47 protein-coding genes and 1 pseudogene (1 of these 48 running past the window's edge) are annotated in these 57,671 nt (G+C 75.5%); 29 read left to right on the forward strand and 19 right to left on the reverse strand.

Features of this window, described 5'->3' with window-relative positions:
- Positions 1–51 precede the first annotated feature (51 nt).
- From OSB71_RS18660 to OSB71_RS18685, 6 genes are all read left to right on the forward strand, one after another.
- Positions 52–708 carry a hypothetical protein gene (locus OSB71_RS18660; RefSeq protein ID WP_323055310.1) on the forward strand — a complete coding sequence of 219 codons (657 nt, stop codon included), beginning with the start codon at positions 52–54 and terminating at the stop codon, positions 706–708.
- A gap of 18 nt (positions 709–726) precedes the next feature.
- Positions 727–2,007 carry a CbiQ family ECF transporter T component gene (locus OSB71_RS18665; protein WP_265949479.1) on the forward strand — a complete coding sequence of 427 codons (1,281 nt, stop codon included), beginning with the start codon at positions 727–729 and terminating at the stop codon, positions 2,005–2,007.
- Positions 2,004–3,701, forward strand: a complete 1,698-nt coding sequence (locus OSB71_RS18670; protein WP_265949481.1) for an ABC transporter ATP-binding protein — start codon at positions 2,004–2,006, stop codon at positions 3,699–3,701. Before OSB71_RS18665 ends, OSB71_RS18670 begins: the two co-directional genes overlap by 4 nt.
- 50 nt (positions 3,702–3,751) lie before the next feature.
- Positions 3,752–4,546: an ECF transporter S component gene (locus tag OSB71_RS18675; protein WP_265949583.1), complete on the forward strand. Its 795-nt coding sequence runs from the start codon at positions 3,752–3,754 to the stop codon at positions 4,544–4,546.
- A gap of 144 nt (positions 4,547–4,690) precedes the next feature.
- Positions 4,691–5,383, forward strand: a complete 693-nt coding sequence (locus OSB71_RS18680; RefSeq protein ID WP_265949483.1) for a phosphoribosyltransferase — start codon at positions 4,691–4,693, stop codon at positions 5,381–5,383.
- Positions 5,384–5,484: 101 nt separating this feature from the next.
- On the forward strand, positions 5,485–6,174 hold the full coding sequence (locus OSB71_RS18685) for an HAD family hydrolase (RefSeq protein WP_265949484.1): 690 nt from the start codon (positions 5,485–5,487) through the stop codon (positions 6,172–6,174).
- Between the two features lie 160 nt (positions 6,175–6,334).
- Here the strand turns inward: OSB71_RS18685 and OSB71_RS18690 are convergent, their stop codons facing one another.
- A complete protein-coding gene (locus OSB71_RS18690; RefSeq protein ID WP_265949486.1) occupies positions 6,335–6,808 on the reverse strand; it encodes a hypothetical protein in 474 nt (157 codons plus the stop codon).
- A 271-nt stretch (positions 6,809–7,079) separates the two neighbouring features.
- Positions 7,080–7,445 (reverse strand): DUF1330 domain-containing protein, encoded by a 366-nt coding sequence (locus tag OSB71_RS18695; RefSeq protein ID WP_265949488.1) that lies wholly within the window; start codon positions 7,443–7,445, stop codon positions 7,080–7,082.
- A 296-nt stretch (positions 7,446–7,741) separates the two neighbouring features.
- Here OSB71_RS18695 and OSB71_RS18700 point away from each other — a divergent pair, with 296 nt between their 5' ends.
- On the forward strand, positions 7,742–8,968 hold the full coding sequence (locus OSB71_RS18700) for an FUSC family protein (RefSeq protein ID WP_265949489.1): 1,227 nt from the start codon (positions 7,742–7,744) through the stop codon (positions 8,966–8,968).
- Here the strand turns inward: OSB71_RS18700 and OSB71_RS18705 are convergent.
- Together OSB71_RS18705 and OSB71_RS18710 are read right to left on the reverse strand one after the other, a co-directional pair.
- The gene (locus OSB71_RS18705) at positions 8,871–10,319 is read right to left on the reverse strand and encodes a nitric oxide synthase oxygenase (RefSeq protein WP_265949491.1); all 1,449 of its coding nucleotides are present in this window, start codon (positions 10,317–10,319) and stop codon (positions 8,871–8,873) included. The genes OSB71_RS18700 and OSB71_RS18705 overlap by 98 nt on opposite strands.
- A gap of 190 nt (positions 10,320–10,509) precedes the next feature.
- Positions 10,510–11,931, reverse strand: a complete 1,422-nt coding sequence (locus OSB71_RS18710; RefSeq protein WP_323055312.1) for an MFS transporter — start codon at positions 11,929–11,931, stop codon at positions 10,510–10,512.
- 208 nt (positions 11,932–12,139) lie between these two features.
- Between OSB71_RS18710 and OSB71_RS18715 the strand changes: the two genes are divergently transcribed.
- On the forward strand, positions 12,140–12,532 hold the full coding sequence (locus OSB71_RS18715) for a hypothetical protein (protein WP_265949494.1): 393 nt from the start codon (positions 12,140–12,142) through the stop codon (positions 12,530–12,532).
- 372 nt (positions 12,533–12,904) lie between these two features.
- On the opposite strand, the gene OSB71_RS18720 is transcribed toward OSB71_RS18715, so the two are convergent.
- Complete coding sequence (locus tag OSB71_RS18720; RefSeq protein WP_265949496.1) at positions 12,905–13,468, reverse strand: GNAT family N-acetyltransferase; 564 nt, start codon at positions 13,466–13,468, stop codon at positions 12,905–12,907.
- A gap of 711 nt (positions 13,469–14,179) precedes the next feature.
- Entirely contained in the window at positions 14,180–14,605 is a 426-nt protein-coding gene (locus tag OSB71_RS18730; protein ID WP_265949498.1) for a DUF5997 family protein, read from the reverse strand.
- Positions 14,606–14,663: 58 nt separating this feature from the next.
- On the opposite strand from OSB71_RS18730, the gene OSB71_RS18735 reads away from it, so the two are divergent.
- Complete coding sequence (locus OSB71_RS18735) at positions 14,664–15,374, forward strand: LysR family transcriptional regulator substrate-binding protein (RefSeq protein WP_265949499.1); 711 nt, start codon at positions 14,664–14,666, stop codon at positions 15,372–15,374.
- Between the two features lie 183 nt (positions 15,375–15,557).
- Here the strand turns inward: OSB71_RS18735 and OSB71_RS18740 are convergent, their stop codons facing one another.
- The 7 genes from OSB71_RS18740 to OSB71_RS18770 form a co-directional block, all read right to left on the reverse strand.
- Positions 15,558–16,394: a class II fructose-bisphosphate aldolase gene (locus OSB71_RS18740; protein ID WP_265949501.1), complete on the reverse strand. Its 837-nt coding sequence runs from the start codon at positions 16,392–16,394 to the stop codon at positions 15,558–15,560.
- Positions 16,372–17,310: a 1-phosphofructokinase family hexose kinase gene (locus tag OSB71_RS18745; RefSeq protein ID WP_265949503.1), complete on the reverse strand. Its 939-nt coding sequence runs from the start codon at positions 17,308–17,310 to the stop codon at positions 16,372–16,374. Before OSB71_RS18745 ends, OSB71_RS18740 begins: the two co-directional genes overlap by 23 nt.
- Positions 17,307–18,425 carry an ROK family protein gene (locus tag OSB71_RS18750; protein WP_265949504.1) on the reverse strand — a complete coding sequence of 373 codons (1,119 nt, stop codon included), beginning with the start codon at positions 18,423–18,425 and terminating at the stop codon, positions 17,307–17,309. Before OSB71_RS18750 ends, OSB71_RS18745 begins: the two co-directional genes overlap by 4 nt.
- On the reverse strand, positions 18,418–19,368 hold the full coding sequence (locus tag OSB71_RS18755; RefSeq protein WP_265949506.1) for an SIS domain-containing protein: 951 nt from the start codon (positions 19,366–19,368) through the stop codon (positions 18,418–18,420). The genes OSB71_RS18750 and OSB71_RS18755 overlap by 8 nt, the downstream gene beginning before the upstream one ends.
- A gap of 71 nt (positions 19,369–19,439) precedes the next feature.
- A complete protein-coding gene (locus tag OSB71_RS18760; protein WP_265949585.1) occupies positions 19,440–20,360 on the reverse strand; it encodes a carbohydrate ABC transporter permease in 921 nt (306 codons plus the stop codon).
- Complete coding sequence (locus tag OSB71_RS18765; RefSeq protein ID WP_265949508.1) at positions 20,360–21,325, reverse strand: carbohydrate ABC transporter permease; 966 nt, start codon at positions 21,323–21,325, stop codon at positions 20,360–20,362. Before OSB71_RS18765 ends, OSB71_RS18760 begins: the two co-directional genes overlap by 1 nt.
- Before the next feature lie 38 nt (positions 21,326–21,363).
- Positions 21,364–22,620, reverse strand: a complete 1,257-nt coding sequence (locus OSB71_RS18770; RefSeq protein WP_265949510.1) for an extracellular solute-binding protein — start codon at positions 22,618–22,620, stop codon at positions 21,364–21,366.
- Positions 22,621–22,800: 180 nt separating this feature from the next.
- Between OSB71_RS18770 and OSB71_RS18775 the strand changes: the two genes are divergently transcribed.
- Positions 22,801–23,601, forward strand: a complete 801-nt coding sequence (locus OSB71_RS18775; protein ID WP_265949512.1) for a DeoR/GlpR family DNA-binding transcription regulator — start codon at positions 22,801–22,803, stop codon at positions 23,599–23,601.
- Positions 23,602–23,667: 66 nt separating this feature from the next.
- Here the strand turns inward: OSB71_RS18775 and OSB71_RS18780 are convergent, their stop codons facing one another.
- Positions 23,668–24,675 carry a beta-sandwich domain-containing protein gene (locus tag OSB71_RS18780; protein ID WP_323055311.1) on the reverse strand — a complete coding sequence of 336 codons (1,008 nt, stop codon included), beginning with the start codon at positions 24,673–24,675 and terminating at the stop codon, positions 23,668–23,670.
- A gap of 38 nt (positions 24,676–24,713) precedes the next feature.
- Positions 24,714–26,165, reverse strand: a complete 1,452-nt coding sequence (locus tag OSB71_RS18785) for a Gfo/Idh/MocA family protein (protein WP_265949514.1) — start codon at positions 26,163–26,165, stop codon at positions 24,714–24,716.
- Positions 26,166–26,387: 222 nt separating this feature from the next.
- Between OSB71_RS18785 and OSB71_RS18790 the strand changes: the two genes are divergently transcribed.
- Complete coding sequence (locus tag OSB71_RS18790; protein ID WP_265949516.1) at positions 26,388–27,821, forward strand: DUF2252 domain-containing protein; 1,434 nt, start codon at positions 26,388–26,390, stop codon at positions 27,819–27,821.
- A gap of 300 nt (positions 27,822–28,121) precedes the next feature.
- On the opposite strand, the gene aztD is transcribed toward OSB71_RS18790, so the two are convergent.
- The 4 genes from aztD to aztB all read right to left on the reverse strand — a co-directional run bounded on the left by aztD (position 28,122) and on the right by aztB (position 32,552).
- Positions 28,122–29,321, reverse strand: coding sequence for a zinc metallochaperone AztD (gene aztD / locus OSB71_RS18795; protein WP_265949518.1), 1,200 nt, complete (start codon positions 29,319–29,321; stop codon positions 28,122–28,124).
- Positions 29,322–29,431: 110 nt separating this feature from the next.
- Positions 29,432–30,388: a zinc ABC transporter substrate-binding protein AztC gene (gene aztC, locus OSB71_RS18800; protein WP_265949520.1), complete on the reverse strand. Its 957-nt coding sequence runs from the start codon at positions 30,386–30,388 to the stop codon at positions 29,432–29,434.
- Complete coding sequence (locus OSB71_RS18805) at positions 30,385–31,626, reverse strand: hypothetical protein (protein ID WP_265949522.1); 1,242 nt, start codon at positions 31,624–31,626, stop codon at positions 30,385–30,387. The genes aztC and OSB71_RS18805 overlap by 4 nt, the downstream gene beginning before the upstream one ends.
- On the reverse strand, positions 31,623–32,552 hold the full coding sequence (aztB, locus tag OSB71_RS18810) for a zinc ABC transporter permease AztB (protein WP_265949523.1): 930 nt from the start codon (positions 32,550–32,552) through the stop codon (positions 31,623–31,625). Before aztB ends, OSB71_RS18805 begins: the two co-directional genes overlap by 4 nt.
- 24 nt (positions 32,553–32,576) lie before the next feature.
- On the opposite strand from aztB, the gene aztA reads away from it, so the two are divergent.
- The 18 genes and pseudogenes from aztA to OSB71_RS18900 form a co-directional block, all read left to right on the forward strand.
- A complete protein-coding gene (gene aztA, locus OSB71_RS18815) occupies positions 32,577–33,293 on the forward strand; it encodes a zinc ABC transporter ATP-binding protein AztA (protein WP_265949525.1) in 717 nt (238 codons plus the stop codon).
- Between the two features lie 353 nt (positions 33,294–33,646).
- A pseudogene (locus OSB71_RS18820) lies at positions 33,647–33,940 on the forward strand (urease subunit gamma); the annotation flags it as partial.
- A 192-nt stretch (positions 33,941–34,132) separates the two neighbouring features.
- Positions 34,133–34,423, forward strand: a complete 291-nt coding sequence (locus OSB71_RS18825) for an urease subunit beta (RefSeq protein WP_265949589.1) — start codon at positions 34,133–34,135, stop codon at positions 34,421–34,423.
- Entirely contained in the window at positions 34,423–36,390 is a 1,968-nt protein-coding gene (locus OSB71_RS18830; RefSeq protein WP_265949527.1) for an urease subunit alpha, read from the forward strand. Before OSB71_RS18825 ends, OSB71_RS18830 begins: the two co-directional genes overlap by 1 nt.
- A gap of 87 nt (positions 36,391–36,477) precedes the next feature.
- Positions 36,478–37,152, forward strand: coding sequence for an urease accessory protein UreF (locus OSB71_RS18835; protein ID WP_265949529.1), 675 nt, complete (start codon positions 36,478–36,480; stop codon positions 37,150–37,152).
- A 37-nt stretch (positions 37,153–37,189) separates the two neighbouring features.
- Positions 37,190–37,879: an urease accessory protein UreG gene (ureG, locus tag OSB71_RS18840; RefSeq protein ID WP_265949531.1), complete on the forward strand. Its 690-nt coding sequence runs from the start codon at positions 37,190–37,192 to the stop codon at positions 37,877–37,879.
- On the forward strand, positions 37,876–38,742 hold the full coding sequence (locus OSB71_RS18845; protein WP_416237294.1) for an urease accessory protein UreD: 867 nt from the start codon (positions 37,876–37,878) through the stop codon (positions 38,740–38,742). Before ureG ends, OSB71_RS18845 begins: the two co-directional genes overlap by 4 nt.
- Positions 38,743–39,061: 319 nt before the next feature.
- On the forward strand, positions 39,062–40,954 hold the full coding sequence (locus OSB71_RS18850; RefSeq protein ID WP_265949533.1) for a DUF2075 domain-containing protein: 1,893 nt from the start codon (positions 39,062–39,064) through the stop codon (positions 40,952–40,954).
- A gap of 988 nt (positions 40,955–41,942) precedes the next feature.
- Positions 41,943–43,421, forward strand: a complete 1,479-nt coding sequence (locus OSB71_RS18855; protein ID WP_265949534.1) for a sugar transferase — start codon at positions 41,943–41,945, stop codon at positions 43,419–43,421.
- Positions 43,422–43,491: 70 nt separating this feature from the next.
- The gene (locus tag OSB71_RS18860; RefSeq protein ID WP_265949536.1) at positions 43,492–44,808 is read left to right on the forward strand and encodes a nucleotide sugar dehydrogenase; all 1,317 of its coding nucleotides are present in this window, start codon (positions 43,492–43,494) and stop codon (positions 44,806–44,808) included.
- Positions 44,798–46,063, forward strand: coding sequence for a glycosyltransferase family 4 protein (locus OSB71_RS18865; RefSeq protein ID WP_265949537.1), 1,266 nt, complete (start codon positions 44,798–44,800; stop codon positions 46,061–46,063). The genes OSB71_RS18860 and OSB71_RS18865 overlap by 11 nt, the downstream gene beginning before the upstream one ends.
- A complete protein-coding gene (locus OSB71_RS18870) occupies positions 46,060–47,445 on the forward strand; it encodes a GumC domain-containing protein (protein ID WP_265949539.1) in 1,386 nt (461 codons plus the stop codon). Before OSB71_RS18865 ends, OSB71_RS18870 begins: the two co-directional genes overlap by 4 nt.
- Positions 47,442–48,962 carry a Wzz/FepE/Etk N-terminal domain-containing protein gene (locus OSB71_RS18875; protein WP_265949541.1) on the forward strand — a complete coding sequence of 507 codons (1,521 nt, stop codon included), beginning with the start codon at positions 47,442–47,444 and terminating at the stop codon, positions 48,960–48,962. The genes OSB71_RS18870 and OSB71_RS18875 overlap by 4 nt, the downstream gene beginning before the upstream one ends.
- Positions 48,963–48,965: 3 nt before the next feature.
- On the forward strand, positions 48,966–50,891 hold the full coding sequence (asnB, locus tag OSB71_RS18880) for an asparagine synthase (glutamine-hydrolyzing) (protein WP_265949543.1): 1,926 nt from the start codon (positions 48,966–48,968) through the stop codon (positions 50,889–50,891).
- Between the two features lie 34 nt (positions 50,892–50,925).
- A complete protein-coding gene (locus OSB71_RS18885) occupies positions 50,926–53,142 on the forward strand; it encodes a bi-domain-containing oxidoreductase (RefSeq protein ID WP_265949544.1) in 2,217 nt (738 codons plus the stop codon).
- On the forward strand, positions 53,139–55,091 hold the full coding sequence (locus OSB71_RS18890; protein ID WP_265949546.1) for a heparinase II/III family protein: 1,953 nt from the start codon (positions 53,139–53,141) through the stop codon (positions 55,089–55,091). The genes OSB71_RS18885 and OSB71_RS18890 overlap by 4 nt, the downstream gene beginning before the upstream one ends.
- A 203-nt stretch (positions 55,092–55,294) precedes the next feature.
- The gene (locus OSB71_RS18895; protein WP_265949592.1) at positions 55,295–56,788 is read left to right on the forward strand and encodes a right-handed parallel beta-helix repeat-containing protein; all 1,494 of its coding nucleotides are present in this window, start codon (positions 55,295–55,297) and stop codon (positions 56,786–56,788) included.
- 1 nt (position 56,789) lies between these two features.
- Positions 56,790–57,671, forward strand: the 5' portion of a protein-coding gene (locus OSB71_RS18900) for an O-antigen ligase domain-containing protein (RefSeq protein WP_265949547.1). The gene runs 351 nt beyond the window's last position; the window shows 882 of its 1,233 coding nt (coding positions 1–882); its start codon is at positions 56,790–56,792; the stop codon falls past the right edge of the window.

Raw genomic sequence — 57,671 nt, forward strand, 5'->3', positions numbered from 1 at the left:
CTTCGAAGAACAGCTACGCTCGCTGCAACAGTCCGGTGTTGCAACGACCGATTGAACTCGCCCTGCGTCCTCACCCCGCCCGCCTCCGCCTACTGGTCCTACTGGCACGCCGGCCCGGGGGCGGACGACTGGGAGTACAGCCAGCTCGGCGCCATGCTCTACGAGCCCCGCCCCGGGAGCGTCGACCTGTGGGTCTTCGGCGGTACGGACATCGGCGGCACCAAGGGCCGCCCCACCGTCACCCCCGACCAACTGCGCGCCCACAACACCCGCCCCACCGGCGGGGAGCGGCCCCCGGACCCGGCGGCGACCCGCGAGGCGGACCCGCCGCCGCCCGGAACCGACACCGGCCCCGCCCCCGGCCGAGCCCCCGCCACGACCCCCGCCGCGCCGCCGACCGCCGCCCGGCCGCCCGCACCCACCCCGCCGTACACCGCGCCCCCCGACGCCCCGGCGCCCGCCTCACCCACCGACGGCACGAGCACGTCGGCACCCGCCCCGGCGGGCACCGGTACGACGGCGCCCGCGACACCCCCGGCGTCCGCCACCCCGCCCCCGGACGACTCCCGCATCGTGGACGCCTCCCCCCGCGCGGACGGACGGCACGACACCGGCTCGGTGCTCCCGGTGGTGGCCACGGCCGGGCTGGTGCTGGCCATAGCCGGTGCCGGCTGGGCCGCCGCGCGACGCCGCCGCCGTGCGGACTGAAAGGTGCACGAACCGAAGGTGACGGGCACACTCCCGACCCGGCACCGACCCGGCGCGCGGCGCGTCCCGGACGGCCGGCGGCTGGCCCGCGCCCTCCACCCGCTGGCCTGGTGGGTGTGGGCGCTGGCACTCGCCACGGCGGTCAGCCGCACCAACAACCCGCTGCTGCTCCTGCTCGTCCTCGCCGTCCTGGGCTACGTCGTCACCCTGCGCCGCACGGAGGCGCCGTGGGCCCGCGGGTTCGTGTACTACCTCTACCTGGCGCTGACGGTGGTGGCGATCCGGGTGGTCTTCCGCGCCGTGTTCGCCACCGGCACCACACCACGGGACCACTTCCTCTTCGCCCTCCCCCGCCTGCCCACCCCCGACTGGTACGCGGGCATCCAGATCGGCGGGCCCGTCTCCCTTGAGGCCCTGCTCTCGGCCGCCACCGACGGGCTGCGCCTGGCCTGCATGCTGTGCTGCATCGGCGCGGCGAACACCCTGGCCAACCCCAAGCGGGCGCTGCGCGTCCTGCCGGGCGCCCTGTACGAACTCGGGGTCGCGGTGACCGTGTCCATCAGCGTCGCGCCCCAGCTCGTGCAGAGCGTGCAGCGGGTGCGCCGGGCGCGCCGGCTGCGCGCCGGGCACGGCACGGGCGCGCGCGCACTGCGCGGCATCGTCGTGCCCGTGCTGGAGGACGCGCTGGAGCGGTCGCTGCGGCTGGCCGCCGCCATGGACTCGCGCGGCTACGGCCGGGCCGGCTCGGCCACCCGGCGTTCGCGCCGCCTGACCGGAGCGCTGCTGCTGCTCGGGATGTGCGGGCTGTGCGCCGGCGCGTACGGACTGCTGGACGCCACCGCGCCGCGCCTGCTCGGCCTCCCGGCGATGGCCGCGGGCGCGCTGCTGTGCGTGGCCGGTCTGCGCCTGGGCGGACGCCGCGTCACCCGTACGACGTACCGCCCCGACCCGTGGCGGTTCCCCGAATGGGCGGTCGCCGGGTGCGGGGTGCTGTCGGCGGTGCTGCTGTTCGTCAGTGCCGGGTTCGACGCCGCCGCGCTCAACCCGTCCTACTATCCGCTGAGCTGGCCGACGCTGCCCCCGGTGCCGACCGTGGCGATCCTGCTGGCGGGGGCCGCCGCCCTGCTCGCGCCGCCCCCCGTGGCGCCCGAGCGGCCCGCGCGGCCCGTGCCGCCCGCGCCGCCGGGTGCCTCCGCCCGGTCGGGCGCCCGCCCGTCCGTCCGACCGTCCGCCCGTACGTCCGCCCGACCGTCCGACGCGGTGCCGGCACGCGGCGCCGGGGAAGCCGAGACCCCGTGATCGCCTTCGACCAGGTCACCGTCCACTACGACGACATGGCCGAGCCGGTGCTGCGGGAGGTGGACCTCACCGTGGAGGAGGGTGAGTTGTGCCTGGTCGTCGGGCACACCGGCGTGGGCAAGTCCACTCTGCTCGGACTGGTCAACGGCCTGGTACCGCACTTCACGGGCGGCACCCTGCACGGGCGCGTCACCGTCGACGGGCGGGACACCGCCGACCACCCGCCCCGAGAGCTCGCCGACGTCGTCGGCGTGGTCGGGCAGGACCCGCTGGACGGCTTCGTGACCGACACCGTCGAAGAGGAACTCGCCTACTCCATGGAGCAGTTGGCGATTCCCCCGGCCACGATGCGCAAGCGGGTGGAGGAGACGTTGGACCTGCTGGGCCTGGCCGACCTGCGGCACCGGGCGCTGTACGAGCTCTCCGGCGGGCAGCAGCAGCGCGTCGCCATCGGCTCGGTCCTCACCGCGCACCCCCGGGTCCTGGTCCTCGACGAGCCGACGTCCGCGCTGGACCCGGCCGCCGCCGAGGAGGTGCTCGCCGCCGTGACCCGGCTCGTGCACGACCTGGGCGTGACGGTGCTCGTCGCCGAGCACCGCCTGGAGCGCGTCGTCCAGTACGCGGATCGCGTCCTGCACCTCCCCGGCGGTGGCCGGGTGGAGCCGGGGGCCCCGGCGGAGGTCTTCCGCACCTCCGCGATCGCCCCTCCCGTCGTCGAGCTGGGCCGCCTGGCGGACTGGTCGCCGCTGCCGCTGTCCATCCGCGACGCCCGGCGGGCCGCCGCCGGGCTGCGCTCCCGCCTCGCCCCGGCGCCGCCACCCGTACGCTCCAGGCCCGCGCCCCGGTCCGCCGACACGGCCGGCGCCGAGGGCGCCGTCGAGGACGCGGCCAAGGCCCCCGCGTCGCCCGTGCTGCTGACCGCGCGGGGCGTCACCGTCAGCTACCGCGGGGTCGCGGCCGTCCGGGAGGTGGGCCTCACGCTGCGGGCCGGGGAGGTCACGGCCCTCATGGGACGCAACGGCTCGGGGAAGTCCTCGCTGCTGTGGGCTCTCCAGGGCTCGGGGCCGCGCCGGTCAGGGTCGGTGCGCGCCCGGCGCGTCGGCGGCTCCGGCGGCGGGGACCCCCGGGAGCTGTCCGCGGCCGCGGCCCGTCGCCTGGTCGGCCTGGTGCCGCAGACGCCGACGGACCTGCTGTACCTGGAGAGCGTGCGGCAGGAACTCGCCCAGGCCGACGCGGAGTCCGCCGCCGCGGGGCCCACGGCCCGGGAACTCCTGGACCGCCTCGCCCCCGGCATCGACGGAGCCACCCACCCCCGTGACCTCTCCGAAGGGCAGAAGCTCGCCCTCGTCCTCGCCGTACAACTCGCCGCCGCGCCCGGGGTGGTACTGTTGGACGAGCCCACCCGCGGCCTGGACTACCAGGCGAAGTCGCGGCTCGTGCGCATCGTCGACGAGCTGGCCGGGGAGGGCCGGGCGGTGCTGATCTCCACCCACGATGTCGAGTTCGTCGCCCGCGCCGCCGACCGGGTCGCGGTCATGGCCGAGGGCGAGATCGTCGCCGAGGGCCCGACGGCCGACGTCATCGTCGCCTCCCCGGTGTTCGCCCCGCAGGTGGCCAAGGTCCTCGCCCCGCTGCCCTACCTCACCGTCGGCCAGGTGGCGGCCGTCCTCACCGGCGACGGGGGCCGGGTGTGACCGCGTCCCGTCCCGCCGCCATCCGCATCCGGCCCCGCGCGGCGCTCGTCATGACCATGGCCGCCTTCCTGGGACTCCTGGCCTTCTTCTGGCCGTTCCTGGTGGCACCGGGAGCGTTCGCCTCCCACTACGCCCCACCCCTGATCTTCGGCGTCCTCCTGCTCCTGGTGCTGAGCGTGGTGATCTCCGAGATCGCCGAGGGCGGCATCAACTCCAAGGCGCTGGCGATGCTCGGAGTGCTCTCGGCCGTCAACGCCGCCCTGCGGCCCCTCGGGGCGGGGACGGCCGGGATCGAGACCGTCTTCTTTCTGCTGGTGCTGGCGGGGCGGGTGTACGGGGCGGGGTTCGGGTTCGTGCTCGGCTGCACCTCGCTGTTCGCCTCCGCGCTGATCACCGGCGGCGTGGGACCCTGGATGCCGTACCAGATGTTCGGCTGCGCCTTCGTGGGCATGCTGGCCGGGCTCCTCCCCCGGGCCACCGGGCGGCGCGAGGTCCTGCTCCTGGCCGGCTACGGCTCGCTGTCCGGTTACCTCTTCGGGTTCCTGCTCAACCTCTCCTTCTGGCCGTTCTCCCTGGACCCGGGCAGCTCCATCGCCTACCTGCCGGGGCTGCCGTTCACCGAGCAGTGGCAGCGCTACCTCGCCTTCGACGTGGCCACCTCACTCGGCTGGGACACCGGGCGGGCCGTCACCACCTTCGTGTGCGTCCTGGTGGCCGGTCCCGCCGTGCTCACCGTGCTGCGCCGCGCCGCGCGCAAAGCCCGCTTCGAGGCCCCCGTCCGCTTCCGCCCCCCGTCCCCGCCGCCCCCGCTTTCGCCGTCCGAACCGCCGGAGGGCGCCCGGTAGGGGCCGGCCGGTGCCTGCTGGTGTCGACCGGTGCTCCGGCGCGGGGTCCGGTTAACCGGACGGCCATCGGGCTACCCGGCGTTCGAGGCCCGTCCGCGCCCGGCGGCGCCGCACGCCCGGGCGCCGTCAGGAAAGGAACGGCACATGCGCTTCGCGGACCGGCGGGACGCGGGACGGCGGCTCGCCGCCCGGCTCCAGGAGCACCTGCGCGAGCGGGCCGGGGACGGCGGGCCGGTGGGGGGCGGGCCGGTGGGGGGCGGCTCCGCCACCGGTGTGGTCGTCCTGGCGCTGCCCCGGGGCGGCGTGCCCGTCGCCGCCGAGGTCGCCGGGCGGCTCGGCGCGGGGCTCGACGTGTTCGTGGCCCGCAAGATCGGCGTCCCGGGGCAGCCCGAGCTGGCCGTCGGCGCGCTGGCCGGGGACGAGCCGCCGCTGTTCGCCCCGCGCGCCCTGGAGCACCTGGGCCTCTCGGCGGAGCGGATGGCGCCCGACGTGGCCCGGGAGCGGGCGGAGCTGCGCCGCCGCGAGGAGCGCTACCGCGGCGGCCGTCCCGCCCCCGCGCTGACCGGCCGGACCGTGCTCCTCGTCGACGACGGGCTGGCCACCGGCCTGACCGCCACCGCCGCGGTGCGCGCCCTGCGCCGCCACCGCCCCGCCGCCGTGCTCCTGGCCGTCCCCGTCGCCTCCGCCCAGGCGGCCGACGCCCTGCGACACGAGGCCGACGAGGTGGTCGCCCTGGCCACCCCGTGGGACTTCGGCTCCGTCGGCCAGTGGTACGACGACTTCGCCCAGCTCACCGACGAGGACGTGCTGCGCCTGCTGCACGCCGCGCCCCGCTGACCGCGGCCCGCCCGTCCGGGCGCGGCGGCGGTTAGCCCCGGCCCGGACGGGGAACAGGTGGGGGTCGATCACGTCCGGGACGAGAAGGCGAGGAGCTGGCGATGACGGATCCCGACGCCGAGGCGCGGGCGGCGCTGTTCGACGTGGACGGCACCCTGGTGGACACCAACTACCTGCACACCGTGGCGTGGTGGGAGGCGTTCCGGCAGGCCGGTCACCCGGTGCCGATGGCGGACGTGCACCGCACCGTCGGCATGGGCGCCGACCGCCTGCCGGCCCACCTGCTCGGGGACGCGCTCGACGCCCGGGTGGGCGACCGGGTCCGGCAGGCCCACACCGCCCTGTACGCACGGTACTTTCCCAAGCTCACCGCCCTCCCCGGCGCCGCCGACCTGCTGCGCGCGGTCGCCCGCCGGGGCTGGCGGGTGGTGCTGGCCAGCTCGGCGAGCGGCGAGGAGCTGGCCGCCATGCGCGCCGCGCTCGACGTGGACGACGTCCTGCACGCCACGGCCAGCGGGGACGACGTGGACGCCACCAAGCCGGCCGCCGACCTCGTCCAGCAGGCCGTGCGCCTGGCCGGGGTCCCGGCGCGGCGGGCGGTGTTCGTCGGCGACACGGTGTGGGACATGGCGGCCTGCGCGGAGGCCGGCGTCCGCGCCCTCGGCGTGCTGACCGGGGGCCTGCCCCGCGCGGACCTCGAAGCGGCCGGAGCGGCCCGAATCTACGAGGGCCCGGCCGACCTCCTCGCCCACCTGGCCGACAGCCCCCTGGCGCCACCATCCCGGCTGTGACCCCGGGAGACGCCGGCTCCGGGCTCCCGGGCCGCGGAGGTCCGCGCGCCCACGGGCCGTCGTCCCGCGCGGTGCGCCGGGGCGGCGACGGGGCCCTCCACTCACCCCGTGACCGGCACGGCGGTGCGCGCCACGCCCCGGGCGCCGTGGCGGGCCCGGCCTACGGGTTCGGGTCGTCGGTGCCCTCGGCGGAGGCGGGGCGGGCGCGGTGGGACGGGTGGCCGTGGGTGCGGCGGCGCTCCTTCATCTCCGCCTCGAACACGTGTCGGCGGCCGCCGACCAGCGCGGTGCGCACCCGCTCCTCCATGCTGCGGAAGGTGGCGTAGTAGTCGTCGTCGTACTCCTCGACGAGCTGGAAGGACCAGCGGTCGGAGACGACGTTGCGGCCGATCAGCTCGGTGCGCACCTCCTCGGCCAGCTCGGGGTGGCCGGCCGCCTCCAGCAGCCCGGCGGCGTCGTCCAGGGACAGGTCCGCGCGCCCGGTGAGCTGGTGGAAGGCGAAGAGGTGGCCGCGGGCCTGCTCGGTGGTCTCCAGGGCCTCGGAGATCTTGCCCGCGGCCGCCACCGCGTCGTCGCTCGTGCCGGGCGGCCTGCGGTGCCGGGGCGCCGGCTGGTCGGGGGGTACAGCGGTCATGCTCCACCGGTACCCCACCGCGGGCCGGAGGAACGGGCGGACACGCCGCCCGGCACCGCGCGGCGAGGCGTTCCGCCGACGGCGCCGGGGACGCACCGGCCGGGCCCGGGGCCGCCTTCCCTCGTGCCGCTGCCGCCCCAGTGGCCGACGCCTCCCCCGCGATCGGCGCCCGTCCCGGCGGGCCGCGCCCGGTCCGGCTCCGCCCGGCCGTGGCCGAGCCGGACCGGGGGCCGGTCCGGGGGAGCCGTGCGGGCGCGGGGCGGTGCCCGCGTCAGGACCAGGGCGTGGTGGCCTGGAGGACCGCTTCGGTGAGGGCCTCGGTGCGCAGGCGGGTGACCGACTGGTACTCCGGGTCGGCGACCATGCGGCTGAACGCGGCGCGGTCGGGGTAGCGCACGACGATCACCGCGTCCCAGCTCTGGCCGTCCTCGGCGACCAGCGCCGTGGAGCCGCTGCCCGCGTAGAGCACCTCGCCTCCGTAGCGCGGGAGGAACGTCTCGCTCAGGTGCCGGGCGTACTCCCGGTAGGACGCGAAGCCGCCCTCGGTGAACCGCAGCAGGTTCAGCATCACCACCGGGCCGCCGGGGTCCTCGTCCAACAAGCGCTTCAGGTCGGTGCCGCGCGGATCGATCGCCATGCGCGCAAGGATCGCGCACGCGGGCCGCGCGCGCACCGGTGATCTCACCGGTGCGGGGCCGCCGACCGGCGGCGCGGACGGCCGCCGCCCCGGTCGGCGGCCACGCCACCCCGCCGGGACGGTGCCGGGGGCGGCCCGGGTGCCACCGGTCACGACGCGGGGGCGTCCGGCCCGCCGAGCGGCGTACCGCGGCCACCGGTGTGGGAGAAGCCACGCGACCGCGGGGGTAGCCCCCCGCGCGCGGGGGAACGTGGTGGTGCTGTACGGCTCGTCGGAACCATCGTGCGGGAGGACCCTTGACAGCGGACACCACGCCGGGCGAAGGGCGGCGCCCGGCCGACACCGCGCGCACGGCCCGCATCGGGCAGTGGCTGCGGCGGGCCGCCGGGTCGGCCGCGCACGAGCGGCACACCGTGCTCGTCGTCGGCAAGAGCACCCTGGCGGCCGTCGTCGCCTGGGCGATCGCCAGCCAGCTCCTGCACGCCCAGTCACCCGCGTTCGCCCCGTTCTCGGCCGTGCTGATGATGCAGGTCACCGTGTACCAGTCGGTGGTGCAGGCGCTGCGGTACGTCGGCGCCGTCGTGGCCGGCGTCGCGCTCCAGGGGGTGCTGGGCTTCCTGGCCGGGCCCGATCTGATGACCTTCGCCCTCGTCGCCCTGGCCGCCCTCACCATCGGACGGTGGCGCCACCTGGGTGCCCAGGGCAGCCAGGTGGCGACGGCCGCGTTCTTCGCCTTCTCCAGCTACATCGCCGCCACCAGCACGCCGGACCGCCTGAACGCCCTCGGTCAGATCATCGTGCTCGTGCTGGTCGGCTGCGGGGTGGGCGTGGCGGTGAACCTGCTGGTGCTACCGCCGATGCGCTATCGCAGCGCCGAGTACGGCGTGCGCAACCTCGCCCACTCGGTGTGCGACCTGATCAGCGACATCCACCCGGCCCTGCGCGAAGAGCGGGAGCTGGACGAGGAGCGCACCGGGCACTGGCGGCGGCGGGCCGCGGCCCTGTCCGGCACGGTGACGCAGGCGTACTCCGCCATGGAGACGGCGCGCGAGAGCCTGTGGTACAACCCCCGCCGGCTCCTGCACCGCCACCGCGCGGGGGAGACGTTCTCCGGCTACCAGGCGGTCGTCGAGGCGCTGGAGCGCGTCTGCTCGCAGTTGGTCTCCCTCACCCGCAGCCTCGACCAGTGGCACGACCGCGAGGAGTCCACCGGGTACGGGGACTTCCTGCACGGCTACGGCGACCTCCTGGCCTGCCTGGCGGCGATCAGCCGGCAGCTCGGAGAGGTGGACGAGGACCGGCTGGCCGCGCAGTCGACCGCCTTGGGCGAGGCCGCCGAGGAAGCCCAGGAGATGTGGCGCCGCCTCGCGGAGACCACCGAGCGCAGCCCCCTGCCCGTGGACGACCTGAGCCGGCCCTACGGCGTCATGCTGGTGGAGGCGGCGCGGCTGACGGAGGAGTTCCAGTACGCCTGCGACCTCGTCCGGCACAGCGTCGACCGCCCCGCCCCGCGCCGGCCCTGAGCGGCCCGCGACCCGGTGGCGCGGGCGGCGCCGGGCGGGGACGCGGGCGCGGCCCCGTCCCCCTCCCCGCCCGCGCCCGGGTCAGTGCCCGACCGGGCACCGGCCGCGGCCGAGGTCGCGCGCGCTGGTCGAGGGAGAAGTTGGGGCGCAGCTCCGCCTCGTCGTAGTAGCGGTGGAAGACGGGGGTGATGCCGCCGGAGACCGGGGGGACGATCCAGCTCCAGTCCGTCGGCACGCTCCGGCCGTTGCGCTCCTCCCTGGCGAGGTGGGTGAGGAAGTGCCGGGACTCGGTGTGGTGGTCGGTGATCTTGACGCCGGCCGCCCGGAAGGAGTGCAGCACGGCCACGTTCAGCTCCACGAGCGCCCGGTCGCGCCACAGCGTGGCGTCGTCCCCGGTGTCCAGGCCCAGGCAGGCGGCGATGACGGGCAGCAGGTTGTAGCGGTCCTCGTCGACGAGGTTGCGGGCGCCGATCTCGGTGCCCATGTACCAGCCGTTGAACGGCGCGCAGGGGTAGTCGACGCCGCCGACGCGTAACCGCATGTTGGCGATCGCCGGGACGGCGTGCCAGCGCAGCCCGAGCGCGTCGATGGCCGCGTTGCCGGGGTGGGTCAGGGGCACTTCGAGGACCAGCTCGGGCGGGACGTCGAAGAGCTGCGGCTTGTCCCCTGCGGTCTCGATCACCAGGGGCAGCACGTCGAAGGGGCCTTCGGGCGCCTGCCAGCCGAGGCGGCGCACGAGGTCGGTGAACTCCACGTAGGCCGGGTCGCCGAGCACGGTGCCGTCGGCGCGGCGGTATCCGGCGTAGCGCACGAGCTGGTCGTTCCACACCCGCGGAGCGGGCCGGGCGGGCGTGTCGGGGGCGAAGACGGAGATGACGGGCCGGACGCGGCCGCCGTTGGTGGCCTGGCGCAAGTGCTCGCACAGGTGACCGTGGATCTGGTCGGGCGTCGTCGCGTCCCTGCGGTCCAGGACGCGCAGACTGTTCCAGTACAGGCGTCCGATGCAGCGGCTGGCGTTGCGCCAGGCGACGCGGGCGCCGAAGGCCAGCTCCTCGGTGGTGTGCCGGTAGGTGCCGGTGCGGTCGATGGCGGCGCGGACCTGGTGCAGCCGCTGGGCGAGCGGCACCGGCTGCTCGGGCTGCTCGGTGTGGAACTGCCGCAGGAAGTCCTCGGCCTCCGCCCGGTCGGCGACGGCGTCGGGGCGCGCGGAGGCCGGTGCGTCCGCGGCGGCCGGGGCGGGCGCGGCGGCCGGGGCGGGCGCGGCCGCCCGTGGGGCGGGAGCCTGTGGCGCGGCCGCCTGTGGGGCGTGGGCAGGGCCGGGTATGCGCGTCAGGGGTGATTCGGTGTCCATGGATACCTCGCGGGTGGGCGTGTGGTCGGTGCACCCCTGTCGCCGGGGCGTGCGCACGTCCTGACTCCGGCTCCGCCGGGCCCGGCTGCCGCGGCGACTGACGCGGTGTCGGGGCACGGGGAAGCCGAAACTCCCGGCGGAGGGGTCGTCGACCGGATCAACCCGTCCGCCGGGAGCTTGGGGTGCCTGTCTACTCATCCCGCACCGATCTGTCCAGCTCTCCCCGGCGCGACCGGCCGTCCGTCGGCGTCTGCGCGTCCTGCCGCCGGGTGCGCAGGTCGGCCAGGGCGACCAGCAGGGCGACCAGCACGAAGGCCACCGAGACGCCCAGGCTGAAGCGGAACGCGCTGGCCCAGTCGTCGCCGGTGGCCGCCAGGCGGGAGAAGAACACGCTGCCGGTCGCCGCGATGCCCGCGGCCGAGCCGATGCGCTGGCCGGTCTGGAGCACCCCGGCGGCGCTGCCGCCCTGCGCGGGTGGCACGGCGGCCAGGGTGAGCGTCTGGTTGGGCGCGATGACCGAGCCCCCGCCGAGCCCGGCCATCAGCAGCGGCCCGGCCACCGCCCACCCCACCCCACGGCCCGGGACGAACGCCACCGCGACCACCACCAGGCTCAGCCCGAGGGCGACGACGACCAGCGCGCCGACGACCAGCCCACGGCCGTAGCGGGCGACCAGCCGGCCGCTGACCACCGACGCGAGCGCGGAACCCAGCGCGAACGGGGTCACCGCCAGTCCCGCCATGAGCGCGCTGTAGCCCAGCCCGGACTGGAGGTAGAGGGTGAAGACGAAGAAGATCGAGGTGAAGCCCGCGAAGTAGGCGAGCATGAGCAGCGAGCCGAGGGTGTACGAGCGCAGCCGGAACAGCCGCAGGTCGATGAGCGGTTGCGCCCGCCGCGCGTGGCGGCGCTCCCAGTGGACGAAGAGCACGAGCACCGCGGCGGCCAGCGGGACCAGCAGCCACTTGGCCGCGCCCGGCCACTGGCGCTCCTGCACCAGCGGGAGCAGCAGCAGGCCGACCCCCGCGCCCAGCAGGACGACGCCGAGCGGGTCGAGGTCCCGCGCGCACGGGCGCGCCGCGTCCTCGGGCCCGGGCAGGAGACGGCGGGCCAGGACCAACGCCACCAGGCACACCGGCAGGTTGACGAAGAAGATCCAGCGCCAGCCGTGTTCGGCGCCGAACAGGGTGATGATGCCGCCGCCCAGCACCGGCCCGACGGCGGTGGACACGCCGATCACCGCGCTGAACATGCCGAACGCCCTGCCCCGTTCGGCGCCGCGGAAGAGCTGCTGGATGAGCGCGGAGACCTGCGGGGTGACGATCCCGCCCGCCAGCCCCTGCCCGAACCGCGCCGCCACCAGCCACGCCGGGGACTGCGCGAGCCCGCACAGCGCGCTGGCCACGGCGAACAGGGCGAGTCCGGTCATGAACAGCAGCCGCCGCCCCCGGGCGTCGCCCACCCGCCCGGCGGGCACGAGCAACAGGCCGAAGGAGAGCGCGTACCCGGCCACCACCCACTGGATGGCTCCGGCGCTCGCGCCGAGGCCGTCCCGGATGGCGGGCAGGGCCACGTTGACGATGGAGACGTCCAGCAGCGTGATGAAGCCGGCCATCAGGCAGACGGCCAGCGCCTGCCAGCGCCGGGGGTCGGGCGTCTCGTCGGCCGGCGGCTCGGGCCGGGCGTCGCGGGGGTAGCTCACTTCCACGCAACGTACCCGCGCCCGCGCGCTTCATCCGGGTCCGCCCCACGCGCATTCGGGCGAGCGGGCCGGTGCGGCCGAACCGCCCGCACGGCCGCGGCGGCTCGGCTACCGTGTGGGAATGAGCGCGCGCGAGCCCCGGCCCGAGGACGCATGGCCGTTGCCACCGGCCTGGATGTGGGCGTGCCAGGAGTGCGCCGACCGGTACCGGTGGATGAAGGACGCGCAGCGGGCCACCGAGGAGCACTGGCGCGCGCACGGGCCCGGTGTGGACCCCGACCCGATGGACTCGGTCTTCTCCACCCAGGTCGGCCTGGCCCAGCACCTGGCCGACGCGCACGAGGACCAGTTGCCCGACTGGGACGCCGCCTGCCCGACGTGCGCGACGCACCGCGCGCTGATCGCGAAGGAGACCCGCGCGGACCCCGACCGGGCCGACGCGGTAATCCGCATCGGCGGCGAACACCGCGCCCGGCACGTCTTCGCCGCGCCGAGCATCGTCGAACTCTACTGAGGCCCCCCGCCCGCACCGCGGCCGCGGTGCGGGCGGACGGGCGCAGGCGCCCCGGCGCGGTGCGGCGTCGCGCACGGTCCGCCCGGTCGCGACACCGGCGGCGCGCCGGGGCCGCGACCGACCCGCCCGCGGTGCCCCTCCCCTCCCCTTTCGCTCCGGGGCCACGCGGGAGCGCGCGCACCTGCCGCGCGCCGTCCTCCGCGTGTGCGGGGTGCCCGGCGGGTGGGCCGGTGTCCGGTGGGGCGCGCGGACGGACCGTCCCGTGCGCCGGGCCGGCACGCGCCGGCGCGCCCGGCCACCCCGGTCCTGAGCGCCGGCCGCTCCCGGCGGGCGCCCGGGGTCCCTGGGCCCCGGGGCCCAGGGCCGGGGCCGTCAGGCCGCCCCGGTCAGGGGCAGGCGCAGGACGGTGGAGCCGCGGCGCGGGTCGAGGGCGACGCGCCAGGCGGCGGGTGCGCCGTCGCCGTCGCACGCGGTGAACCCGTGCCGCAGGAAGAGCGCCCCGTCGCCGGTGGTGGCGGTGAAGACCGTCGTCACCGAGCGCGCCCTCGCCGTGGCGAGTACCGCCGCGAGCAGGGCCGAGCCGACTCCCCGGCCCTGGCTGGCCGACGCCACGCAGAAGTTGTAGACCACCGCGGGGCGCTCGGAACCCGAGCCGTTTAGTGGCGGGTGGCAGCGCAGGGCCACGCAGCCGTGGACGCCACCTCCCGCCCCGTGGACGCCGCCTCCCGCCCCGTGGGCGCAACCTCCCGCCCCGTGGGCGACGAGGAACTCGCCCGCGTCGCGCGCGTACCGCTCGGGGGGCCGTGCGCGCAGCGCCCCGGCGCGGACGAAGGGGCGGGACAGGCGGTACAGGGCCGGGGCGTCCCGCGCCGTGGCGGGCCGCACGGCCGTGGCGGGCGCGGGGCACAGGCCGCCGGGGGGCGTCGCCGTGGTCATCGGCTGCTCGCTCTCGGGGAGTCGGGAGTCGTCGGCCCCGGACGGTGAAGCGCAGGGCCGGTCTGCCTCGGGACCACCATAAGTTAGGTAAGCCTTACTTACTCGACGCGGGGTCCGGGGACACCGTGGCGCGGGCCGGCCAGGGCTCCCGGACCCCCACGCTGGCGCGCCCGGTGCACGTCGTCCCCGAGGACCTGCGCGCGGGGATGGCCCGCCACGCGCACCAGCTCCTGCGCACCGGCGTCACCACGGCGCGCGACCTCGGCGACCGGGGCGGCCTGGCCGTCCGGCTCCGGGAGGGCATCGCACGCGGGCGGCTGCCCGGCCCGCGCCTCCTGACGGCCGGCACCCCGCTGACCGTGCCGGGCGGGCACTGCTGGTTCCTGGGCGGCGAGGTGGCGGACGCGGACGCGGCCCGGGAGCTGGTCCGGCGCAACGTGGCGCGCGGCGTCGACGTCGTGAAGGTGATGGCGACCGGCGGCGGCATCACCCGGGGCGGCCCGCCGCCCGGCGGGCAGGGGTGGCGGTGCCACCGGCTCAGCGCGCGGGAACGCACGGGTGGCACGGGGCACCCGGGCGGTCAGCCGGTCCGGGCCGCCCGGGCCGGGACGAGCGGCCGGTGCGGGCTGCGTCGGCGCCGCGCCGGGCCGACCGCCCCGCCGACGCGCGGGCGGCACGCCGAGATCCGGCTGCCGGGGCCCGGGGCACCGGTCAGCGGCCCGCGCCTCCGCGCGCACCGGCGGCGTCGGCCCGGGCCTGTCGCTCCTCGGCCTGCTTCCGCTTCACGCGCGCGGCCTCCTTGCGGACCTCGGCCTGCGTGGCGCGCTCCTGGCGCAGCCACTCCGGCTCCGCCCGCTTCAGCTCCTCGATCTGCTCGCTGGTGAGCGGCTCGGTGACGCCGCCCCGGGCCAGTCCGGAGATGGACACGCCGAGTTTCGCCGCCACCACCGGGCGCGGGTGCGGGCCGTCGCGCCGCAGGTCCCGCAGCCACTCGGGCGGGTCGGCCTGGAGCGCGTTCAGCTCGTCGCGGGAGACGACGCCCTCCTGGAACTCCGCGGGGGTGGCCTGGAGGTACACACCCAGCTTCTTGGCGGCGGTCGCGGGTTTCATGGTCTGGGTGGAGCGGTGCGACGTCATGGGGTCCAGGGTATCGAGCGCCGGCCCGGTCCCCGACCACGCCCGGTAACCTGGCCGGGTGACCGGCTCCGCAGCACCCCCGCCCCCGTTCCGCCTCGCGTACGTCCCCGGCGTGACGCCCGGCAAGTGGGTGCGGACGTGGCAGGAGCGGATGCCCCGGTCGCCGCTGCACCTCCTCGACGTCCCCGCCGCCGACGCCTGCGACGTCCTGCTGCGCGGCGAGGCCGACGCCGGTCTGCTGCGGCTGCCCGTGGACCGCACGGTGTTCAGCGCCATCCCCCTCTACACCGAGACGACGGTGGTCGTCGTGCCGAAGGACCACCTCGTGACGGCGGCGGACGAGGTGCGCGCGGAGGAGCTGGCCGACGAGGTGGTCTTCCACCCCCTGGACGACACGCTGGACTGGGAGATCCGCCCCGGCCGCCCCGCGCTGGACCGCCCGGCCACCACGGGGGACGCGGTGGAGCTGGTGGCGGCGGGCGTCGGCCTGCTCGTCGTGCCGCAGTCCCTGGCCCGCCTGCACCACCGCCGGGACCTCACCTACCGGCCGGTGACCGACGCCCCGTGCTCCAGCGTCGCGCTGGCGTGGCCGCAGGACCGCACCACCGACCCGGTCGAGGACTTCATCGGCATCGTCCGGGGCCGGACGGTCAACAGCACCCGCGGCCGCCGCCCCGCCGCCCCGGAGCCCCAGGAAAAGCGCTCCCGCGCGAGGAAGGCTCCCGGCGGCCGCTCCGGCAACCGCCGCGCCGCCCCCCGCCGCCGCTGAACCCGCTCCCGCGCCCGCTGGTCCAGCGGCGCGCGCGGTAGGGCCGGGTGGCACCGGTCCACCGCGCCGGCGTGCGGGGCGCGACGGCCGGGCGTCCGCCCGCAGCCGGACGCCGACCCGCGGCGGGCGCCGGTGGGCCGGTGGCGCTCCCGCGCCTGGGTGGTCACGGGGACGTGCGCGGGATCACGCGGGGTGGAGGAGGCGCAGGAGGTGGGCCACCTCGCTCGCCACGGCGGCGCGGGCGGGGGCGAGGTACCGGCGGGGGTCGGTCAGCGCCGGGTGCTCGGCCAGGGTCTCGCGGACGGCCCGCGTGAACGTCTGGTTGAGGCGGGTGGAGATGTTCACCTTGCGCATGCCCGCCTCCACCGCGCGGCCGAGGTCCGCGTCGGGGACGCCCGAGGAGCCGTGCAGCACCAGCGGGGCGTCCACCGCGTCCCGCAGCCGCGCGATGAGGGCGAGGTCGAGCCGGGCGATCGGGGTGTGCATGGCGTGCGAGCTGCCGACCGCCACGGCGAGGGCGTCGACGCCGGTGCCGGCCGCGAAGGCGCGCGCCTCGTCGGGGTCGGTGCGCACGCCGGGGGCGTGGGCGCCGTCCTTGCCGCCCACCTCGCCGAGTTCGGCCTCCACCCACACGCCGCGCGCGTGGCAGTAGGCGGTGACGTCCCGGGTGGCGGCGAGGTTGTCGGCGTAGGGCAGGGCCGCCGCGTCGAACATGACGGAGTTCAGGCCCAGTGCGACCGCCTCCCGGACGAGGTCGGCGGACTCGGCGTGGTCGAGGTGGACCACGACCGGTGTCCGCGCGGCGCGCGCGACGGCGAGCGTGGCCAGGCCGACCGGCGCGAGGGCGCCGTGGTAGCGCACGGTGTTCTCGCTGATCTGCAGGATCACCGGGCGTCCGGCGGACTCGGCACCGGCGACGATGGCCTCGGCGTGCTCGATCTGCAGGACGTTGAAGGCTCCCACCGCCCCGCCCTCCTCGGCGGCGGTGCGGAAGAGCTCATCGCTCGGTACGAGGGGCATGGCGTATCTCCTCCACGGGAGTCGAGGTGCGCAGGCGGTGGAAGGTGTCGGCGTCGAACTCCCCGGCGACGGGGCACGGCACGGCCGCCGCCGACAGGGCCGCCGCGTCGCGCAGGGTTTCGGGCCAGGGCGTACGGGCAGCGAGGCCGGCGGCGAGGGCCGCGACGCAGGCGTCGCCCGCACCCGTGGGGTTTCCGGCCAGCTCCTCGGCGGGGACCGCGCGCCAGCTCCCCCGCGCGGTGACGGCGTACAGACCCGCGGGGCCGCGCGAGGCGACGACGGCCGCCGCCCCGTGCCGCCGCAGCGCGGCGGCGGCGGTGGGCACGTCGGCCGTGCCCGTGGCGGCGGCGAGTTCGGCGGCGTTGGGCTTGACCACGTCGGGGCGGGCGGCGACCCCGGCCAGGAGGGGCGGGCCGCTGGTGTCCAGGACGGTGGCGGCGCCCGCCCCGGCCGCGTCGCGGACGAGCCGGGCGTAGGCGTCGGCCGGCGCGCCCGGCGGCAGGCTGCCGCTGAGGACGACGACGGCGGCGCGGGCGGCGAGCGCCTGGAAGCGGGCGGTGAACGCCCGCCACTCGGCCTCCTGGACGGGCGGGCCCGCCGGGTTGAACACGGTGGCGTCACCGTCCTCCCGGGAGACGACGGTGACCGTGCGCCGGGAGTCCGCGGCGATGGGCACGAAGGCGTCCGGCAGCCCGGCGGCCGCCAGGTCGCGCCGCACGGCGTCGCCCGTGGGGCCGCCGCACAGCCCGGTCGCGACGGTCTCGTGGCCCAGGGCGCGCAGCACCCGGGACACGTTCACGCCCTTTCCACCGGCCCGCTCGTGCGTCGCCTCGACGCGGTGCGAGGAGCGCGGGGCCAGGCGCTCGACGCCGTAGGTGACGTCGAGGGCGGCGTTGAGCGTGACGGTGAGGATCACCGGCGGCCCCCGTTCGCGCCCACCGCGTCGCCCACCGCGTCGCCCGCGTGCCCGGCCACGGCGCGCCAGGCCAGCAGCCCGGCGCCGACGCAGCCGGCCCGCCCGCCCAGCGCGGCGGCGACGACGGACGGCCGGGGCTGGAACGTCAGGCGCTCGGCCAGCCCGGCGCGCACCGGCTCCAGGAGCAGCTCCCCGGCGGCCGCGAGCCCGCCGCCGAGCACCACGCGCTCCGAACCGAGCAGGGTGACGCTCGCGGCCAGGGCGGTGCCCAGGGCGTCCACGGCCCGTCGCCAGACCGCCCGGGCGGCGCCGTCGCCGCGCCGCACCAGCTCCGCGACGTCGGCCGCCCCCGTGACGGACGCGCCGGTGCGGGCGGTGTACGCGGCGGCGACGGCGGAGGCCGAGGCGACGGTCTCCAGGCAGCCGCGCGCGCCGCAGCGGCAGGGCGCGCCCTCCGGGTCCACGACGAGGTGGCCGAGCTCCCCGGCGTGTCCCCGGGCGCGCACGGGCTCGCCGTCGCACACGAGGGCGGCGGCCACGCCGGTGCCGAGGGCGACGAACAGCGCGTTCCGCGCGCCCCGCGCCGCGCCCAGTGCGGCCTCGGCCCGGCCGCCCGCGCGGACGTCGTGGCCGAGGGTGACGGGCAGCGCGGTGCGGGCGGCGAGCGTCGCGGCCAGCGGGAGGTCCCGCCAGCCGAGGGTGACCGAGCGGACGGCGAGCTGTGCCCGCTCGTGCACCACGCCGGGGACGACGACCCCGGCGTGGTGCACCTCCAGCCCCTGCGCCGCGGCCTGCCCGGCGAGCCGGCGGACCGCCCCGGCGGCGGCCTCGACGACGGCGCCGGGGCCCGCGGATCGGGGCGTCGGCTCGTGCAGCGTGGCCAGCGGGCGCAGCGCGGCGTCGAACAGGGCCCCCTTCATACCGGTGCCGCCGACGTCGAGCGCGACGACGGTGCCGCGGGCGTCGGCGTCGCGGGCGTCGGCGTGAGCGGATTCCGCGGTGTCGGCGGCGTAGGGGGCTTCCGCGGTGTCGGCGCCGTACGCGGCACCGGCCCCGGCGACGCCCCGGTCGGCGGGCCCGGCGGTGGGCGGGGGCGCGGGGGCGCGGTCAGGCATGCGCGTCGCTCAGGACGACCGAGCGGGACAGGTGGGCCGGGCGGTCCGGGTCGCAGCCGCGGGCCTCGGCGGCGGCGACGGCCAGCCGCTGGGCCCGGACGAGGTCGGCGAGCGGGTCCAGGCCACCCGGGCCCGTGCCGGAGTCGGCGACCAGGGTGCCCCCGACCCCGCGCACGTCGTCGGCGAGCCCGGGCGGCGGGGCGCCGAACACCCAGGCCACCCGGTCCGGCCCGGTGATGCTGATGGGGCCGTGCCGGTACTCCATCGCCGGGTACGCCTCGGTCCAGGCCCCGGCGGCCTCGCGCATCTTCAGCGCGGCCTCCAGGGCCAGCCCGCACGTCCAGCCGGTGCCGAGGAAGGTGACCTGCTCGGCGGCGCGCGCGGCCGCCGGCAGCGGCGCGGTGAGGGCGCGCTCCGCGTCCCGCGCGGCCTGCTCCAGCGGCACCACGCCCGGGGGCAGGGCGTCGTGCGCTTCGAGGTGGGCGCGCAGCAGGGCCAGCGTCGTCGTCGCGAACCGGGTCTGGACGACGGACTCCTCGTCGGCGAAGTCCAGGACGGCCACGTGGTCGGCGGCGCCCATGACGGGCGTGCCGGGGTCGGCGGTGACGGCGCCGGTGGGCACGGTGCCGCGCAGGCCGCGCAGCAGGTCGAGGACCTCGGTGGTGGTGCCGGAGCGGGTGATGGCCAGGACCCGGTCGTAGCGGCGGCCCGCGGGGAACTCCGAGGCGGCGAAGGCGTCGGTCTCGCCGTGCCCCCCGGACTCCCGCAGCACCGCGTAGGACTGGGCCATGAACCACGACGTCCCGCAGCCGACGACGGCGACGCGTTCGCCCGCGCGGGGCAACGGCGCGGCCTGGGCGGGCAGGGCCTGGACCGCCTGCCGCCAGGTGGCGGGCTGTGAGGCGATCTCGACCGCCGTGCGGGACGGGCTGGTGCCGGACATGCAAGCTCCTCGGAGGACAGGGGGATGGACGGGTGCGGGTCCCGGCGCGGGTGACGGCGTCCCGGGCGGGACTACTTCACCGAGCCGGCGGTCAGACCGGACACCACGTGGCGTTCGATGAAGGCGAACAGGACCACGACGGGCACGATCGCGATCACGGAGGCGGCGAACAGGTAGTTCCACTGGACGCTGTAGTTGCCGATGAAGCTGTTGATACCCACCGTCAGCGGCTGGCTCTCCGGAACGGTGGAGAGGGTCAGGCCCATCACGAACTCGTTCCACGCGGCGATGAAGGTGAAGATCACCGCCGTGACGACGCCGGGCATCGCCAGCGGGAGCGTCACGCGGAACATCGCCCCGAAGCGGCCGAGTCCGTCGATCATCGCGGCCTCCTCCAACTGCACGGGCACGGAGGAGATGTAGGCGGTCAGGATCCACACCGCGAACGCCAGGTTGAAGGCGGCGTTGCACAGGATCAGCGTCCAGACCGAGTTGAGCATGTCGAGCTGGTAGAACTGCCGGTACAGACCGACGAGCAGGGAGGTCGGCTGGAACATCTGGGTGACGAGCACCAGCAGCAGGAACAGGGTCCGGCCGCGGAAGCGCATGCGCGCGGTGTAGTAGGCGGCGGGCAGCGCCACGAGCAGCACCAGGAGCGTCGAGCCGCCGGCGACCAGCAGGCTGACGCGCAGGTTGTGGCCCAGGTTCGAGTCGCGCCACACCTCCACGAAGTTCGACCACACGAACTGGCCGGGCAGGTAGGTGGCGTCGCGCAGCTCACCGGCCGGACGCAGCGCGGTGATGACCATCTCGACGTACGGCAGCAGGAACACGATGGCCAGCAGCCAGGCCAGCACCGCGAACACCACGGTGCGCGGCGCCGGACGGTTACCGGCGGCCGGGCGGCGCCCGGCGGGGCGGCGGGCGGTCGCGGGTTCGGGGCGCGCGGCGGCGGGTCGGCGGCCGGGGGTGGTCGTCGTGGGTGCGGACATCATGCCCCTTCCTTGTTCCAGCGGCTGACCCGGAGGAAGACCAGGACCATCACGACGACCAGCGCGAAGTTGACCACCGACATCGCGGCGGACTGGCCGATGTCGTCGCTCTTGAGCTGGTACATGAACACGGTCGTGGTGGCGGTCTGGCTGTCGGGGCCGCCCCGGGTCATGGCCCAGATGACGGGGAAGGAGTTGAAGACGTTGATCAGGTTGATGACGATGCCGACGAGCGCCGCCGGGCGCAGCAGGGGCAGCGTGATCAGCCGGTAGGTCCGCCAGGGCCCGGCACCGTCGACCCGGGCGGCCTCGTAGACCTCGTCGGGGACGGTCTGCAACCCGGCCAGCAGGGTGTACGTGGTGAACGGCAGCGAGACGAACACCGCGACGAACATCAGCCACGGCCACGCGGTCGCGGGGTCACCGAGCCAGTCCCGGGGCCCGTCGACGAGCCCGAGGTCGACCATGAGCGTGTTGAGGACGCCGGCGGTGCGGTCGAGCATCCAGCGGAAGCCGACGGCGGTCATCAGCACGGAGGCCGCCCACGGGGCGATGAGCGCCCAGCGGGTGACCCGCCGCCCGGGGAAGCGCTGGTGGAAGAGTTGGGCCAGGGCCAGGGAGACCAGCATCGTGCACCCCACGACGGCCGCCGTCCACACCACGGTGGCGACGACGACGGAGCCGAGGTCGGGGTCGGCGAAGAGCTGCCGGTACTGGTCCAGCCCCGCGGAGCCGCGGACGAAGCCGCTGACGCTGATGTTCAGGAACGAGGTGCGCGCCATCTCGTAGACGGGCCAGAGCACGACGAGCACGATGAGCGCGACGGCCGGGCCGATCCAGGGCAGCGGGCCGAGTCTGCCGAGGGAGGAGCCGCTCCTGCGGCGGGCCGGCCCGCCGGGGTCCTGCGGCGGTGGCGTGGGCGGTGTGGGGCGCGACGGCCCGACGGGTTCGGTGTGCGTGGACACGGGGTGCCTTCCGGGTCTGCGTGCGGCGGTGCGCGGGCCTACTGGTCGGCCACGATCTGCTCGGCCTGCTGCTGGAGGTCGCCGAGCACCTTCTTCGGGTCCTCGCTGACCGCGGTGCCGCCGCTGCGCTTGATCCGGGCGGAGACGGCGTCCCAGGTGGTGTTGCCCAGCGGGTAGAAGCGGGCGTCGGGCAGCACCTCGTAGAACAGGGCCATGTCCTCGTCCGCGCCCGACTTGAGCTCCTCCAGCGTGTCCTCGGTGACCGGCATCAGGTCGTAGGTCTCCATGAACTCCGTCGTGTGCTCCTTGGAGTACGCGAAGTCCAGGAACTTCCTGATCTCCTCCTGGTGGCCGTTCTGCCGGAAGGCCATCATCCAGTCGGCGACGCCGAGCGTGGCGTCCAGCGGCCCGGACCGCCCGGGGATGCGCGCCACGCCGTGGTCGACCCCGCCCTCCTCGGCCATCCCCAGCAGCGAGGGGTGGCCGTTGAGCATGGCCGTGCGGCCGGCGGCGAAGTCCGCGAAGGCGGTCTTGCGGTCGGTGGTGGCCGGGTTGGCGTAGGTGAGGCCCGGCTCGACGAGGTTGTCCCGCAGCCATCGGAACGTCTCGACGTTGGGCCGGCTGTCCAGGGTGTAGTCGCCGTCGGCGTCGGTGTAGCCGCCGCCGTTGCCCAGCTCCCAGATCAGCGACTCGCCCTGCGCCTCCTCGGGTCCGAGCGGCAGCGCGTAGGGGGTCACCCCCGGGACCTTCCCGGCCAGGGTCTCGGCGGTCTCCCGCAGCTCGTCCCAGGTGGTGGGGGGCTCGCTGATCCCGGCCTGGGCGAAGTGGTCCTTGTTGTAGAACAGCACGCGCGAGGAGGAGACGAAGGGGATGCCGTACTGCACCCCGTCCACCTCGCCGGCCCGGGCGAAGGAGTCCACGAGGTTGTCCCGGGTCCCCGGGGAGAGGACCTCCTCGGCCGGGTAGAGCAGGTCGTCGGCGACCTTGTCCGCGAATCCGCCGGTCTGCAGGACGTCCGGCACGTTGCCGCTCTGGATCATGGTCTTGACCTGGGAGTCGATCTCGTTCCAGTTGATGACCCGCACGTCGACCGTGATGCCGGGGTGGGCCTTCTCGAAGGCCGTGGCCACGCCTTCCCAGTAGCGGCTGGAGCTGTTGGACGCCTGGTCGCCGTAGTCGGCGGCGACGAGCTTGAGGGTGACGGAGCCGTCGGAGGAACCGCCGCTGCCGCACGCCGTGAGGGTGAGGGCACCGCACGCGGCGACCGCCAGGGCTCTGAGGATGCGCTTGTTCACTGCCGATACCGCCTTTTGCGCCGTCGGAATGCTCGGAAGGTGCATGAGCACTCGCTTCGGATGAGCGAAGCTGCGCTGAACTTACTATCTTCTTGCAAGTTTGAACACCGGTTGGCGCGATGTGAGACGGTGCCCTCGATGGGGAGCCGGGTCGCGGGCGCCCAGGGAGGAGTGGCGAGGATGTCCAAACACCAGCGGTGGAGCACGCTGTTGGAACTGCTGGCCGCCAAGGGACGGATCGAGGTGGAGGAGGCGGCCACCGCACTGGAGGTCTCCGGAGCCACGATCCGCAGGGACCTGGACGAACTGGCCGAGCAGCACATGCTCGTGCGCACCCGCGGCGGGGCCATCGCGCACGGCGTCTCCTACGAGCTGCCGCTGCGGTACAAGTCCTCGCGCCAGACCTCGCAGAAGCAGCGCATCGCCGCGGCCGTCTCCAAGCTGGTGAGCGACGGCGACGTGGTCGGGCTCAACGGCGGCACCACCACGACGGAGGTGGCCCGCGCCCTGGCGCTGCGCACCGGGGGCGGCGGTGTCCGGGAGCCCGGCGCCCCGGTGGCCCCCGTGCTGACCGTCGTCACCAACGCCCTCAACATCGCCGCCGACCTCGCCGTGCGACCGCAGATCAAGATCGTCACCACCGGCGGGGTGGCCCGCCCGCAGACCTTCGAGCTGGTCGGCCCGCTGACCGTGGGCGTACTGCGGGAGGTCGTCCTGGACGTCGTCGTCCTGGGCGTGGACGGCATCGACCCGGACCTGGGCGTCATGACGCACCAGGAGGACGAGGCCAGCGTCAGCCGGCTCTTCACCGAGCGGGCGCAGCGGGTGGTCGTGGCCGCCGACTCCTCCAAGACCGGCCGCCGCGCCTTCGCCCGCATCTGCGGTCTGGACCGCATCGACGTCCTGGTGAGCGACACCGGCCTGCCCGCCGAGGCCGCGACCCGGCTCCGCGAGGCGGGCGTCGAGGTCATCACGGTGTGAGCGGCGGGCCGCCCGCACACACCGGGCGCCCCCTCCGGCCGGTGCGCCGGAGGGGGCGCCCGTCCGTCAGGGGGCGAGGGCCAGGTCGAAGACGTGCACGGCCGCGTTGGCCGGCAGGACCACGAACTCCACGGTCTTGCCCGCGTCGAGCGGCACGGCGTGGGCGAAGACGTTGTAGTCGATGCCCGCGTTGCCGTACCCGTCCGGGCGGTTGCGGCCGTCCGTCGCCGCGACCAGCGTCGCGCCGTGCGCCCCGGTGTCCTGGAAGGACCAGTTGGGGAAGCCGAACGAGCCGCTGGAGGTGGAGCCGTCGGTGTAGTGGACGGTCAGGCTCCCGGTGGCCTGCCGGCCCACGCCCGAGCCGAGCAGGACGACCTTGCTCCCCTCCCCCGGCAGGGCGATCGCCTGCCCGGCGCTCGCCACGTTGTCCGCCGTCCCGGCCGGCACGTCGGGCCAGGTCAGCTCGGCGCCCAGGGCTTCGACCCGGGCGCCGGGGGTGAGGCCCACCGCGGCGAGCCGCTGCGCGGAGAAGCTGTTGCCCTCGCCGTCGAAGTTCCCGGCGCCGGTGGCCGCTTCGTCGGTGATGCCCACGGTGTCGTACGCCTGCGACACGTGCGCCAGCGGAGTGCCGCTGCGCTCGGCCCGGGTGGCGGTGGCGCTGCCCGCACCGTCCCCGCCCCGGTAGGTCGCGGTGGCGGTGAAGTGGCGGACGACGAGACCGGGACGGCGCTCGGGCACCTGGAGCTGGAAGGTCACCTCGGCCTCCTGCCCGGTCCGCAGCGAACCCTTCACCGTGCGGGTCTCCGGCTGGACCGCCCAGCCGACGGGGCCCTCGAACGACACGGCCAGGTCCCGCATCCGCCGGTCGCCGCCGTTCTCCACGGTGACGGTGACGTCGGCGATGACCGGGCCGTCCAGGTCGACCGGGGAGATCGCCACCGCCGTCCCGCCCCCGGTGTCCGGCGCGGCGACGGCCGGGGCGGGCGCGAGCACGACCAGGGCCGCGAGGACGAGCGCGAGCAGGCGCGGCAGCAGGGCGGGCCCTCCGGGGCGCGAGGGTCTGGCAGGTCGCACGGTGACTCCTGGGGGTACGGGGGCCGGACGCGCCGGGCTCACGGGACGGGGGGCATGTCGGAGGGGCGGGAGTCCAGGCCGAGGCGGAGGTTGACCCAGCCGCCCCGGGTGAAGTCGGGCACGGACACGGGGCGGCCGGAGCGGCGCAGGGACTCCGCGCTGAGGGGGAACGGCGCGCACCAGGCGGCCGAGTCGTAGACGTCGATGTCGGGCACCAGGCCCGCCCGCATGAGCTGGACCGTGCGCCACTGCAGGACGTAGTCCATGCCGCCGTGGCCGCCGTTGTTCGCGGCGTCGTCCCCGATCTTCTTCCACAGCCAGTGGTCGAACTCCTTGCGGTAGGCGTCGAAGTCCCGCCAGGCGTGCCCGCTGTGGTCCGGCTCGACGTAGACGCGGCCGCCCGTGCTCGACGTGCCCGCGTAGTCCTCGAAGATGCCGCGGCTGCCCGCGAGCGTGTTGATGCGGCTGTAGGGGCGCGGGGAGCTGACGTCGTGCTCCGCCCGGATGGTGCGGCCCTTCTCCGTCCCGATCATGCAGGTGACCAGGTCGCCCTTGACGTACTCCTCGCGCCAGGAGGGGTGCGAGCGCGGGACGAACCGCTCGCGGTAGTCGGCCAGCCCCCGCGGCTCGGTCGCGGTGGCGCTGAGCGTGGCCATCCGGTCGCCCCGGTTGACGTCCATCGCCGCGGCGATCGGGGCCAGCCCGTGCATGGCGTAGAAGGAGGCGTTCACGCGGGTGTGCCACCGCCGCCGCCAGGCGTCGGTGTAGTAGGTGTCGGAGAACAGCAGTTCGCGCAGGTCGTGCAGGTAGCCGCCGTGGCCGTTGGTGATGTCGCCGAACAGGCCCTCGTGGGCCATCTTGAGCATCGCCAGTTCGTTGCGGCCGTAGGAGCAGTTCTCGGCCAGCAGCAGGTGGCGGCGGGTCCGCTCGGAGGTGTCGACGAGGTCCCACAACTCCTTGACCTCGGTGGCGATCGGCAGTTCGACGACGGCGTGCGCGCCGGCGAGCAGGGCCGCCCTCCCCTGCCGGTGGTGGAACTCCCAGGGCGTGGCGACGTAGACGAGGTCGAGTTCCTCGCGCTCCAGCATCCGCTCCCAGGAGTCCTCGGCGCCGCCGTACTCGGCCGGGCGCGGCGCGCCCCGTGACACCAGGTCGTCGGCGACGCGCCGGGCCCGGTCGGCGCGGACGTCGCAGACGGCGGTGACCGTGCAGCCGGGGACGGCGGCCCAGCCCGGGGCCATGGACCGGCCGCGGTTGCCCAGGCCGATGATCCCGAGCCGGACCGTGCGGTACGCCTCGAAGGGCACGTTGATCATCGACTTCTGCCCCCGCCCGCGGCGCGGGGTCCGCTCCGCGGCGAGGGCCTCGGGCGGTGCGGCCGGGCGGCCGGGCGAGGCGGCGGAGGCGGTCGCGGCCCCGGCGGCGATCGCACCCGTCGCCAGGGCTCCTCCCAGCACCAGACGACGTGGGACAGCGCGGTGTTCAGGCATGGCGGTGACGCTCCTCGGAAACGGAATCGGGCTCACGGGGGCGATGACGACTCTGTCCGGGGCGCCATGTGCGTGTCAATAGTTGTTCACACTCCGCTCAGTTCAAACAGAAACGCGCAAGATCACTGACGCGTCACGGCACCGGGGGCGGAACGGCGGTACGGTGCGGGCCGACGGTCACGGCACGACGACCACGGCACGACGACGAGGGGGCGACCGGGCATGGCGGAGCCGGACGGCACGAGAGCGGGGACACCGGGGCGCATCCCACCGGTACCGGGGTTCGGTTCCCCCGCCGAGGACCCCGGAGCGTCGCCCAAGCGGGCGGGCAAGGCGCTGCGGGAGCGCGTGCCCCGCGCGGCCCACGCCACCCTGGGCGAGCGGGTGCGCGCCGGGCGGCGGCCGGACGCGGTGACGGCGGTCGAGGAGTCCAGCCGGGGCCGGGTGGCGGAGCTGACGCCGATCCGGGTGGGCCGCATGGCCGCCTCCCCGTTCGCCTTCCTGCGCGGCGCGGCCGGACTGATGGCCCACGACCTGGCGGCCACCCCGGTGACCGGCGTGGCCGCCCAGCTCTGCGGCGACGCGCACGCGGCCAACTTCGGCCTCTACGCCGACGCCCGCGGCGGCCTGGTCATCGACCTCAACGACTTCGACGAGACCGCCGTCGGCCCCTGGGAGTGGGACGTCAAACGGCTCGCCACCTCCCTCGTCCTGGCCGGCCGGGTCGGCGGCGCGGACGAGGACGCCTGCCGGACGGCCGCGTTCGACGCCGTCGGGGCCTACCGGCGCACGCTGCGGCTCCTGGCGAAGCTGCCGGCGCTGGACGCGTGGAACGCCATCGCCGACGAGGACCTGGTCTCGCACGCCGACGCGCGCGACCTGCTGGGCACGCTGGAGCGCGTGGCGCGCAAGGCGCGCGGGAACACCAGCGCGCGGTTCGCCGCCAAGTCGACCGAGGAGTGCCCCGAGGGCGGACGGCGCTTCGTGGACGCCCCGCCCGTGCTGCGCCGCGTCGCGGACGCGGAGGCCGCGGCGGTGGCCGCGGCGCTCGGCCCGTACCGGGAGACGGTCTCCCCGGAGCTGCTGCCGCTGCTCGCCCGCCACACGGTCCAGGACGTGGCCTTCCGGGTGGTCGGCACGGGCAGCGTCGGCACCCGCTCCTACGTCGTGCTCCTCGCCGACCACCGGGGCGAACCGCTGGTCCTCCAGGTCAAGGAGGCCCGCGCCTCCGTCCTCGCCCCCCACCTGCCGGACTGCGGGTTCCCCGCGCCGGAGCCCGGGCACGAGGGGCGGCGCGTGGTGTCCGGCCAGCGCCGGATGCAGGTGGTCAGCGACATCCTGCTGGGGTGGACGACGGTGGCGGACCGCCCCTTCCAGGTCCGCCAGTTCCGCAACCGCAAGGGCAGCGTCGACCCCGCGGAGCTGGCCCCGGCCGAGCTGGACGACTACGGCCGCATGACCGGCGCCCTGCTGGCCCGGGCCCACGCCCACAGCGCCGACCCCCGGCTCCTGGCCGGGTACTGCGGCAAGAGCGAGGAGCTCGACGAGGCGGTGGCCGCCTACGCCGTCGACTACGCCGACCGGACGGAGGCCGACCACGCCGACCTCCTGGCCGCCGTCCGCTCCGGACGCGTTCCGGCCGAGTTGGGCGTGTAGCGGCCCCCGGCCACCCGGCCGACTTCGCCGCGGCCCGCCCGCGGCGGCCGGGGCGCGGGGTCCGCCGGAGAGGGCGGCGGCGCGGCGGAGTCGTCCGCGCACCGCGTGCGGCGGCACGTGGCCGGGCAGCGCGCCGGGTACCGGGCGGCCGACGCGGTCCGGTGACGGACGCGGGCGGGCGGCGGGCCGCCGGGCGGCCACGCCGACACGCCACCCGCCGTCCGGCCGGCGCGCCACCGGACCACCGGGCGCACCCGGTGGGCGGGGCTCCGCCCACCGGGTGCGCCCGGGCCCGGGCCGTCAGTGCCCCGCGACGACCCCGGTGAGCTCGTTCGTCTCCGTCGGCAGCGACACGGACGCCGTCCTCTCCCCGGACTCGACGTCGAAGGCGTGCAGCCTGCGCTCGTCCGGCTCGCTGACGTACGCGGTGTGGCCGCGCACGAAGAGGGTGGGCCGGGGCTGCTGCCAGTCCAGCGGTTCCGTCCACTGTCCGACGGCCGGGAAGCTCCTGGTGACCTCGCCCCGCTCCGGGTCGATGACGTGGACGGCACCGTCCGTCCCCAGCACCAGGGCCTCGCCGTGCGGGCCGCGGGCCAGGGAGCGGAACGAGTAGCTGGTGCCGAGGTCGACCAGGCGCAGCGTGCCGCTCTCAGTGTCGATGAGCGAAACGCGCTCGGGCCGCTCCAGTTCCGCCTCGGGGTCGCTCTTGTAGTCGCCGAGCAGGACCGGGGACGCGTCGCTGCCGGCCTGGTTGCCGATGCGGCCGTACGCGTCCGGGGAGCGCACCTTGGTGAACTCACCGTCGCGGTAGATCAGGACGCCGTCCTCGCAGCCGACGGCGATCGCCCCGCCCTTGGCCGCGGCCTCGCCGTGGACGCCGGGGCAGTCCTCGTTGCGGGCCACCTCCCGGTCCTCACCGTCCAGGACGACGGCGCCGGTGCGCTCGCTCTCGTCACCGAGGGTGGTGAGCAGCTCGCCGTTCGCCAACTCGACGGCCACCCCGTGATGCGGCTCCTCGGTGGTGTGGGAGCGGCCCTCGGGCCGCTCGCCACGGGCGAGGTCGGCGGGGTCGAAGACGTGGACCTCGCCGGTCCCGTCGGTGAACAGCACGGTCCTGCCCGCGTGGCGGACGACGTGGCCGGGTTTGGCGCCCGGGTACGCGATGTCCGTGAACCGCGGCGCGGTGGCGTCCAGGACGCGGAAGCCGTCGTCGGTGGAGACGATCACGTGGCGGTCGTCACCGGCTGGGTTGACGCGGTTGAACCCGGGCAGGTCGAGCGTCTCGGCGAGCTCCAGTGACGCTCCGTCCAGGACGTGGAGGCCGCCGTCGAACGTGGCGACGAGCGGCTGGCGCACGGCGCCTGCGGCGGTGTGGGGCGTCGCCTCGTCCGCGGCCTTCGAGGGGTCGGCGTCCTGCCCGCCGCAGGCGGTGAGGGCGGCGCACAGCGCGAGGGCGAGCGCGGCGCCTCGGACGGCGCGCTCGCGTACAGGGTGGTTCACTGCGGTGTTCCTTTCTCGACCGCGGGGTGCGGCCGGACGCCGCGGGGCTCGCGGCGCGGTCGGGGTGCGGGGCCGGGCGGAGGCGTCCGGACGGACGGTGGCCCGGCGGGTCAGCGGGCGGTCAGCCCGGCGGTCATGGCCTCGGTGTTGGCGCGCATCAGCGCGAGGTAGGTGTCCGCGCCGCCGCCCTTCTCGGTGAGCGACTCGGAGTGCAGCGCGACCACGCGGACGTCGCCGCCCAGCTCGTCGCGCAGGACGTCGGCCAGCCGCCGCGGCTGGGAGGAGTCGGCGAAGATCGTGCGCACCCCCGCCTCGCGCATGGCCACGGTGAGGGAGCGCAGGTCGGAGGAGCTGGGCGAGGCGAGAGTGCTGCCGCTGGGGACGACGGCTCCGACGACGCGGAAGCCGAAGCGGTCGGCGAGGTAGCCGAAGACGTGGTGGTTGGTCACCAGGGCCCGGCGGTCCTCGGGCACGCGGGCGAAGGTCCGCGTCATCCAGGAGGCGAGGTCCGCCAGTTCCCCGCCGTAGCGCTCGGCGTTGCCGTGCACGGCCTCCCGGTCGACCCCTTCGACGTGCTCGGCGATCCGGTCGGCGATGAGGTCGACGGCCGTGCGCATCCGGTCGGGATCGGTCCAGAAGTGCGGATCGGGCCGACCGCCGCCGTCCGCAGGGCCGCCGTCGTCGGTCCGGTAGGTCAGCGGGTCGACGGCCGCGGCGACCTCGAAGACGGGCACGCCCGCCCGGCGGGCGTTGCCGACGTGCCGCAGGACGTTCTCCTCCAGGCCGAGTCCGTTGAACACCACGAGGTCGGCCCCTTCCAGGGTGGCCGCCTCGACCGCGGACAGCGCGAAGGAGTGCGGGTCGGCGCCTGGCCGCATCAAGACGGTGACCTCGGCCTCGTCACCGGCGATCTCGCGCGTGACGTCCCCGAGGATGTTGGTCGTCACCACCACCTGCGGCCGGTCGCCCGCGGCCTGGCACGCCGGGAGGGCCCCGAGCGCGAGGAGGACTCCCACGAGCAGCGGGATCGGACGGCGGAGCAGTCCGTGCGCGGCGTTCCGTCTCATCGGCCCGTCTCCACCATCAGGCCCGGCCGGATGTCCAGCTCGAAGGTGCGGGCGAGGCGCAGGGAGTCGTGGTAGTCGATCTCCGCGACCCGCCTTCCGGCCGGGTCACTGACGTAGGCGCGGCTGTCGTCCACGGCGATCACCGGCGCGCCCGGCTCACCGGCACGGGTCCCCGCCGGCTCGGGCAGGGCGTTCAGCGCCACCTGCGCGGTGCGCCTGCCGCTGGCCACGTCGAAGCCGCGCAGGGTGCCGTCCGTGCCAAGGGTGAGCAGGGGCGCGCCCTCGCCCGCGGTGTTGGCCGCGAGGACGGGCCCCGTCTCCACCCGCCGCCAGGTGCGGTCGGTGACGTCCAGGACCCACACGGCCGCGTCCCCGGCCGGCGCCGTGAGCGTGTCGCTCCCGGGCCGGAGCCGGAAGTCGGTGGCCCGTTCCGCCTCCGGCACGCCGTCGGGGTACGGGATCTCGACCGCCTCGAAGTCCGCGCCCTCGGCCCGGACCAGGACAGCGCCGTCGGCGCAGCCGAGCACGACGCCGCGCCGGGTCACGGCGTCGCCGCGCGGCTCGCGGCACGGCGTCTCCAGCGTGGCCGTCTCCTCGCCCGCGCCGTCGAGGACACGCACCCCCGCCCCCTCGGCGCCGGGGACGGCCACGAGGTGGTCGCGGAAGGGGATCACGGCGGCGTACCGCCCCGCGAGGTCGCGGCCCGCGCCGATCCGTCCGTGCTCCAGGTCGTCGCGCCGGTAGAGCGCCGCGCCCTCCGCCTCGGTCGTCACGGCGGTGACGGACGCGTCGCCGCGGACACCGGCGTCCTTCCCCGCGGGTATCCGGCCGACGGTGCGTATGTCCGCGCGGTAGTAGTGGACGTGGTCGCCGTGGTCCACCGCCCAGGCGCCGGCGTCCAGGACCGACAGGCCGTCGTCGGTGCGGAAGTAGCCGAACCGCCCGTCCGTGGTCAGCGCGGTGGCGCCCTCGACCGGCGGGACGTCGTGCGTCTGCCCGGTGACGAGGTCCAGCACCCGCGTCTGGCCGCTGGCGGGATCGTTCAGCACCAGACGTGACTGCTGCTCGGCGGACTCCTCGGCCCCGGGGACGTGGCCGTGCGGCGGCGGGGCGGACGGCGGTGGACCGCCGGCGGAGCCGCCGCCGTCCGCGGCGCACCCGGCCCCGAGAACGGCGGCGAGCGCGAGCGAGGCGGCGAGCGAAGTGCGGTGTCGGGCGGCAGGCTTGGGGACGGTCATGAGTGGCGCACTCCCGTGTCGGCTGGGCGGCGGTCGTCGAAGGAGGCCGCGGCGTCCGCGCGCCCGGGGGCACCCGGCCCGGCGGCGGCCGCCGCGGCGGGGCGGCGCGTGGGGGAGAACCGGAGGGCGGCGGCCGCCCGGGAGAGGAAGAACTGGGCGACGGCGAGGGCCGCGATGGTGGCCCCGGCCGCGGTGTCCAGGTGCCAGGAGAGGAGCAGTCCGCAGCACGTGGCCGTCGCGCCCAGCGCGGCCGCCCCGGCCATCACCCCGTGGACGCTCCGCGCCCACGGCAGGGCCGCGGCGGGCGGCGCGATGAGCAGGCCGAGGACGAGCAGGGTGCCCACGATGTGGAAGGAGGCCACGATCGCCAGCGTCAGCAGGCCCAGCAGGGCTGCGTGCGCCCACCGCGGACGCAGCCCGAGGGTGTGTGCCTTGCGCTCGTCGAAGGCCAGCGCGAGGAAGGCCCGGTGCCCCAGCGCGGTGACCGCCAGTGCGACGGCGAGGGCGACGGCGAGCACGAGCAGGTCCCCCGCGCCGACGGCGAGGACGTCGCCGAAGAGGAACCCGGTCAGGTCGACGGCGAACGACTGGGAACGGGAGACGATGATCACGCCGAGCGACAGCATGCCCACGAACAGCAGCCCGATGCCCGTGTCCTGCGACAGCCGCGGGGCGCGCCCGAGCACGCTGACCCCGGCGGCCATCACCACCGCGCTCACCGCGGCGCCGACGAGCAGGTGACTCCCGAGCAGGGCCGCGACCGCGACGCCCGGGAGCAGGCCGTGGGACATCGCGTCGCCGAGGAAGGCCATGCCCCGGAGTACGACCCAGGTTCCGGCCAGCGCCGTGACGGCGGACACCAGCAGGCCGCCCACCAGCGCTCTTTGCACGAAGGTCACCTCGAAGGGACCCGTCAACCACTCCATGCCGCCACACTATAATGAAAATGATTGTCACTACAGACTGAGGTCTCCGTGCCTGCTCCTCACCGCTTCCCCCGCGCCCGCCTGACCGCGCTCGACGCGGGCTACCCCGGCAGACCGGTGCTGCACGGCGTCACCACCGACCTACCGGCGTCGGCCCTCACGTCCCTGATCGGCCCCAACGGCAGCGGCAAGTCGACGCTCCTGGGCGTCCTGGCCGGGGTGATCGCGCCCGCGTCCGGCACCGTGCACCACGAGGGCGGCCGCGCCCCCGCCTTCGTCCCGCAGCGCGGCGCCGTGAGCGACGCCCTGCCCCTGACCGTGCGCCAAACCGTCGAGATGGCACGCTGGCGCGCCCGCGGCCTGTGGCGGCGCCTGACCCGGGAGGACCACACCGTCGTCGACGACGCGCTGGCCCGCCTCGGTGTCGAGCACCTCGCCGCGCGGCAACTGGGCGAGCTGTCCGGCGGGCAGCGCCAGCGCGCCTTCATCGCCCAGGGCGTCGCCCAACAGTCCGACCTGCTCCTGCTCGACGAACCGTGCACGGGGCTCGACCCCAAGGTGCGGCAGGGCATCGAGGAGCTGCTCGCCGACCTCGTCGCCACCGGCGTCACCGTGGTCCAGGCCACCCACGACCTGGCCTCCGCCCGCGCCGGACACCACTGCCTCCTGCTGCGCGACGGCCACCTCGCGGCCGCGGGCCCCCCGGCCGCCGTCCTCCCCGCGGCCTTCCCCACGTCGTGACCGCCACCCTCCCGGCGCCACGCGCCCGCTCCACGCTCGGGCGCCCACCGCCCCTCCCCCGCCACCGGTCACCGGACGGGCAGGCACGCACGGAGGCCACTGGGCCGCCGAGGCTGCCGAGGCAGGAAGGCCGAGAACGTGGGGGCGCGCGTGGGCGCGCGACCGGGGTAAGGGTGCGCCCCACGCGCTCCCGGTTCACTCCTTGGCGTTAACGGTGCCGGCTCTGGCCCTCCCCCGTACCCGTCTTCGCCGATGCTCGGGGGCGGCCCGCGCCATGCGGGAGGAACGCCGTCCGCGTTCTCCCGCCCGCCTGGCCGTCCCGCACGCCCACCCCGCAAAAGAAGACGGCTCACATGCACTTGACTCCGCACGAGCAGGAGCGCCTGCTCGTCCACGTCGCGGCCGACGTGGCGCGAAAGCGTCGCGACCGGGGCCTGCTCCTCAACCACCCCGAGGCGATGGCGCTGCTGACCGCCCACGTCTTCGAGGCGGCGCGGGACGGCAGGACGGTCAGCGACATCATGGACTCGGGCCGACGGGTCCTCACCCGGGACGACGTGATGGCCGGCGTCCCGGAGATGATCAAGAACGTCCAGGTGGAGGCCACGTTCCCGGACGGCACCAAGCTGGTCACCATCCACGACCCGTTCCCGGAGGCCGCGGAGGAGCCCGGGGTCCACCCGGGCAAGGTCGAGCACCCCCGGCCACCGCGGAAGCCGGGGTGCCCGGTCGACTGCGCCGCCGATGACGACCCCTGCGCGTGCGGCGATCCGGAGGCGGACGCGGCCGTCTGGTACGAGGCGATCGAGTTCAACCGTGCCACGGTCGGCGGCAAGAAGGTGATCAAGGTGCGGAACACCGCGGACCGCCCCGTCCAGGTCGGCTCCCACTACCACTTCGCCGAGGTCAACCCGGGGCTGGAGGTCGTCGAGAACCCGCTCGGCACGCCCGTCGCGGGTGTGCCGCTCAGCCAGTGCGCGGAGGCCAGGGGCCGACGGCTCAACATCGCCGCGGGCACGTCCGTGCGCTTCGAGCCGGGCGACGAGTGCTGTGTCGAGCTGGTGGAGATCGAGGGCGACGCCGCGGGCGACCCGTCCAGGATTCTGGGACTGCGCGAGGGGACCGTCTGATGGGCAGCCGACGGGATGGGAAACAGAGCAACGTGCTGACGCGGGCGGAGTACACCGCCCTGTACGGGCCCACCACCCGGGACCGCGTCCGGCTCGCGGACACGGAGCTGACCGTGGAGATCGAGGCCGACTGGAGCGGCGGGCCGGAGCACAGCGGCAACGAGATGATCTTCGGTGGCGGCAAGGTGATCCGCGAGTCGATGGGGATGTCACACCTCCCCACGGACGGGGGCGGCGACGCGTCGCGCAGGCCCGTCGACACGGTGATCACCGGCGCGCTGATCCTCGACTGGTGGGGTGTGGTCAAGGCCGACGTCGGCATCCGCGACGGCGCGATCGCCGCCATCGGCAAGGCGTACAACCCCGAGACGATGCACCCGGTCCGGGACTTCGAGCAGCCGGCCCGGCACCGCGCCGACCCCTCCGACACGCTGCCGCCGACGGTGGAGCCGACGAACTTCGTGGTCGGCCCGAGCACCGAGGTGATCTCCGGCAACGGGCGGTTCCTGACCGCGGGCGGCGTCGACACCCATGTCCACTTCATCTGTCCCGGAGAGATCCACGAGGCCCTGGCCTCGGGCGTGACCACCCTCATCGGCGGCGGGACCGGCCCCGCCGAGGGCAGCACGGCCACCACGGTGACGCCGGGCCCGTGGCACATCAGCCGGATGTTCACGGCGCTGGACGAGTTCCCGGTCAACATCGGGCTGCTCGGCAAGGGCAGCACGATGAGCAAGGAGGCGCTCCACGAGCAGGTGGACGCCGGAGTCTGCGGCCTCAAGATCCACGAGGACTGGGGCGCCACACCCGCCGTGATCGACAACGCCCTGGAGGTCTGCGCTGACCGCGGCATCCAGTTGGCCCTGCACGCCGACTCGCTCAACGAGTCCGGCTTCCTCGACAGCACCCGCGACGCCTTCCGCGGGCGCCCCGTGCACATCTTCCACGTCGAGGGCGCCGGCGGTGGCCACGCGCCGGACATGATCGAGCTGGTCAAGGAGAGGAACGTCCTGCCCGCCTCGACCAACCCGACCCGCCCGCTGACGCTGAACACCGTCAAGGAGCACGTCGACATGATGGTGGTCTGCCACCACCTCAACCCCGACATCCCGGCGGACATGGCGTTCGCCGACTCCCGCATCCGGCCGTCCACCATGGCCGCGGAGGACCTCCTGCACGACATGGGCGCCATCTCGATGATGTCCTCCGACGCCCAGGCGATGGGCCGCATCGGCGAGATGATCATGCGGACCTGGCAGACCGCGCACGTCATGAAGTGCCGCTACGGCCCGCTGGAGCGGGACCTCGCGGACGCGAGGTCCCGCGCGCGAGAGGCGGACGCCGGCCGGGCGCGCCCCGGCGGCGAGCCGGCGCCGAACGACAACTACCGGGCCCGCCGTTACGTCGCCAAGTACACCGTCAACCCGGCGATCACCCACGGCATCGACGGGTACGTCGGCTCCGTGGAGCCGGGGAAGCTCGCCGACCTGGTGCTGTGGGAGCCGAAGTTCTTCGGCGTGAAGATCCACATGGTCGTCAAGGGCGGCCAGCTCGCCTACGCGCAGGTCGGTGACGCCAACGCGTCGATCCCCACGCCGCAGCCCTACCTGCCCCGGAAGGTCTGGGGCTCCACCGGCCGCGCCCCGGGGCGCAACGCGTACAACTTCGTGGCCGACGAGCGGGTGGCGCTCCGGCTGAACGGCGGGACGGACGCGGACGGCACCGCGCACGAGGGCCTCGGCACCGGCAAGACGTTCGTGCCGATCGCGAGCACCCGGGACGTCACCAAGGCGGACATGAAACTGAACGACACGGTGCCCGAGAGCCTCGCAGTCGACCACGACAGCTTCGAGGTCACCATCGGCGGCGCCACCACGGGGGACACCCGCACCGTGCTCGACGGCGCGACCGTACCCCGGGCCTACGTCACCGACCTCCCCCTGGCGCAGCGGTACTTCCTCTTCTGAACCACGGTCCGGGCCCGGCCGCCCCACACACATCGCGGCCGGGCCCGGCCCGCCCCGGGCCACCACACGAAAGGCAGCCGCCCACTGATGAGCCGTGCCGCACTGCTCCTGCTGGCCGACGGCCGCTTCCCCGCCGGCGGGCACGCCCACTCCGGCGGCGTCGAGGCCGCGGTCGCCCGCCGGGCCGTACACGACACCGCCAGCCTGGAGGCGTTCTGCCGCGGGCGCCTGCACACCACGGGCCTGACCACGGCCGGGCTGTCCGCCGCGGCGGCCGCCGGGCACGACGCGCTGCTGCTGGACGACGCCGCCGACGCGCGCACCCCCGCCCCCGCGCTGCGCGCCGTCTCGCGCCGGCTCGGCCGGCAGATGACGCGCGCGGCACGCGCCACCTTCCCGTCCGCCGCGCTGGAGCGCCTGGCCGCGCACCGTCCCCAGGGCGCCCACCAGCCCGTCGTCCTGGGCCTCACCGCCCGGGCCGCCGGACTCACCCCGGTGGACGCCGCCCACGCCGCCGCGTACGAGAGCGCCGGCGGCCCGGCCACCGCGGCGGTGCGTCTGCTGAGCCTCGACCCCCTGGACGCCTCGCGGGTCCTGGCGCGTCTCGGCGTCGAGACCGACCGCGTCGCCACGGCGGCCGCCGACGCCGCGGCCCGGGTGGCGGCCGAGGGCGTCGACGCCCTGCCCTCGGCCTCCTCACCCCTGCTCGACATCACCGGAGAGCAGCACGCCGCCTGGACCGTCCGCCTCTTCGCCTCCTGACCACCCTCCCCACCACCTCCTACCCGACGGAGTCACCGTGCACCTCGACCACTCGCTTCCCCACCAGCACTTCCCCAGCGCCTCCGCGACCCGGCCCGACGGCCACCGCCGCGCCCTGCGCGTCGGCCTGGGCGGACCCGTGGGCTCCGGCAAGACCGCCAGCGTCGCCGCGCTCTGCCGCACCCTGCGCGACCGCTACGCGCTGGCCGTCGTCACCAACGACATCTACACCCGCGAGGACGCCGAGTACCTGCTGCGCGAGGCCGTGCTGCCGCCCGAGCGGATCGCCGCGGTCGAGACCGGGGCCTGCCCGCACACCGCGATCCGCGACGACATCTCCGCCAACCTCGAAGCCGTCGAACACCTGGAGGAGACGCTGCACCCCCTCGACCTCGTGCTCATCGAGTCCGGCGGCGACAACCTCACCGCCACCTTCTCCAAGGGCCTCGTCGACGTGCAGATCTTCGTCATCGACGTCTCCAGCGGCGACGACATCCCCCGCAAGGGCGGCCCCGGCATCACCACCGCCGACCTGCTCGTCGTCAACAAGACCGACCTCGCCCCCCACGTCGGCGCCGACCTGGCCGCCATGGCCGCCGACGCCAGGAGGCAGCGCGGCGACCTGCCCGTCATCTTCACCAGCCTCACCTCGGACGACGGCATCCGCGAGGTCGCCGACTGGGTCACCGGGCACCTCACCGAGTGGCGCGCCGAGGCGGCCGTGTGACCCCCGTCGCCCAACGCGCCGAGCGGCCCGCCGACCCGCCGGGCGCCCCGCCCGCCGACGCCCCGCCCGCCGACGTTCAGGAGCCGCCCGCGCACCCCGACGCGGTGCGGGCCACCGCCCACATCCGCGCCGCGCACAACGGACGCGTCACCACCCTCCCGCGCCTGCGCGGCGACGGCCCCTTCCACCTGCGCCGCGTGCGCACCCGGGGCAACTCCGCCACGGTGGGGATCATCGGGGCGATGAGCGCCCCACTCGGCGGCGACCGCCTCGCCCTGGACATCATCGCCGAGGAGGGCGCCGAGCTCGAGGTCACCACGGCGGCGGCCACGCTCGCGCTGCGCGGCCCCACCACCGCGGCGGCCACCTACGACGTGCGGCTGACCGCCGGGGAGCACGCCCACCTGCGCTGGCTGCCGCAGCCGCTGATCAGCGCCGCCGGCAGCAACCTGCGCCAGACCTGCACCGTCGAACTCGCCGCCACCGCACGCCTGGTGCTGCGGGAGGAACAGCTCCTGGGCCGGGCCGGGGAGGAACCGGGCCACCTCGTCAGCCGCATCCTGGTCCGCCGCGCCGGACGCACACTGCTCGACCAGCAGGCGGCGTACGGGCACCCGGAACCCGGATGGGACGGCCCGGCCGTCCTCGACGGCCACCGCGCCGTCGGCCAACTCCTGCTGGTGGGCCCGGAGCTGGCCGTCCACCGCGACCCCGTGCTGCTCGGCGAGGGCTCCCGCGACGGGTGCGCCGTCCTCGCGCCACTCGCCGGCGGCCCCGCCCTCCTCGCCACCGCCGTGGCCCCCACCTCCTCCACCCTGCGCACCCTCCTCGACACCGCCCACGCCCACGCCCTCCCGCGGTAGCACGACGAGGGCGAGGAGGGCCGGAGCCCCGGGCCAGGGCGACGGCACCGACAGCGTCGGCAGCAAAGCGCAGGCTGCCGACGCGGGCGCCCCACGACCGCCGGAACACCGGCTGACGCCCGCCATCCGCCAACGGGCTGGGCCGGGCCGCCGTAGCGTCCCCCACGCCCTGGCGCACGGGCTCGCCTAGGATGACGCCACAACATCTCAGCGGCCCGACGGGCTTCCTGGCCCGCCCCGCGCCCCCGGCGCGCGGCGGTCACCGGAGGACATGCCCCCACCCGCACGAGTCTTCTTCGTGCTGCCTGGGGGCATTTCCTTGCTGTTCCGTGAGTCCGCGGCGTCCGTGGCCACCCGCATCCTCGAAGGATCGCTGACGCTGCACCTGGTCGAGAACTTCGCCCACCTGCACGGGCGCAGGCCCGCGCAGGCGGAGGTGCGGTCCTGGGAGCGCAGCCTCCCGGCTCTCGTCAACGCGCTCGTGGAGGCCGGCCTCGGTGACGTCGAGGTGATCATCGAGTACGGGCTGCCCCTCACCAGCAAGCGCGCCGACGCCGTCCTCGCGGGCGTGCACCCGACCACCGGTGAGCCGTCGTACGTCGTCGTCGAGCTGAAGCAGTGGGGCGCGGCCTACCCCGAGGAGGATGAGCCGCTGCTCTGCCGGATCGACGCCTACCCGGCCCCCGTGCTCAACCCGATCGAGCAGGTCCGGGGCTACTGCGCGTACCTGCTGGCGTTCAACGCGGCCCTGGAGCGCATGCCCGCGTCCCTGGCGGGCGTGGCCTACCTGCACAACGCGACCGAGGCGCGGACCGCGGGGCTCCGCGGCGTCCCGGAGGACCTGCACGGCCGGCTGTACACCGCCGACCAGCGCGGCGCCTTCCTGGACTTCCTCAGCTCCCGGCTCGCCGCCAAGCCCGGCGCCCAGGCCGCCGACCTGCTGCGCGACGCGAAGATCCGGCCGTCGAAGCAGTTGATGGCCGTCGCCTCGGCCGAGATCCGCGACCGTGAGCAGTTCGTGCTCCTCGCCGAGCAGCGGGTCGCCTACGAGAAGGTCATGGCCGCCGTCCGCAGGGCCAAGCGCGGGAACCACAAGAAGGTCATCGTGGTGACCGGCGGTCCCGGTTCCGGCAAGAGCGTGATCGCCATGTCGCTGCTGGGCGAGCTGTACCGGCGCGGGGAGACCGCGCTGCACGCCACCGGCTCCGGGTCGTTCACCAAGACGATGCGCAAGGTCGCCGGGGCCAGGAAGCGCGAGGTGCAGAAGCTGTTCATGTACTTCAACAGCTTCATGGACGCCGAGCCGAACGACCTGGACGTGCTGATCTGCGACGAGGCCCACCGCCTCCGCAGGACCTCCGCCAACCGCTTCACCAGGGCGGAACTGCGCACCGGCCGCCCCCAGGTCTACGAACTCATCGACGCGGCCCGGGTACCGGTGTTCCTGCTCGACCAGCACCAGGTGGTGCGGCCGGGCGAGATGGGCACCAGGCAGGAGATCGAGCGGGCCGCCGCCGCGGTGGGCCTGGAGTGCGAGGTCGTGGAACTGGACGGGCAGTTCCGCTGCGGCGGCAGCGACGCCTACGAGAAGTGGGTCGTCGACCTGCTCGGGCTGGAGGGCGGCGCCCCCACCCGCTGGGAGCCGGACGGCAGGCTGGAACTCCGGACGGCCGAGAGCCCCCAGGAGCTGGAGGACTTCCTCGTGGCCCGACGCGCGGAAGGCTACGGCGCGCGCATGTCGGCCGGCTACTGCTGGAAGTGGACCACCAGGTTCACCCCGGAGATGACGGCGCTCCCCGCCGACGTCGTCATCGGCGACTGGGCGCGGCCCTGGAACGTGTACGGCGAGCGGTCCGTGTTCGGGGCGCCGCCCGCGCCCCTGTGGGCGACCGAGCCGGCCGGATTCGGCCAGGTCGGCTGCGTCTACACCGCGCAGGGCTTCGAGTACGACTGGTCGGGCGTGATCATCGGCCCCGACCTGGTGTGGCGTACCGACCGCTGGGTCGTGGACCGCACGGCGTCCAAGGACCCGGTGTTCACCCAGGCGACGCCGGACGACGAGATCGACCGGCTCGTCCGCAACACCTACAAGGTGCTGCTGACGCGGGGCATGGTGGGGACGATCGTCTACGCCACCGACCCCGAGACCCGCGAGAAGCTGCGCTCCCTCATCCACCCGGCCGCACCCGCGCGGGTGCCCGTGTCCGGATAGGTTCTGGCCGTGCCCGGCGCGCTCCGCGGGCCCGGGCTCAGGCTCTTCGCGGTCGGCTCCGGACCCGCGCGGCACGCGTCGGGTGCCGTGTCGGGACGGCGCGCGGCCGGTGCCCGTGGAGGCTGACTCCGCATCGTTCTTCATTGCCGGGCCGGTCGGCCGACCGGGCGGGGCGGCGGACGCCACGCGGGTGCCACAGGCGCAGGTCAGGTACGCTCCACGCGCCGTGCGTCGGCTGGTCCCGGACCGCGCCGCTTCCCTCCGCGTCTCCGCGCGCCTGAGCGGGCGTCGGGCCGTGGGGCGGGCGGGCGCGCCCTCGGGCCTGGCGGCGGCGCCGTCGCGTGGTGCGACGCGGCGCCCGGGCGACGCCCCGCCCGCGTCGGGCGTGCGCGGTGTGCGGGCAGCGGGGCGCCGTCCCCGCGCCCGGTGCGGGTGGAGGGTCGCCGCGGCTCGTCGATCGCCGTCGTGCGGCAGCCGGGTCCGCGACGGGCAGGCTGTGGAGGCACGCGGGGCGTCGGGGCGCCCGTGTGCGGTCAGCGGTCGGTGGCGTCGCCCTCAAAGGTTGAGCACAATTTCCACACATCCTCTCTTCATACCGGCTCCCATGGTCTAGATTGACCGTGCCTCAGGAGTTCGGGCTCGGGGCGGACAACGGTGCTCTGTGGGTCCGGTGCTGCGGAATGCCAGTGATCACGTTCCCGGCGCCAGACGTGGGGGTGATCGATTTCCGGAGCCCGCGGGGGCTTTCGCACAGAAGAGCGGCCGGAATTCCGACGGTGCCCGTACACCTCGGGAGGCAGGCCGCACACGTGGGTCCCGCCGCCGGGGCGGGCTGTTCAGGCGGCTGGCCAGGACGCCGGGACGCCATGCGCGGAGCGGGGCGGGAGCCGCCTTCAGCGGGCGGGAACAACGCGGGGGGCGGGGCCTTCCGCGGGGGAGGAACGGTGCTGGGTGGACACGTCGAACCACTGGGGACCTGGGGGTTTCTGTGCGGCAAGGGGGATTAGCCAGCCCGTTCCCGCCGGCGCGCGAGCGACTGGCGGACGAGGCGGTCGGCCGGTTCGCGGTCGACTGGGAGCAGCGGTACCGCCGCACCGTGATCGCCGCCGACACGGTGACCACCGCCTTCGTCGTGGCGGCGATCGGTAACTTCTTCGGGGCCCGGGACGCGGCCGACTGGCACGAGAAGTGGGTGATCCTCGCGTTCGGCACCGAACTGCTGGTGCTGGGGGCGCTCGCGGTGAGCCGGTCGTGGGCTCCGGCCGTGCTCGGCCAGGGTGCCGAGGAATTCCGTCGGCTGGGACGCTCCCTGTTCACGGCGACCGTCGTACTGGCGCTCGCCGGAATCGCCCTCACCTCGCGCAACATCAAACTCTGGATCTTCGTCGCGATTCCCGCGATCGCGCTCGTCACCATGACCGCGCGGTATCTGCTGCGCCTTCGGCTGCACAGGCGGCGCAAGGAGGGACGGTGCCTGCGGCCGGTGCTCGCCGCCGGGAGCCAGGCCACCGTGCGCGACCTGATCGCCCGAACCCGCAGGTTCCCCCACCTGGGCTGGCGGGTGGACGCGGTGTGCACGCCGGACGGTCGCGGGCCGGACGGTGACCGGCTGGACGGGGTTCCGGTCGTCGGCAAGCTGACGGACGTCGCGGGCCATGTCCGCCGCGACGGCTACCGCGTCGTCGCGGTCACACCGGACCCGCACTGGTCACCGGACCGGTTGCAGCGGCTGGCCTGGAACCTCGAGGGCAGCGACGCCGAGATGGTCGTGGCCCCCGTGCTGATGGAGGTCGCCGGGCCGCGGCTGCACGTCGACGCGGTGCTCGGGATTCCGCTGCTGCGGGTCAGCATGCCGGCCTTCACGGGGGGCCGCCGGGCGGTCAAGGGAGTCGTCGACCGGGTGGGCGCGGCGATCCTGCTGGTGCTGTTCGCGCCGCTGATGGTGTGCGTCGCTCTGCTCGTGCTGGTGGACAGCCGGGGTGGGGTGTTCTACCGCCAGCGCCGGATCGGCAAGGACGGCCGCGAGTTCACCATGGTCAAGTTCCGCACCATGGTCGCCGGGGCGGACCGGACGCGCGCCGAGCTGGCCGACCGCAACGAGGGCGCCGGCCTGCTGTTCAAGCTCCGCCGGGACCCGCGGGTGACCCGGGTGGGAGCGGTGCTGCGCCGGTACTCGATCGACGAGCTCCCGCAGCTCCTCAACGTGCTGACCGGGTCGATGTCGCTGGTCGGTCCGCGGCCTCCGTTACCGGAGGAGTCCGCCGCCTACGGCCCGGAGATCCGGCGGCGGCTGCTGGTCAAGCCCGGACTCACCGGCCTGTGGCAGATCAGCGGACGCAGCGACCTGTCGTGGGAGGAGACGGTGCGGCTGGACCTGCGGTACGTGGAGGACTGGTCGCTGGCCCTGGACACAGTGATCTTGTGGAAAACCCTGCGTGCGGTGGTCTACGGGCAGGGGGCTTACTGATGCGCGGTGGTCGTCCGGCCGACGTGCGGGCCGCGGGCCGACAGGGCCCGCCTGGGGGGAGGAACGCGTCATGAGGGTCAGCGTCTTCGGGCTCGGCTACGTGGGCTGCGTGTCGGCCGCGTGCCTGGCCGCGATGGGCCACGAGGTCGTCGGGGTGGACGTGAACCAGGTGAAGGTCGACCTGGTCAACGACGGCAGGGCCCCGGTGGTCGAGGAGCGGATCGGCGAGCTCACCGCCGAGGGCGTGCGGACGGGGGCGTTACGCGCCACCGGCGACGTCCGCGAGGCGATCGCGGCCAGCGAGGTGTCGCTGGTCTGCGTGGGCACGCCGTCGCGGTCCAACGGCAGCCTGTGCACCACGTACCTGGAGCGGGTCACCGAGCAGATCGGCGCCGCGCTGGCCGAGCGGGGCGGGCGGCACACCGTGGTGTTCCGCAGCACCATGCTCCCGGGCACCTGTCTGAACCTGCTGGTGCCGATCCTGGAGAAGTACGTCGGCGGCACGGCCGGGGTGGACCTCGGGGTGGCGGTCAACCCGGAGTTCCTGCGCGAAGGCACGAGTGTGCGGGACTTCTTCGACCCGCCCAAGACCGTCATCGGCGAGCTCGACCCGGCGAGCGGCGACGCGGTGGCGGCGCTGTACGACGGCCTGCCCGGCGAGGTGTTCCGGGTGCCGGTCCCGACGGCCGAGGCGATCAAGTACGCGGACAACGCGTTCCACGGCCTCAAGATCGGCTTCGCGAACGAGCTGGGCGCGGTGTGCCGGGCGCTCGGGGTGGACTCGCACCAGGTGATGGACGTGTTCCTGGCCGACCGCAAGCTGAACATCAGCCCCGCCTACCTGCGGCCCGGCTTCGCCTTCGGCGGTTCGTGTCTGCCCAAGGACCTGCGCAGCCTGGTCCACGCGGCCCAGCGGGCGGACGTCTCGGTGCCCATCCTCGCCCACGTGCTGCCCTCCAACGCCGACCACCTGCAACGCGCGGTGGACCTGGTCGAGCGCACCGGCAAGCGCCGGGCGGGCCTGTTCGGGCTCTCCTTCAAACCCGGCACCGACGACCTCCGCGAGAGCCCGCTCGTCGAGCTGGCCGAGAGGCTCTTCGGCAAGGGGTACGACCTGCGGATCTACGACGCCAACGTGAGCCTGTCCCGGCTGCTCGGCGCGAACCGCGAGTACATCGAGACCCGGCTGCCGCACCTCGCGCAGCTTCTCGCGGACTCCGTCGAGGAGGTGCTGGAGCACGCCGAGGTGTGCCTGGTCGGAACCAGCGACCCGGCCGTGCTGTCGGCGCTGCCCCATGGCGGCCGTCCGCTGATCATCGACCTCGTCCGCCTTCCCGACGCCGAGGCGCGCCGGACAGAACCGGGGTACCTGGGCCTTGCTTGGTGACGCGACGAGCCGCGACCGGCCGCACCGGCGCGCGCTGATCCTGGTGGAGAACCTGTCGGTGCCCTTCGACCGGCGGGTGTGGCAGGAGTGCACGACGCTGCGCGACGCGGGCTGGGAGGTGCACGTCATCTGCCCCCGGGGAGGCAGGCGGGACACGGAGCCGGAGGCCGTGGTCGACGGTGTGCGGATCCACCGCTACCCCCTGCGCGCGGCCACCGGGGGCCCGGCCGGCTACCTGCGGGAGTACGGGGCGGCGTTGTGGCACACGTTCCGGCTGGCCCGGAAGGTCGGCCCGGTCGACGTGGTCCACGCCTGCAACCCGCCCGACCTGCTGTTCCTGCCGGCCCTGTGGCTGAAGCGGCGAGGGGCGCGCTTCGTCTTCGACCAGCACGACCTGGTGCCCGAGCTGTACCTCTCCCGCTTCGGCCGCGGCGAGGACCTGCTCCACCGCGCCGTGTGCGCGCTGGAGCGGCTCACCTACCGGGCCGCGGACGTGGTGCTCGCCACGAACGAGAGCTACCGGGACGTCGCGGTGCGCCGTGGCGGGCGGCGGCCGGCGGACGTCTTCGTGGTGCGCAGCGCCCCCGACGTCGACAGGTTCCGCCCCGTGCCGCCCGAGCCGCGGCTCAAGCGCGGCAAGCCGCACCTGCTGTGCTACCTCGGCGTCATGGGCCCGCAGGACGGCGTCGACTACGCCCTGCGGGCCCTGGCCAAGCTGCGCGACGAGCTCGGACGGACCGACTGGCACGCGGTGTTCGTCGGCGCCGGCGACACCTTCGAGGCGATGGTGGAGCTGTCCGGACGGCTCGGGCTCTCGGAGCGGGTGGAGTTCACCGGGCGCGTCCCGGACGCCGACCTGGTGCGCTACCTGTCCACCGCGGACGTGTGCCTCTCCCCCGACCCGCGCAATCCGCTCAACGACGTCTCGACCATGAACAAGGTCCTGGAGTACATGGTGATCGGCCGGCCGATCGTCTCGTTCGATCTCCGGGAGGCGCGGGTCTCCGCGGGTGACGCCGCCCTCTACGCGCCCGCGAACGACGAGGCGGAGTTCGCCAAGCTCATCGCGGTGCTGCTGGACGATCCGCGGCGGCGGGCCCGGATGGGCGAGATCGGCCGGCAGCGGGTGGGCGGGCCGCTTGCCTGGCGGAACTCGCAGGCGGCGCTGCTCGCGGCCTACGCCGCCGCCTGCCGAAAGCGCCCCCCGGTGTCGGGGAGCGGTCCGCACCGGGCGGGAAAGAGGCCGCGCCGTTGAGCGATGACCCGATACGCCTGGCCACGATCGGGCGGATCGTCCGTGGGCGCTGGCGGCTCCTGACGCTCCTCGCCGTGGTGGGCGCACTCGTCGGCTACGGCGCCTCCGCGCTGCTGCCGCCGCGCTACACGACGTCGGCTTCGGTACTGCTGCCGGGGGCGTGGGGGGAGCGCGAACTGCTGACCCAGGTGGCGATCGCGAACAGTTCGGTGGTGCTCGACCGCGCCGCCGCCACGCTCGGCCGGCCCGGCGTCGGCGGCGGCGAGCTGCGCGAGAGGGTGAGCGCCGAGGCCGCCGAGGGGAACATCATCGAGATCTCGGCCACGGCCGACACCCCCGAGCGCGCACAGCGACTCGCCGACCAGGTGGCCGAGCAGTTCGTCACGTTCGCCGGACAGACCACGGGCGCCGGCACCGATCCCGAGGCGGCGACGCGGCCCGAGGCCCTGGGGCGGCTGGTGGCGCAGACCAGCCGCCGCATCACCGAACTGGCCGACGCCACCGATCCGGGGCGGACGGTGGAGAGCGTGCAGACGCGCACCGAGCTCGCGAAGCTGCGTACCGCGCTGCAGGAGGCCGTCGACACGCTGGAGCGGGCCGACCCGGCCGCCGGCGAGGCCGACATGGTCGTCATGGGTCCGGCGGCCCGGCCGACCGGGGAGGCGCCGCCGACGAGGACGCAGCTCGTCGGCGCCGGGGCGCTGCTGTTCCTCGTGGTCGCGGTCATCGGCCATCTCACCGCCGCCCGGGCGGGCCGCCGACCGCGTACCGCGCCGGAGGTCGCCGCGGCCCTGGGCTCGGTGCCGCTGGGCAGCGTCGACGTCCCCGGTGAACGGCCCGCGCGCCAGGGGCGAGCCGGTGACCCGCGGGCCCGGCTCCGCCGGCTGCTGGGCGTGGACACCCGGTGGGACGTGCCGGCCCCGCGGCCGTCCGGCGACGAGGCGAGCAGGCGGGTCCGCTACCGGCGGCTGTGCGCCCGCCTCAGGGAGCGGCTGCCGGCCCCCCGGCGGCTGCTGGCCCTCGTCCCGGACGGCGACGAGACCGCCCGCCGGGCCGCCGCACGGCTCGTCGCCGAGGCCGGGGGCGATCCGCTGCTGCGGGTGGTGGGGGTGTCGGTGGCCCGGCCGGTCGTGCCGGACCGCGACGAGGAGTCCGGTGCCCTGGTCGTGCTCAGTGCGGGGAGCCGGACCACGGGAGAGCTCGCCGGCATCGCCGAGGCGTGCGCGGACGCCGGGCACGAGGTCGTGGGGGTCGTCCTCGCGGGCGCGGTCCGGGCCCGTCCACCGCGGTCCGCCGGCCGCTCGACGGCTGCCGCCGGGCCGACGGCTGCCGCCGGCCCGGCGCTCGCGGTCGGGGACGACGCGACGGGAGGTGCGAGGTGACGACGGGTACGACGCCGGAGCCGCCCGCCGCCGTTCCGCTGCTGGACCTCCAGGCCCTGGTCGTCGCGGTGCGCAGGCGGCGCCGGCTGTGGTGCGCCGCGGCGCTGCTGGGGCTGTTCGGCGGAGCGGCGGTGGCGGTCCTGCTGCCGCCGCCGCCGACCGCGGTGACCAAGGTCCTGGTCGCGCACCAGGGCGACCAGCCCAACGACCCCGGAACCCTGATCCGCACCGACGTCGCGCTGCTGCACACCACGCGGGTCGCCGGTGCGGCCCTGCGGTCCCTCGGCTCCGCGGAGAGACCGGCGGACTTCCTGCGGGAGTACGAGGGCGTCGGCCTGACCAACAACGTGCTGCAGATCACCGTGGCGGGCGACAGCGACGCGCAGGCGGTGGCCCGCGCCGGGGCGCTGGCCGACGCGTTCGTCGCCGACCACGTGCGGCGGGTGGAGGAAGCCGCGGCCGCCGACGCCAGGGCCCTGCTCGACCAGCGGAAGCGGGCGCAGGACGAACTCGCCCAGGTCAACGAGGCAATCGAGGAGGGCTCGCCGGAGAGCGGGCCGGGGGCGGCGGCGAACATGGAGTCGCTCTTCGCCCGCCGGGCCGAGCTCACCTCGCAGATCGCCGACTTCGGCCAGCGCGCCGCGGAGGCGCGCGTCGGCACGCCGCGGCTCGTCGCCGGCACCCAGATCGTGGACGGCCCCCGCGCGGTGCCGCACTCCCTGCCCGGGACCGCCGCCACCAACGCCGCGATCGGGCTCGTCCTCGGGCTCGTCCTGGGGCTCGCGGTGGCCGCGGTCGGCGCGGTGGTGGCGGACCGGCCCGTGCTGCGCCGGGACGTCGCGGCGCACCTCGGTACCTCGGTCGTCGCGGAGCTGCCCCGCGGGCCGGGCGGCCCGTGGCGGCGGCGCCGGACCCGGGCGGCGCGGGCACGGCTCGTCGCTTCCCTGGCCCGCACCGTGCGCGGCTCCGCGGAAGCGGTGTCGCTGCTGGAACTGGGCTGTGCGCGCACCACGGGCCTGCTCGCCCTGGACCTCGCCAGGGCACTGGCGGCACAGGGACCGGTGGTCGTCGTCGACGAACTGCCCGGCACACGACTCGCCGGCCGCCGCCCCAAGCCGGGCGACCCGCCCGTGGTCGGCGGCGAGCGTGCGGCCACCGGGCCGCGGCAGGGGCGCCGGCTCGGCGTCGGTTCGGTCTCGCCCGGCACGGCCTGGACCGACCTGCCCGGCCTCGGCACGCAGGCGGTGCTCGTCGTGCGCGCCGGCCACGGCAGCGCCGCGTGGCTGCACACCGTGGCGCGGCAGCTCGCGGAGCAGCGCGTCGGGGTGCTCGGCGCGGTGCTGATCGACCCCGATCCGGGTGACCGGACCGACGGCACGCTGTGGGACGCGCACCGCACCGCACCGCGCGGCCCGGCCGAGCGGACGGCCCGGCGCAACGGGGCGGGCCGGCACCGCACGGAGCGGCCGCCGGTGTGCGCGGCGGGGGTTCCGGACGGCAACCAGGAGGCACGGTAGGACATGTGTGGCATCGCGGGCACGTACCGATGGCCGGACGGGAAGGCCGTGACCGACCGGCTCACCGACACCCTCGCCCACCGCGGCCCGGACGGGGCGGGCCGCTACGGCCACCGGCTCGGTGACGGCGAAGTGCACCTCGGGCACCGCCGGCTGGCCGTCGTGGACCTGTCCGGGACCGGCGCCCAGCCGATGGTCTCCGGCGGCCTCGCCCTCACGTACAACGGCGAGCTGTACAACGCGCCCGAGCTGCGGGCCGAGCTGGCGGCCACCGGGGTGCGCTTCCGCGGCACCTCCGACACCGAGGTGCTGCTGGAGGCCTGGCGGCGCTGGGGCACGGACTGCCTGCCCCGGCTGCGCGGCATGTTCGCCTTCGGGATCTTCGACGAGCGCACCGGTGACCTGGTGCTCGCCCGCGACCAGCTCGGCGTCAAGCCGCTGTTCCTGCTCCGGCGCGGCGCGGGTGTGGTGTTCGCCTCCGAGCTGAAGGCGCTCGCCGCCGTCACCGGTGGGTCGCTGCGGGTGGACCACGCGGCGCTGGTCGCCTCGCTGCTGTACTACTGGGTGCCGGACTCGCGGTGCGCGTTCCGCGAGGCGGAGAAGCTGCCGCCGGGAAGCTGGCTGCGGTGCCGGCCCGACGGCCGGGTGCAGCGCGGCCGGTTCTGGCACCTCCGGGACGTCGCCGCCGAGGGCCGCGAGCGCGCCCGGAGCGGCGAGCTGCCGGACGTCGCCGCCGTCGTCGAGGAGTCGACCCGGCGCCACCTGCTGTCCGACGTGCCCGTGGCGACGTTCCTCTCCGGCGGACTGGACTCCAGCTACCTGACCGCGCTGGCGGCCCGCGACCGTCCCGGGATCTCCGCTTACACGATCGGGTTCCGCGCCGCGGACGCCCGGTTCGAGGCGATGCCGGACGACCTGCGCTACGCCCGGCGGGTGGCCGAGCGCTTCGGCGTCGACCTGCACGAGATCGAGATCGCTCCGGACGTGCTCGACCTGCTGCCGCGGATGACGTACCACCTGGACGAGCCGATCGGCGACCCCGCGGCGATCAACACGTTCCTGATCTGCTCGGCCGCCCGGGAGGCCGGGGTCAAGGTGATGCTCTCGGGGATGGGGGCCGACGAGCTGTTCGCCGGGTACCGCAAGCACCTGGCCAACCTGATGGCGCTGCGCTACCAGCGCGTCCCGCGGCCCCTGCGCCGGGGCCTGTCCGCGGCCGTGGACCGGCTGCCGGTCGCCACGGCCCGCCGGGGATACCGGTCGGTGCGCTTCGCGAAGCGGTTCCTGTCCTTCGCCGAGCTGCCGGAGGAGACCGCCTTCCGGCGCAGCTACACCCTGTACGACCGGGAGGAGCTGCTCGCCCTGGTCGATCCGGACCTGGCAGGGACGGTCGAGGACGTGCTGACCGAGCACGCGGACACCTACCACGACAACGAGCTCGACGACTTCGTCAACCGCATGTGCCTGGGCGACGCCCGGATGTTCCTGCCGGGCCTGAACCTGGCGTACACGGACCGGTCGAGCATGGCCGCGTCGACCGAGGTGCGGGTGCCGTACGTGGACGTCGAGGTGGTCAGGGCCGCGTTCGCCGTGCCCGGTGACCGCAAGGTCGTCGGACGGCAGGGCAAGGCCGTGCTCAAGGAGGCGGCCGGCTCGGTCCTGCCCCCGGAGATCGTGCACCGTCCCAAGGGCCTGTTCAGCGCCCCGCTGCGCGCCTGGATGAGCCGCGACCTGGCGCCGCTGGTGCGCGAGGTGGTCCACGACGGCGCGCTCGTCCGTTCCGGCCTCCTGCGCCGCGACGCGCTGGCGCGGCTCGTCGCCGAGGACGCCGCCGGGCACCGGGACTTCTCGAAGCACCTGTGGCACGTGCTGACCCTCGAGTACTGGTATCGCGGCGCGACCGCCGGGACCGGCCAGAACACCCCTTGACGACGTTGACGACGCAGAGACAAGAGGACTTCGGGTGAAACAGGTTGTGCAGAACTACAAGAGCGGCGAGCTGGCGCTGCTCGACGTGCCGGTGCCGGGGTGCAAGCCGGGCGGTGTGCTGGTCCGCAGCGCCTACTCGCTGATATCCACCGGAACCGAGCTGATGAAGGTGTCCGAGGCCGGCATGTCGATGCTGGGCAAGGCCCGGTCCCGGCCGGACCAGGTGGCCAAGGTCGCGCAGAGCGTGGCCACGAACGGGATGGCCGCCACCTACCGCAAGGTGGTCGGCCGGCTGGACTCCTACACGCCGCTGGGCTACTCGCTGTGCGGGGTCGTCGAGCGGGTCGGTGACGGGGTCGACGACGTGGCGGTCGGTGACCTCGTGGCCTGCGCCGGCAACGAGCACGCGCTGCACGCCGAGCTGAACTGGGTGCCGAAGAACCTCTACGCCCGGGTGCCGGACGGCCTCGCACCACGGCACGCGGCCTTCGGCACCGTCGGGTCGATCGCGCTGCAGGGCGTCCGCCGCGGTGAGCCGCAGCTCGGCGACGTGGCGCTGGTCATCGGTCTCGGGCTGATCGGGCAGCTCGTGGTGCAACTGCTGGCCGCCTCGGGGGCACGCGTCGTCGGGGTCGACCCCGACGGAGCGCGCTGCCGGCTCGCCGAGCGGCTGGGCGCGGCGGCCTGCGGCGATCCCGCCTCCGCGACCGTGGCGGACTCCGTCGCCGAACTCACCGGCGGTCACGGCGTGGACCAGGTGTACCTGGCCGCGGGCGGCGGCAGCAACCAGCCCGTGGAGCTGGCCGCCCGGCTGAGCCGGGACCGCGGCCGGGTCGTCGACATCGGCAAGTGCCGCCTGGACCTGCCGTGGAACGCGTACTACGAGAAGGAGCTCGACGTCCGGTTCTCCCGCTCCTACGGCCCCGGGCGCTACGACCCGGAGTACGAGATCGAGGGGCGCGACTACCCGATCGGCTACGTGCGCTGGACCGAGCGCCGCAACCTGGCGTGTTTCCTCGACCTCGCGGCCCGCGGCCGTGTCGACGTGGAGCCGCTGGTGTCCCACACGGCCGACTTCGGGGACGCCGTCGAGACGTACCAGCGCCTGAAGGACGGCGATCTGCGGGCCGTGGCCGTGCTGTTCCGGTACCCCGGACGCGCGGGGGAAGCGGAGGTGGCGGAGGGGACGGGGAACGCGAAGGAGGAGGCGGAGGAGGCGGCGGTGGCCGTGCCGGCGGTGCGGCGCGGCGGCGCTTCCGCCCCGGCCCGGCCCGCGGGGGCGACGCTGCGGCTGGCGTTCGCCGGCGCGGGGAACTACGCGACGTCGATGCTGCTGCCGCACCTGGCTCGGCGCGACGGCGTCGAGTTGTCCACGGTCGTCACCACCACGGCGCTGTCCGCGGCCAACGCGCGGCGGAAGTTCGGCTTCGCCGAGGCGACCACCGATCTGGACGCCGTGCTCGACGACCCGTCCGTCGACGCGGTGTTCGTCGTCACCCGCCACAGCTCGCACGCCGAGCTGACCCGCAGGGCGCTGCTGGCCGGCAAGGCGGTGTTCGTGGAGAAGCCGCTGGCACTCACCGAGGAGGAGCTGGCCGGGGTGCTCGCGGCGGTGGAGAAGTCCGGCAACGACCGACTGCAGGTCGGCTTCAACCGCCGGTTCGCGCCGCTGCTGCGGGAGGCCAGGCGGCGGTTCGGCGCCCGGAGGGGGCCGGCGAGCGTCCGCTACCTGGTCAACGCGGGCAGGCTGGAGCACGGGAGCTGGTACCTCCGGCGGGGCACCGAGGGCTCGCGGTTCGCCGGCGAGGGCGGCCACTTCATCGACACGGCGAGCTGGCTGCTGGGAGCCGACCCCGCCTCGGTGTACGCGGTCACCACGTCCGGCGACGAGGACCTCCAGGTGGTGCTGCGCTACCCGGACGGGTCCACCGCCACCGTCAGCTACGTCACCACCGGCCCGGCCGGCTTCCCCAAGGAGACGCTGGACCTGGTCGCCGACGGCCGCGCGCTGCGGCTCGACGACTTCGTCCGCGCCTCGGTGTACGGGCGCCGGCGGTGGGTCAGCTCCCGGCTGCCCAGGGCGCGGGACAAGGGCCAGCGCGCCGAGCTGGACGCCTTCGTGCACGCCGTGCGGACGGGCGGGCCGATGCCGGTGCCGCTGGAGTCGCTGGTCGCCACCACGGCGGCCACCCTCGCCGTGCGGACCAGCCTGGTCACCGGCGCGCCCGTGACGCTGGCGAGGGCGCGATGACCGTGCGCGCGGGGAGTGCGGGCTGGTACCTGCGGCGGCTGTCCCGGATGGGACCGCGCGAGGTCGGCGGCCGGGTGGGCGACGCGGTGCGCAGACGGCGGTGGCGGTCGGCGCGGCCCGGCTGCCCGAGCGTGACCGGCGCCCGGTTCACCGCGGCACTGCCGGCCGGGACGCTCGACTCGGTACCGCCCAAGGCCGCGCGACGCCTGGTCGCCGAGGCGGACCGGCTGATGGCCGGGCACGCCGAGTACTTCGGGGTGGCCCGCGACGACCTGGTCGACCCCGACTGGTGGTACGACCCGAAGACCGGGCGCCGGGCCCCGGGCGGCTACGCCTTCGACGTGCCGTACCGGAACGAGGACGCGGTCGGGGACGTCAAGCAGATCTGGGAGCTGTCCCGGCACCAGTACCTCACCGTGCTCGCCGCCGCCTACGCGCTCACCGGCGAGGAGCGGTACGCCGAGCGGGTGGCCGGTCACCTGCGGTCGTGGTGGGCGGCCAACGCGCCGCTGCACGGCGTGCACTGGACCAGCGGCATCGAGCTGGGCATCCGGCTGCTGTCGTGGGTGTGGGTCCGCCGGCTGCTCGACGGCTGGCCGGGCGCGGCCGGGCTGTTCGAGGACAACCCGGTGGCGCTCGGCCAGATCTGGCACCACCAGCGCTGGCTGGCCGCCTTCCCCAGTCGGGGGTCGTCGGCCAACAACCACGTCGTCGCCGAGGCCGCCGGGCAGGTGGCCGCGTCCTGCGCGTTCGGCTGGTTCCCCTCCTCGGCGCGCTGGCGAGCCGACGCGCTGCGGTCGCTGGAGCGGCACCTGCACGGCAACACCTTCGGTTCCGGCCTCAACCGGGAGCTCGCCACCGAGTACCACGCGCTGGTGCTGGAGCTCGGCCTGGCCGCGGTGGCCGAGGCGGACGCCGCCGCCGTTCCGGTCCCCGCCCCGGTCCGGCTCGTGCTGCTGCGGATGACCGACGCGCTCGCGGCCATCGTGGACGGCCGGCTGCGCCCGCCGCGCCAGGGGGACGCGGACGACGGGCACGGCCTGGTCGTGGACGGCGCGGGCACCGACCGCTGGGCCTCGCTGCTGGCCACCGGGGACGCCCTGTTCGGGCGGCTCCCCTGGTGGCCCGCGGTGACCGGCACCGACGTGCGCACCCCGCTGCTGACCGCGCTCGTCCGGCCCGGCGCACCGGCCGCGCCCCGCCCGGCGCGCCGGCCGGCCCACTTCGCCGACGCGGGCATGACCATCCTGCGGGGCGGGACGGAGATCTGGTGCCGCTGCGACGGCGGTCCGCACGGGTTCCTGTCCATCGCCGCGCACGCGCACGCCGACGCGCTGTCCGTGGAGGTGCGGCACGACGGGGTGGACGTGCTCGCCGACCCGGGGACGTTCTGCTACCACGGGCAGCCCGAGTGGCGGCGGTACTTCCGCTCCACCCTCGGCCACAACACCCTGGAGGTGGACGGCGCCGACCAGTCCGTCTCCGGCGGCCCGTTCCTGTGGACCCGGCACGCCCGCAGCCGCGTCCTGGTCGCGGACCCGTCCGAGGAGGGGGTGTCCCGCTGGTGCGCCGAGCACGACGGCTACCGGGGCTCCGTGCACCGCCGCCGGGTGGAGCTGGCGGCCGCGCGCCGGGAGCTGCGGGTGGTCGACGAGGTGCGCGGTCCGCGCCGGGCGGTGCGGCTGGCGTTCCACCTCGGCCCGGCGATCACCGCGGACCTGGTGGGGAACCGGGCGGTGCTCGCCTGGAGCCGGGACGGCGCGGACCGCTCCGCGGCGCTCGACCTGCCCGGACGGCTGACCTGGCGGGCGCACCGCGGCGAGAGCGACCCGCCGCTGGGCTGGTACTCCGCCGGCTTCGGGCGCAGGGAGCCCGCCACGACGCTGGTCGGCACCGGCTTCGCCGACGGCGCCGAGGCGTTCACCACCGTGCTCGGGTTCCGCGGTTGAGGGGGGCGGCGATGGGTCTGCGGGGCGGCGGGAGAGGCGTGTGGCGCGGGCTCCGGGCGGGCCGGACCACGGCGCCGGACCCGGGTGCGCCCGGAGCGTCGGCCGGTGCGGCGGGAACGCGTGCCGGGCGGCGCGGCGCCGTGCGGGCCCGGCACGAGCCCGTGCGGGAGGGTCGCGCGGGCGCCGGGTGGCGGCGCTGGACGGTGCCGGCGGCGCCGCTCGCGCTGGCCCTGCTGGCCGCGACCGGCTGCGAGCGCGCACCGGACGCCCGGGCGAAGCCGTCCGCCGCGCCCCCCACGTCCGTGGCACGGGTGTGCGCCGAGCCCGCGGCCGGGCCGGCGAAGGCCCCGGCGGGCGCGGTGACCGTCGACCCCGCGGTGGCCGGCGACCTGGCCGCGAAGACCCGGAACAGCCCCCCGCACACCACGTTCTGGCTGCGACCGGGCCGGCACACGCTCCGGCCGGGCCGGTACGCCCAGGTCGTCCCCAAGGAGGGGAACAGCTACCTCGCCGCCCCGGGCGCCGTGCTCGACGGGCGCGGGACCAACCAGTACGCGTTCGGCGGCACCGCCCGCGACGTCGCCATCCGCCACCTGACGGTGCAGAACTTCGTCGCGCCGCACGACGAGGGCGTGGTCAACCACGACTCGGCCGACGGCTGGGTGATCGAGCACGCGACGATCCAGGACAACTCCGGCGCCGGACTGATGGCCGGGTCCGGCCAGCGGGTCCGCGCGAGCTGCCTGCGCGGCAACGGCCAGTACGGCATGAACGCGTACAAGGCCGCCGGCCGCCTCGGCGACCTGGTGGTCGAGGGCAACGAGATCACCGGCAACAACACCGGCGACTGGGAGCGGCGGCGACCGGGCTGCGGCTGCACCGGCGGGGTCAAGTTCTGGGCCGTCGACGGCGCCGACGTGCGCGGCAACTGGGTGCACGACAACCGCGGACCCGGGTTGTGGGCGGACACCAACAACAACGACTTCCGCATCGAGGGCAACGGGCTGGAGGCCAACGACGGTGCCGCGCTGATCTACGAGACCAGCTACAACGCGGTCATCCGGGAGAACACGATCCGGCGGAACAACTGGGTGGAGGGCCGCCGGCACGCCGAGCGCGGCGACACCTTCCCGTTCGGAACCGTCTACCTCTCCGAGTCCGGTGGCGAACCACGGGTCCGGGCCCGCACGGACGAGATCGAGGTCTACGGGAACGTGCTGGAGGACAACTGGTCCGGGATCACCCTCTGGGAGAACGCCGACCGGTTCTGCAACAGCCCGGCCAACACCTCCTCCGGAGTCTGCACGCTGCTGGTCGAGGACACCGACCGCTGCGCCCAGCCGGCGATCGCCACCGCGCCGCTGTACGCCGACTGCCGGTGGAAGACCCAGCGGGTGGACATCCACGACAACCGCTTCGTGCTGGACAAGTCCGTCGTCGGCTGCACGGTCAGGTGCGACCGCATGGCGCTGCTGGCCAACTACGGAACCTACCCGCACTGGTCGCCGTACCGGGGCGAGCGGGTGGCCGAGGCGATCACCCGCGAGCAGCACAACCGCTGGCGCGACAACGTCTACCTCGGGCCGTGGAAGTTCGTCGCGCACGACCCGAGCCGGGTCCTGGACTTCGGGCAGTGGCGCGACGCGCCGTACCGGCAGGACGCGGGCAGCACCTTCCGCGCACCGGGCGGTGGTTGAGATGGGCGCGCGCCACACGTCGCGGATCGTGGCGGCGGCCTGGGGGCTGCTGGTCCTCAACACGCTCGGCTCCGCCGGTGCCGAGACCATCGTCCCGCTGCCCCGCTCCGTCATCCAGATGGTCACAATGGGCGCGCTGGGCGTGGCGTTCGCGCTGGCCCTGGCCGTCAACCCCCGCGTGCGCGTACGGGCCAGCGCCTACCTGTTCCTGCTCACCCTGCTGCTGGTGCCGAGCGTGCTCTCCAGCGCGGGCCTGGAGTCCGGGTTCGGCGCGCTGTTCCGCTGCGCCAGGCTGGCTCTCTTCGTCGGCACGCTGTGGCTCCTCAGCCGCTGGTGGGACGGCGGCCTGGCCTTCGTCCGGCACCACGTACGGATGTACTGCGCGGTCCTCGGGTCGGTGGCCGCCGGCGCGCTCCTCTCACCGGGCGCCGCCATGCCCGAGCTGTACGGCGGGCGGCTGGTCGGTGCGTTGTGGCCGCTGACACCCCCGCAGATCGGACAGTACGCGGCGGTGGTCATCGGGCTCGCCGTGCTGCTCGCGCTCGGCCGCCGGACCGACCGGGGCAGCGCGGCGGTGGTCATCGTGCCGGCCGCGGTCCTGCTCGCGATGACCCACACCCGAACGGCCACCCTCGGCCTGCTCCTCGGGCTGGCGTTGGCGATCGGCTCGCTCGTCCTGACCAGCGCCGCCGCCCGCCGGTTCTTCGCGTGGGCGGTGCTGTGCGCCGCCGTGGCCGCGGTGGGGTTCGGCTCCGCGCTCCAGGCGTGGTTCCTGCGCGGGCAGAGCCAGGAGAACTTCACCAGCCTCACCGGCCGGGCCAAGGTCTGGGACGCCCTGCTGGCAGCGCCCCGGACGACCACCGAGTACCTGTTCGGCGCGGGG

The organism is Streptomyces marinisediminis, from assembly GCF_026262575.1.
In the GTDB taxonomy this organism is placed as follows: domain Bacteria; phylum Actinomycetota; class Actinomycetes; order Streptomycetales; family Streptomycetaceae; genus Streptomyces; species Streptomyces marinisediminis.

What these genes read in the sequence shown, in the direction of transcription:
- OSB71_RS18835 (WP_265949529.1), top strand. Translation starts at nt 36,478, where the DNA reads ATGAGCCGTGCCGCACTGCTCCTGCTGGCCGACGGCCGCTTCCCCGCC.
- OSB71_RS18830 (WP_265949527.1), top strand. Translation starts at nt 34,423, where the DNA reads ATGGGCAGCCGACGGGATGGGAAACAGAGCAACGTGCTGACGCGGGCG.
- OSB71_RS18705 (WP_265949491.1), bottom strand. Translation starts at nt 10,319, where the DNA reads ATGGACACCGAATCACCCCTGACGCGCATACCCGGCCCTGCCCACGCC.
- OSB71_RS18775 (WP_265949512.1), top strand. Translation starts at nt 22,801, where the DNA reads ATGTCCAAACACCAGCGGTGGAGCACGCTGTTGGAACTGCTGGCCGCC.
- OSB71_RS18750 (WP_265949504.1), bottom strand. Translation starts at nt 18,425, where the DNA reads ATGCCTGACCGCGCCCCCGCGCCCCCGCCCACCGCCGGGCCCGCCGAC.
- OSB71_RS18710 (WP_323055312.1), bottom strand. Translation starts at nt 11,931, where the DNA reads ATGGCCGGCTTCATCACGCTGCTGGACGTCTCCATCGTCAACGTGGCC.
- OSB71_RS18690 (WP_265949486.1), bottom strand. Translation starts at nt 6,808, where the DNA reads ATGACCGCTGTACCCCCCGACCAGCCGGCGCCCCGGCACCGCAGGCCG.
- OSB71_RS18860 (WP_265949536.1), top strand. Translation starts at nt 43,492, where the DNA reads ATGAGGGTCAGCGTCTTCGGGCTCGGCTACGTGGGCTGCGTGTCGGCC.
- aztC (WP_265949520.1), bottom strand. Translation starts at nt 30,388, where the DNA reads ATGAGACGGAACGCCGCGCACGGACTGCTCCGCCGTCCGATCCCGCTG.
- OSB71_RS18890 (WP_265949546.1), top strand. Translation starts at nt 53,139, where the DNA reads ATGACCGTGCGCGCGGGGAGTGCGGGCTGGTACCTGCGGCGGCTGTCC.
- OSB71_RS18675 (WP_265949583.1), top strand. Translation starts at nt 3,752, where the DNA reads ATGACCATGGCCGCCTTCCTGGGACTCCTGGCCTTCTTCTGGCCGTTC.
- OSB71_RS18740 (WP_265949501.1), bottom strand. Translation starts at nt 16,394, where the DNA reads ATGCCCCTCGTACCGAGCGATGAGCTCTTCCGCACCGCCGCCGAGGAG.
- OSB71_RS18785 (WP_265949514.1), bottom strand. Translation starts at nt 26,165, where the DNA reads ATGCCTGAACACCGCGCTGTCCCACGTCGTCTGGTGCTGGGAGGAGCC.
- OSB71_RS18715 (WP_265949494.1), top strand. Translation starts at nt 12,140, where the DNA reads ATGAGCGCGCGCGAGCCCCGGCCCGAGGACGCATGGCCGTTGCCACCG.
- OSB71_RS18680 (WP_265949483.1), top strand. Translation starts at nt 4,691, where the DNA reads ATGCGCTTCGCGGACCGGCGGGACGCGGGACGGCGGCTCGCCGCCCGG.
- OSB71_RS18755 (WP_265949506.1), bottom strand. Translation starts at nt 19,368, where the DNA reads ATGTCCGGCACCAGCCCGTCCCGCACGGCGGTCGAGATCGCCTCACAG.
- OSB71_RS18695 (WP_265949488.1), bottom strand. Translation starts at nt 7,445, where the DNA reads ATGGCGATCGATCCGCGCGGCACCGACCTGAAGCGCTTGTTGGACGAG.
- OSB71_RS18790 (WP_265949516.1), top strand. Translation starts at nt 26,388, where the DNA reads ATGGCGGAGCCGGACGGCACGAGAGCGGGGACACCGGGGCGCATCCCA.
- OSB71_RS18730 (WP_265949498.1), bottom strand. Translation starts at nt 14,605, where the DNA reads ATGACGTCGCACCGCTCCACCCAGACCATGAAACCCGCGACCGCCGCC.
- asnB (WP_265949543.1), top strand. Translation starts at nt 48,966, where the DNA reads ATGTGTGGCATCGCGGGCACGTACCGATGGCCGGACGGGAAGGCCGTG.
- OSB71_RS18760 (WP_265949585.1), bottom strand. Translation starts at nt 20,360, where the DNA reads ATGTCCGCACCCACGACGACCACCCCCGGCCGCCGACCCGCCGCCGCG.
- OSB71_RS18685 (WP_265949484.1), top strand. Translation starts at nt 5,485, where the DNA reads ATGACGGATCCCGACGCCGAGGCGCGGGCGGCGCTGTTCGACGTGGAC.
- OSB71_RS18720 (WP_265949496.1), bottom strand. Translation starts at nt 13,468, where the DNA reads ATGACCACGGCGACGCCCCCCGGCGGCCTGTGCCCCGCGCCCGCCACG.
- OSB71_RS18805 (WP_265949522.1), bottom strand. Translation starts at nt 31,626, where the DNA reads ATGACCGTCCCCAAGCCTGCCGCCCGACACCGCACTTCGCTCGCCGCC.
- aztB (WP_265949523.1), bottom strand. Translation starts at nt 32,552, where the DNA reads ATGGAGTGGTTGACGGGTCCCTTCGAGGTGACCTTCGTGCAAAGAGCG.